The sequence below is a fragment of the Dysgonomonas sp. HGC4 genome (genome assembly GCF_001261715.1).
Lineage (GTDB): Bacteria > Bacteroidota > Bacteroidia > Bacteroidales > Dysgonomonadaceae > Dysgonomonas_A.
Genome location: NZ_CVRU01000148.1, coordinates 3,751 through 61,421, shown reverse-complemented (window position 1 = coordinate 61,421; position 57,671 = coordinate 3,751). Strand labels below are relative to the sequence as shown.

The following is a 57,671-nucleotide window of genomic DNA, read 5'->3' as shown; positions in this document are numbered from 1 at the left end:
CATCGCTCCGAAGCTTTGTATCGAATTGAGATTTTTTACAATAGTCTTATGCTTAGACATCTTTACCGCTCCCTTTGCCAGATTGGATGTTACAATCATAGGAAGCATTTCGGGAGTTAACCCCACTGCTACGGATATGGCAAACAGAAAAGCCTCGAACCAATCTCCTTTAGTGAGACCATTAATGAAAAACACAAAAGGAACCATTACAAGCATAAAACGGATAAGAAGAAGACTCACATTGTTGATTCCCTTATCGAAGCTTGTTTGAACATCTTTGCTTACAATATTTTTGGCGATTGTTCCTAAGTATGTATTCTCTGCTGTGGTGATAACTATGGCTCGAGCCGATCCGCTTATAACATTCGAACCCATATAGCAGATATTATTCAGTTCGATAACACTACCCGTTTTATGTGATTCGGAAACTAGAACTGCCATTTTTTCTACGGCATCCGATTCGCCGGTGAGAGACGATTGGCTGACAAACAAGTCTTTTGCTTCGGTAATCCTAATATCTGCAGGAATCATATCTCCGGCAGAAAGAAAAATTACATCGCCCGGCACTAATTCGCCAATGTTTATATCTTCTATAATCAGATTGGTGTCTTTTCTAAAAACAGAAACCGTATTGTTTACCATTTTTTTGAGAGCTTCGGTTGCTCTTTTCGATTTCCATTCCTGCGTAAATCTGAGAAGCCCACTTAGTGTAACCATAGTTGTGATAATGATTACAGTAATCCATTCTCTTTCGTTTGGGTTAGCTAGTAGTACATCTATAATGAATGAAATGAGTGCTAAGAATATCAATATCCCGATAAAGGGATTGATAAATGCTTTGATTAGTAATCCAAACCATCTATTGTTCTGCTTTGCTTTTATTTCATTCTTTCCGTATTTTCTCACCCTTTCGGCAACTTCCGCAGGATACAATCCCTCTCTCCTTGTGTCGAGAAAAGAATATACAGATCGGGTATCTTGCTTGGCTGCAAGGAATAGCCTTTCGCCATTGAACTGCATATCAGTGGCTTCTTTTGTTTTGGTTCTGAATAGTTTCATAATAATGCATTCTAGTATCTCATTTCGACTTGAGCCACAAAAGTAGGTATGCCTTTTTCATTAAACCTCACAAAAGTTATTAGAAAAGTATTAGAATTGGAGGGGTAATTCTAATACTTTTCTAATGTTTATTATAATAATATAGAGGGTTGAATATCATAATTTTGCCAACCGTAAAAGTAAAACAATGAGGTATGAAAAAGAGAAATTTATTATTGAACCTATTGATGTTGATCGTTCTGACAACCTCATGTAATAAACCCTCTAATGAACAAGTTACTGCGGCTTATACGCAGAAAGGAGATACGGTGTTTATTAGTGATAGTAGCATTCTTAGAAGCAAGGTTAAAATAGCGGAAGTAGAAGAAATACCTTTTGCAAAAGAGGTTATCACGGCAGGAACTATCCAGCCTATACCTACTCAGTTTGCATATATAGCTCCTCCGTTTTCGGGTAGAGTTACTAAATCATATATAAAATTAGGGCAGAAGGTAGCAGTTAATACTCCTTTATTTGAGATTATCTCACCCGATTTTACAACAGCTCAAAAAGAATTCTTCAAATCATTATCGGAGCGCGACTTGGCTCGCAAGGATATGAAAAGGAAAGAAGACCTTATAAAGAACGGAGTCAGCTCTCAAAAAGAACAAGAGGAAGCGGCTAATGCTCTTCATATAGCCGAAAAGGAATACGAGAATGCTTATGCTGCAATCAAACTATTTCAGGCTAACCCCGAAGATATGGTTTTAGGACAACCCTTGATTATCCGTTCACCAATAGCGGGCAATGTAATTGAGAATAATTTGGTTACAGGTCAGTTTCTTAATAACGATACCGAACATGTGGCTATTGTTGCCGACTTGTCTAAAGTATGGGTTACTGCCCAGGTTAAGGAAAAAGATATTCGATTTATTCACGTCGATGACGAAATGGATATACATATGTCAGCTTTACCCGAAAACTCGATTATGGGAAAAGTATTCCATATTGATGAAGCCATTGACGAGGAGACCCGTTCTATAAAAGTGTTGTCGGTTTGTGACAATCAGCAAGGACTTCTTAAACTGGGAATGTATGCTACCGTTCATTTTCTGGATAAGCCTGCCACCGTTATATCTATCCCCGAAAAGGCGCTGTTGCAAAGCGAGAATACCAGTTATGTATTTGTGCAATCGGCTCCCAGCACCTTTATAAAGACACCTGTACAAGTAGAGGTAACCAGAGATGGCAAAGCTATAATAGTGGACGGACTTAAAAAGGGTGACATAATTATCAGCGAGGGTGGATATTATCTAAAATAAAAGTATTGCGTGTAGAAGCAGAATTATAAATCTGTTTGAAGAACACAAATTTTTGATTCTGCTCCAGAATACTGAGTAGGTCTGAGACCTTAATTATTATAACTATCATTTTATGACATATAACAAAGCACCAAATAGCTCTTCGAGCTTTATGCTCCTAACGATACAAAAACGGTGGGTAATAGTTACGCTGTTTATCTTTCTATCCATATTCGGATATTATTCTTGGAAGCAATTATCAATTGAGGCATATCCCGATATTGCCGATGTTACATCGCAAGTGGTGACCCAAGTACCCGGATTGGCTGCCGAAGAGGTTGAGCAACAGATAACAATACCTATCGAAAGGGCATTGAACGGACTTCCGGGAATGCATGTAATGCGAAGTAAAAGTACATTCGGTTTATCGATGATTACCATCGTTTTCGAAGATGGAATAGAAGATTATTGGAGCCGTCAGCGTGTACAAGAGCGATTGGGCGAAGTAGATCTTCCCTATGATGCAGTGGCAGAGCTCGATCCATTGACTTCACCTATTGGAGAAGTATATAGATACATTATTGAAAGTGATCATCATCCACTTCGAGAACTTACCGATTTGCAGAATTGGGTAATAATTCCCCGTATAAAAGAAGTGGCAGGAGTTGCTGATGTAAGTAATTTTGGAGGCATCACTACCCAGTTTCAGATAGAAGTGGATCCACAAAAAATGGAACAGTATCATTTGTCTCTCAATGAGGTAATTGATGCTATTGAGAATAATAACTCGAATGTTGGAGGAAGTGTTCTTAATAGAGGAGACTTAGGTTATGTAGTTAGAGGAATCGGGCAGATCTCATCCTTAGAGGATCTCGGGAAAATTGTGGTTAGTACCGAGAAGGGTGTGCCCGTCTTTCTCAATGACATTGGTAAATTGAAATATGGTAATCTCGAGCGAAAAGGAGTTTTAGGATATACCGATCGTACCCGTGAATATTCGGAAAGTATAGAAGGTATTGTACTGTTACTCAAACACGAGAATCCATCGATAGTATTGGAGGGTATACAAGCAGCCGTAGATGAATTGAATAATGAAACTCTACCCGAAGGTGTACGAATACATACATTTTTGGATCGTACCGAATTGGTAGACACAACCCTGCATACCGTTTCACGTACGTTGATAGAGGGTATGGCTCTGGTTATTATTGTGCTTATTATATTCTTGGGTAATTGGCGGGGAGCATTTCTGGTGGCGATAACTATTCCCATCGCTTTGTTGATTGCGTTTATTTTGATGCACATAACCAATATCCCTGCTAATTTGCTTTCGTTGGGAGCAATAGATTTTGGAATCATAGTAGATGGGGCTATTGTAATGATGGAAACAATCCTCAAAAAGCGAGAGGATCATCCTGAGAAAGAACTCAAAGAAACTAGTATAGCCAAGCGTGTGACAGCTGTTGCTAAACCTATTTTGTTTGCAACTATTATTATCATTACCGCCTATTTGCCCTTGTTTGCTTTCGAGAGAGTAGAGCGTAAGCTGTTTACGCCGATGGCTTTTACCGTAAGTTACGCTTTATTGGGAGCCTTGCTTGTAGCTCTGTTTCTCATTCCAGGATTAGGATATGCATTGTATCGTAAACCTCAGAAAGTATATCATAATAAGTGGCTCGAAAAGTTGACCGAAAAGTATTCAAATACGGTCAATCGTATAATGAAGCATCCACGCAAGGTGATCTTGCCTGTTGTGTTTGTATTTGTTGCAGCCATTGCTTTGACAACATATGTAGGTAAAGATTTTTTACCAACGTTGGATGAAGGATCACTATGGTTACAAGTGAATCTACCTCCCGGAATCTCCATCGAAAAGTCGAAAGAAATGTCAGATACATTGCGTCAACGGACAATGAAATACCCTGAAGTTACTTACATAGCTGTTCAAGCAGGGAGAAACGACGATGGAACAGATCCTTTCACACCTTCTCACTTCGAAGTATCAGTAGGTATAAAGCCTTATAGCGAATGGCCTAGCGGAAAGACGAAAAACGATTTGATAGAAGAATTATCAAAGGAGTACGAATCTCTACCCGGATTTAAAGTAGGCTTCAGTCAGCCCATGATCGATGGTGTTATGGATAAAATATCGGGTGCTCATAGCGAACTTGTAGTAAAAGTATATGGTGATGACTTCAAAGAAACCCGACGCATAGCCGAAAGCATATTGGAGGTGCTTGATAATGTAAAGGGTGCTACCGATCTAGATATCGATCAAGAACCTCCTTTACCTCAATTGCAAATACATATGGATAGAGATGCTATTGCCCGTTATGGGTTGAATGTATCGGACGTAGGTAATCTGATAGAGGTAGCAATTGGAGGTAAGGCAATCTCTCAGGTTTATCAAGAGAGTAGGGTGTATGATATTACTTGCAAATACAAAGAAGATGCACGTGATACTCCCGAAAAGATTGCAGGTTTGATGCTTACTTCGTCAACTGGAGCAAAAATACCATTGTCGCAGGTAGCAGATATAAAACTGAGTGTAGGCGAAAGTACAATTACTCGCGAAATGAATAAACGTCATTTGACTGTGAAGCTTAATATTCGGGGGCGCGATTTATCATCTTTCCTCAAAGAAGCAGAGTCGAGCATAGAGAAAAATGTAACATACGATCACGCTAAATACCATATAAAATGGGGTGGACAGTTCGAAAACCAAAAGAGAGCATATTCTCGTCTGGGAATTATTGTACCCTTGGCGTTGGGTATCATGTTTGTGTTACTGTATTGTGCCTTTGGCAAATTCCGTCAGGCAGGTTTAGTATTGGCTATCGTACCCTTAGCTCTCTTTGGAGGAATGTTGGCTCTAAATATTAGGGGAATGACGCTTAATGTATCGTCAGCCGTTGGGTTTATAGCCTTGTTTGGTGTGGCCATACAGAATGGAGTAATTATGGTGTCGCATATCAATGGCTTACGAAAGGATGGTTTTGATTTATTATCGGCTGTGATTGATGGAGCCAGACACCGCTTCCGTCCGATATTGATGACGGCAACAGTTGCCATCTTGGGATTACTACCCGCTTCATTGGCTACAGGTATAGGCTCGGATGTGCAACGCCCCTTGGCTACGGTTATCGTTTATGGATTGATGTTCTCTACTATCGTTACCTTATTTGCCTTGCCTGCATTTTATTATATGGTGGAATCTCGATCAGAGAAGAAAGAACAAAACAAACAAATTGAAGAATGACAATGAAAAAGATAATATCAATTACAGCATTTCTTCTGGCGATTGTTGGGGTTTTTGCTCAAACAAATACGATTTCGAATTTGCAGAATATCAGTTTCTCAGAATATTTGAAACAAGTAGGAGAAAATAATTTAAGTTACATTGCCGAAAAATATAATATAGATATAGCAGAGGCAGAAGCTTTAAGCCAGAGAGTATTTCCTGATCCCGAATTGTCGGTAGAGGCAGTTAATAACGGAAAACGGAAAGATCAGTTAGGGCATGCGTTTGCATTTGAACTAGGATACACACTCGAACTTGGAAATAAGCGTGGAGCAAGAATCCACTTAGCTAAAAGTGAGGCAGAGCTAGAGCGACTTATGGTAGATAACTTCTTTCAGGAACTGCGTGCAGAAGCTGCCGATGCTTTTCTTGATGCTATGATGCAAAAAGAATTGTTGAGCGTGAAGAAGAGTTCGTACGAATACATGAAACAATTTAGTATATCAGATAGTATTCGTTTCTCTCTGGGGGAGATTAACGAAAACGAAGCCCGACAATCGAAGCTCGAATCTGTCACCCTCCTTAATGAGGTGTATAATCAGGAAGCTATTTATAAATCGGCTTTAGTAACACTTCGCCAATTTATGGGAAAGTCGATTGATATGCTGGATATTCCTGCAGGCGATTGGAATGTTTTTGGACGAGATTATATGCTTACCGATTTGGTGTCTCAAGCATTACTCAATCGTGTTGATTTGGTTGCCAGTCTCAAGAATTCGGAAGTAGCTACTAATCAGCTCCGACTAGCGAGAGCTGAACGCAAAATAGATTTGGGTTTGTCGGTAGGATATGAGATAAATGCAGAGGCGAGAAATGAAATTGCGCCTACACCGGCATTTAATGCTGTAAAAGCAGGAGTCTCTATTCCTTTGAAATTCTCGAATACGAATAAAGGAGCATTAAAATCGGCGGAATATTCGATCCGTAAAACAAAGGTTGAGTATAAGAATGTAGAACTTCAGATACAAAAAGAAGTAGCTCAGGCTTTTTTCGGTTACGAAGCTACTCAGAAACAAGTGCAGCAATACCAAAATGGTTTATTGAGCGATTCTCAAAAGCTTTTGGATGGTATTGTGTATAAATACAAACGGGGCGAAACCAGTATTCTGGATGTATTGATTGCCCAACGGACTTATAACGAAATACAAGAGCAGTATCTCGAAATCATTAAAGGATATGCATCATCATTGGTCGAATTACAAAAAACGTGCGGAATATGGGATATTGAATTCTAATACAGATTAATACAATCAAGAAAAGAGAGTTTTCGTGCCTGTTAAGTCAGGTATTGAAACTCTCTTTTTGATTCTCACCTTTAAGCGTTGGTTGTAACGTTTAGCTTTACTTCTATATTATTGCGGGTTGCATTTGAGTAAGGACATACTTGATGTGCTTCGTGAACCAATTCCTCAGCATCTTTTTGATCTATTCCGGGGATATTAACATCCATTTCCACAGCCAATTGAAAACCGCCATCGTCTTTCTTGCCAATACTTACTTTTGCAGTTATAGTGGGAACTACTTTTCTCTTTTTCAACAATGCCACATGATTCAATGCACTTCCGAAACAAGCAGAATAACCTGCTGCAAACAATTGTTCGGGATTTGTAAATGCGCCACCAGGACCACCCATTTCTTTAGGAGGTTTCACTTCAAAGTTTAGAACTCCATCTGAAGATTTCACATTTCCATTTCTTCCACCTACAGACGTAGCAACAGCTGTATATAATGCTTCCATACTAATAATGTGTTATTGATTTTTAATAAGTTATGTACCATATAGAACAGCCACCGAATGAGATTGTTCAAGCTTCCCTCTTTTCCCAGTAGCTCTCTAAAAAAAAGAAGAGCCTCTGTTTTAAAGAAGCTCCTCCTACGTTGTTCTATATTATTTTTGTAGTAGTTAGTATAGTAGATGGATTTATAGAGACTTGATTTCTTTAACTACGTTCTTAGAAGGTAAGTAAACTTGGAAACCAATTCCTAAAGAAAGACCATTGGTGTATGTAGTTGAACCGAATCCTACAATACCATTGTATTTTAATAATGCTTCAACAGCAACTGATTGAGTAATGAAATAAGAAATACCAGGACCAAATCCGAATCCTAAACCATTAGTATGCGAATTGTTAACAGTATTATTTGCACCTTCGAAACCTGCACTACCCTCAACAAAGAATTTAGCCTGTCCTAATGAAGGCAACTCTTTAAGGTTAACAAAATAACGAGCCAAAGGTCCAACACCATAAGTGTAACTATTACCGTCTTGTCCGTTAATGTGATTAAAACCAAACTGTCCGTAAGCACCCACAGCCAATCCATCCTCAATAAACCAAGCAGCTCTAGGAGTTATCTGAAAGCTTGTTTGGTTACTGAAATTGATGTTCAAATTTGCCAGGTCACCACCTATCAAAACATTACCTTTGCCTATTTGGGCGTTTGCTATGCCTGTACCTAACACAAGTATAACGAGTAGAATTAACTTTTTCATAATTAAACAATCTTTAAAATTAATATTATAAACCTTAATAATTATATATAACATTACTCATTCTTATTTGTTGTCGGATTGAGCGTAATCTGTTATTATTAACTTAATTATAGGTGTTTAGGGTGAGAAAAGAGAGAAAATTGTAACGAAAAGTTATAAAAAAGAAGACTGCTACTTTCGTATTATATTAGTAACGTGTGTTAATCTGGGATTGATAAGCTTGCTTCTGCTGATTGGCTGTGACAAAGAAATACTCTTGAAAAATGCTAAAACTAAATCGATCTGCATAGCATAAAATTTAAAGAACTATCTTTGCTATACACCATTATATTACTTATTAGAAATAATTTATGAAGAAAATACTGGTAGTAGAGGACGAACAACGCATAGCCGAATTACTTCAAAAAGGTCTGGAGGAGTTTGGATATGTTGTGTCTTTGGCATTTGATGGAGAAATGGGCAGGCGTTTAGTTAATTCTAATACCTATGATCTGATTATAACAGATGTTGTTCTTCCCAATATCAATGGCTTTGAATTATGTAAAGTAATAAGAGAGAAAGATCCTCATATACCCATTCTTATGCTTACAGCGTTAGGAACAACCGATGATAAGTTAGACGGATTTGATGCAGGTGTGGACGATTATATGGTAAAGCCATTTGATTTAAGAGAGTTAAATGCCCGCATTAATGTTCTACTAAAACGAAAAGTACAAACTGAAAACGTCGATCCTGTAACTGAGCTGCAATATAAAGACCTTTTATTAGATGTAAACACAAAAAGCCTTTTCAGGGGTAATCGGGAAATCAAGCTGACACCCAAAGAATTCACCCTGTTAAGATATATGATGGAAAACCCCGAAAGAATATTGTCGCGTGTAGAAATTGCCGAAAAGGTATGGGATACTCACTTCGATACGGGTACTAATTTTATAGATGTGTATATCAACTATCTGAGGAAGAAGATTGATAAAGATTTTGAGGTTAAACTTATTCATACTCGTCAAGGGATGGGTTTTATTCTGACCGAATGAAAATAAGATCTAAAATAGCATTACGATATGCGGCGGTAACAGCTATACTTATGCTGGTATTTGCTGTGGTAATTTATATTCTTTCTGCCAAAAGTAGAGAGAAAGAGTTTTATGACGGCTTGGTGAGCGAGGGTATTTCTAAGGCAAACTTGTTTTTTACTGCCCGAGTAGATCCTCAGACAATGCAATCTATTTACAAGAGTAATATCAAATATATAAATGAAGTTGAGGTTGCCATATATGACAAAAACTTCAATCTGCTGTATCACGATGCAAAGGATATTGATATAGTAAAAGAGACACCCGAATTATTGGGGCAAGTGCTTAAAGAGGAAAAGAATATTAAGTTTTATGTAAACGATTATCAAGCTGTTGTTTTTCTTTTTGTGAATGATAATGCTGAGTATATAGTAACTGCTGCCGCTTACGATGGTTATGGGTATGCTAAACAATTGAATCTGGCTTTGAGTCTTTTGGTTATTTGTATCGTTTCTATTGGTATGTCTTTTATAATAGGTTATATATTGGCTAAAAGGGCATTAAAACCTGTGGCTGAAATTTCGGATAGAATGAAAGATATTACAGCCAATAATTTAGATCTTAGATTGTTGGGCTATAACGAGAGCGATGAGTTTGGAGAGTTGGCAGGTTCGTTTAATAAAGCATTAGATATAATTGAAACTTCATTCGACTCACAGAAAATGTTTGTAAGTAATGTTTCTCACGAATTGAGAACACCTCTATCTGTAATAATAGGCGAGATAGATTGGGTATTATTAAAAGACCGCACTCTCGAAGAATATAAACAAACGCTTATAAATTCTCATAAAGATACAAGCAGACTTATAAAGTTGTTGAATGGCTTGCTTAATCTGGCAAAAGCAAGTTACGATGAGAATAAGATATCGAAGAGTAATATCCGTATAGATGAGGTATTGCTGGATGCAAGAGATATAGTACTAAAGGGGAATAGCGATTATTACGTGAATCTGCTTTTTGATGAAGGTATTCAAGACGATTCTGAAATTACTATTGTTGGCAACGAATATTTGTTGAAGATGGCATTTGCTAATCTGATGGATAATAATTGCAAATTTTCCGAAAATAAAACCTCTAGAGTGTATATTAGGGTTGAGGAGAAGAAAATTATTATTTGTTTTTCTGATACGGGTATCGGCATTCCCGAAACTGAACTTCCTCATGTATTTGCCCCTTTTTATAGGGGAGAGAATAAGAAAATAGCACAAGGTAATGGTATCGGGCTCGCATTGGTAAGTAAAGTAATAAGCCTGCACAAAGGAAGTATTACAATACAATCGAAACCAAACGAAGGCACTACTTTCGAAGTAATATTTACTTCCCTCTAAGCATAATAAGATAACGGAAAATGCAAAAAGCCCTCGAAATCACTTCGAAGGCTCTTTATCCTTAACAGAAACTTTACAAAACTACACAAATCAGAGTTGGCTAGACTCTGCACTATTAATTTCAGTGTTTTTCATAGATAAAAGGATAACTAGATTAAAAGAATCAATGTCAATAATGAAACTCTGTACAATAATTACATAAGCAAAGTTATAGTAGAACATCCTAAAAAAATGCAACAGATAAAGCATTATACAGTTGCTTTTTGTCTTATATCGTGTTTCTAAATTGTAGTGTTTTGATTTGTATGTTGAGCCGTAAAATTCGTAATATTTGTTTCGAATTTTGAAAGTGTGGAGGATTCATTTCTAAATATCGGTTTATTATAAGAAAAAGGCCCAAATTGTTATGATTTGGGCTTTTTCTAAAATTGATATGTGTAAATAATAAGTAGGTTTTATTTTTTCAAAAACACCCCATTTTAAGAGCTAGTTCTCTTTGAGTGTTGAAATACTCAGTACGTTGTATCTCGCAGCTTACCGAGATTAGTGTAGAATATCTCTTTAGAGATTCTATCCATTCTTTTTGGATGTTGCATATCGTAGGATTTTGTGAACCTATGATATTTATAGAGAATACTCTCATAAAACTGTTTTCACAATGATCAGATTCAAAATGTAGATACGACGATTCCAAATCGATATTTGATACATATAAATTTACCTTTGTTCCGGTTTTCTGCATACCTGTAGCTGCAATGGTTTCAAGATCGGATATCAGTTCAAATAATTCGTTTTGTATGAGCTGAACATCCATATTCGATAATAAATTGAGCTTATAAAAGTAGTTCACATCGCCTATAAAGGACTTGAATACGTTTTGATCCATTATAAACGTAGTATATGCAATGTACCGTTGCTCGGCAACAAATCTTTTCTCAATATCCGAAATTTTTTGAGGAACGACCATTTCTTCGTACGAACCGATAGTGGGTATTACTTCCAGTTGGTAGAGCCATCTGTATAAGCGAAATTTTGCAATATGGGGGAAAGATAGATAAAACATATAAGGTAGGCTGTTGAGAGCCAGTCGTGCAGTCGAATTTTTGCATTTATGCAATTTCTGAAACAGAAGAATACAGCTTTCGAGTTTGTCACAATAATGATCTAACGGATCGTTAAGCTGTTGCATTTTCAGATCTAAATCGAAAAACGCCCGTTTTGTATTTTTGATATTTACAATATTATCGAGTGAAATACATAGCTTAGATGATATTTTCGAAACTTCATCGAAAGTGAATGGAACATCGCCTCTAAGCCTTCGGTAAACAGCCTCTTTTCCCATAGACAGTATATCCATTAGGAGGTTTGCGATATTCATATCATCTGACACACTGTTTTTGATAGCTAAAACGAGTTCATCGTTTAGTTGATTTTTCATAAAGACATTCTATTGCGAAGAGTATGGTTTACTCAGTTGATTATTATAAGGTTTCATAAAAGTACTTATTTCTTTGTAGTGAGTTTCTTGCGCAATATACTCGTTCTACTAAAAAGAATTAAATGATGTTGTAGAGGGTATACGGATCGTAAAAAAATATTTTTTTTGTTAATAAAATGGGCGTTTTCAGAGGATAGAGTGCCAATTTGGATGATTATTTCAATATTAGAAATAGAAATTGGGTATGGTATCGTATTTGTTCGAAAAAAGAAACAGCCTCTTTATATCATTAAAGAGGCTGTTTTAAAAGTAAAGGTATTTTTCACACAGGAAGTTCGCTGCACTTTTTGTCAATTATAGAATATTTCTCCCGACAAGGATGTAATTTATTCAATTTTATAATCCTTTGGTTTGTACTTCCCCTAAAGGATAGGGTAGGAGAGTAGTTCTCTTTCTCAAATCTGCCATCTACCAGTACGTCAATGTAGGTGAGACAAGCATGTAATTCTTTTTTAGCGAGAATGTCTTCGTAAGTATAACCGGTATAGCACCAGATGTTTAGCTTCGTTTGTTCCTTTAATGTTTTTAAGAGGGTAACAAGCGATTGAGGATAGAAAAACGGATCGCCTCCCGAAATAGTTATGCCATCAAGTAACGGGTTAGACTTTATATTTTCTATTATTTCGAGTAACCATCCCTTCGAAAGAGGTGTTCCTGCACTTGGATTCCAGCTACTTTCGTTGTGGCAGCCTTTGCAACGATGTTTGCAGCCCGAAAGATAGATGGAATAACGAAGCCCTTCGCCATCGGATATCGTTTCTTCGTATATCTTCAATATATGTAATGGGTCTTTAAACATGTTTTATTCTGTCTTTTTCTTCAGCTTGTTTTGCTGAGTTCCACGAATCTAAATCTCCCGTAAGATATCCCGTTATGCGACGCATACGTGTAATGTTTTCGCTTTTACATAAGGGACATTCTGCATAAATCATTCCCTTATAGCCACATTTTCGACAAGTATCTACGGGGTGATTGATCGAGCCATATCCAATATTCTCTTTATGCATCAGGTGTACAATTTTGAGTATTACCGATATGTTTTTCTTTGCTTCTCCATCCAGTTCCACATAAGTTATATGTCCACCTTTGGTAATTGCATGAAAGGGGGCTTCCAATTTAATCTTATCGGCTACTTTTATATGCTCCTTTACATCTATATGGAATGAATTAACGTAGTAGTCACGATCTGTAACGCCATCAATTACACCGTATTTCTTTCTGTCTATCTTGGTGAATCTGCCCGATAAACCTTCGGCGGGAGTTGCCAATACAGAATAATTCAGCTTGTATTTTGCTTTATATTCTTCGGCTACCTTATTCATTTCTTGGATAACATCATAAAGAGTATCATAAGCCTTTTTATTGATGGCATGCCCTTCGCCATATATGGCAACCATTGCATTGTGCCCTCCGATAAAGCCAATGCCTAAAGTGCCGCTTTGGATGGTATTACCTACCTCTTCGTTCGAATCTAAAGCGTCGCCACCTTTCCATATATTATTAGCCATCATAAAAGGAAACTGTCTTGCCAGAGCTGTCCGTTGATACTGATAGCGATCGTATAACTGTTCGGCGATCATTTCAGACATCAATCTTACAGAGGATAAAAGTATTCTCTTAGCCTCTTCCTGAACACCTTGTTTGTCTTTTTCGGGAAACAAGTTCTCAGCTTTCTGATGTGCTTCAATAGCCAAACGGGGTAGATTGAGCGAAGTAAAAGATAGATTTCCACGTCCTAAAGACGATTTCTCACCATGTAAGTTTTCAAATACACGGGTGCGGCATCCCATTGTTGCAGTTTCATACATATATCGTTTAGGGTCGTCGGCTTTCCATTTCTCATGTAGGTTGAAAGGTGCATCCAAAAACATAAAGTTAGGGAAAAGTGCTACCGAAGTAGTGCGACAAGCTTCAATCAGAAGATCAAAGTTGGGAGACTCAAATTTCATTTTTCCCGCGAGAGCATCTTCAAAATTGGAGATTGCTGCTTCATAATCGGACTCGCTATAAGATACGCCTTTCTTTACCTTAAATATTTGTATGGGAAATACAGGGATTTCGCCCGTTCCCAATCCTTCGGTTGTAGCAGCCAGTAATTCTTGAATAACCATTCTGCCTTCGGGCGAAGTATCTGTTCCGTAGTTAATAGAGCTGAATACTACCTGATTACCTCCTCTGGAATGCATGGTGTTGAGGTTGTGAATAAAGGCCTCCATTGCCTGATGGGTATCCTTTCGGGTTGTTTCAACAGAACGGTGAATGAGAGCATTTAGGTTTTTTATATTAAGTACTTCCGATTGAATATTGAGTGCTTTAAGCAGTTCTTCTTTCTCATTATCGGGTATATTGATACTTGATACTAAGCTCTTAACGATCTTCTTTATATCCTGCTCATTGATGCTTTGATCTTCAAGTTGATATAATAAGGTAATATTAGAAGCCAGATGTTTTTGAAAGGACTTGAGTACACCCTTTGCCATGAAAAAATCGAAAGCGGGAATAGATTGTCCTCCATGTTGTTCATTCTGATTGGTTTGAAAAACAATGGTAGCCAATGTAGCGTAGCTTTGTATGGATTGAGGTGTACGGATACTTCCATTTTTTGTTCTGAATCCTTTCTCAAAAAGATCGTCCAGATCGTATTGAATACAAGTAGTAGTTTTAGTCGGGTAATAATCGAGGTCGTGAATGTGAATATCTCCGTTTTTGTGGGCAAGAGTGTATTCGGGATTTACCAGATATTTTTCGGCATAATCCTTTGTAACTTCCGATGCAAAAGTCATCATCTGTCCAGCAGGAGTATGAGCCGACATGTTTGCATTGCTCAGGTTTACATCGTTCTTCTCAATAGAAACAATTCCGTCCATAATATGTTTCATATGCGTTTTCTTATGGCGTTCCACATTGCGCCATTCACGATATATGATATACTTTTTGGCAGCCTTAGGATTTCTTCTCATCAATTCTTTTTCTACCAGATCTTGTATCTCTTCAACCGTAATGGTTGGCTTTTTAATTTCATTGGCAACAGCAAACGAAATCTCATACATTTCGCGTTCCGAGTCGGAGATGCTACTCGCTCTGAATGATTTGGTGACAGCATTTTTTATTTTCTCAATTGAAAATACTTCTTGTTTACCATCTCTTTTTGTGATAAGAATTTCTGAAAAGTCCATAGGAATTGCTTCTATTAAGTAGGATAATAAAATAAATGAAGAATATAATATAGCTGAGGTTTATACCCTTAAACAGCTTTCTTCTTATTTAAAAATTTGGGATTTACACCAATATTATAAAAGGTGCTGCTAGCTTCTTGCAGACATTTAGGACAAAGGCAGCTCTCGTAAGTTTCTTTTACATAATCGCGTACACCTATAACTTTAGCTGTTTTTGAGCAACTGCACAATTCAACTCTGTCTTCTCTGCATCTGAAAGCTGTTGTACAGCGTGGACATATCTTTTCCATAATTGTAATTTTTAGTTTGTTATTGAATCTATTTACTGAAGCTTTCTTATTGATAAAGCTTTTCTTTTTTACTTTTGGATTGTATGGTCAGTATAAAAACAGATTTATAGATAGATAAAGGAAGCCGATGCCATAGTCATTCCCTTGAGAGGAATGAAGGTTGAGGCTGATACCAATACATATTTAAAACTGAATTTTACTTCGTGTTGAATTGTCCTTAATCCTCGAAAGACAAAACTTTTACTTTTATCGGCAGGTCTTCTGACTTACTCTGTCTTTAGAAACATCCTTCCCGTTTCAAAATCGAAACAGTGGTTTGAGATTTGTTTCAAGACTGTTGTAGAGTTTACAGCAGCGGGTCTGTTCAGGATTTACACCTGATTCCCTTTTCATCACCCATCCAAGAAATAGGATTAGTGACACCAATAACTAATGACAAAGTTGTGAATAAAAAATGAGAAAGTTGCTTAAAATGGAAAATTATTTATCAACAATTTTTAAGAAAGTTTTCCAAAACGAAAATTTTAAAAGAGATTTCTGTTTCTTGTATTTGATGTGAAACGTTCTGTGTAGCTTATTAAATCAGGTAATTCTGTCTTGAAGTATAAGAATGGATAATTCTTATTTTCAATTTTGAATGGATGAAAGTTGTCCATTAAATTCTAAAAGTGTAAAACGCACATTGTTTTAGAGAAGTATCCTCTTTGACTCGAATATTAAATCTTGGGTATTCTTTTTTACTTTTTCCAGCTAAAATATATGATACTTCGATTCGCTTAAAATTACAGGAAAGTAGTAAGTTGTGGTATAAATAAATATAGAAAAAAGTGATAAAAAGATTATCTTTAATAGATTCTATCATTAAACAATTGCCGTAACCTTATATTTACTATTTTTGCCGCTTCAATTAAAAAAATATAAATGGAAACAAAGAATGTGAAAATTGAGGTTGCTGATCCAACCACGCTAGGATTGTTTGGTTTGGCAATTGTTACACTTGTCGCATCGTCTCAAAAAATGGAATTGACTTCAGGTCTTTCCTTCGTTATGGTTTGGGCTATCTTTTTAGGTGGCGTTGCACAAATCATAGCTTCTTTATTTGATTTTAAACATAACAACTTATTTGGTGCTACCGCTTTTAGTGCCTACGGATTATTCTGGGTAGGTATGGCTATGAGTTGGTTGATCAAGCTTGGTTGTTTTGGCGAAACATTGGCTCAAGCTGTTGATGTAAAACAATTGGGTTTTGTCTTTGTCGGTTACATGATATTGACAATTGTATTTACCATATCGGGGCTTAAAATGTCGAAAGCGATGTTTGTTCTTTTGATATTAATCGTAGTCTTGTTTTTAGGCTTAGCTTTAGATTCGTTTGGTTGTGGTCATGCGTGGCATGCAGTAGCAGCTTACGCAGAGTTGGCTATATCGCTGCTTACATTTTATATCTTGGCAGCAAAGTATCTGAATAGCTTTTTCGGAAAAAATATAGTGCCCGTAGGCAGTCCTATATTGAAATAAGAATAGTATAAGATAAAACAAAAATAAGGCATCTCTTTCGGGGATGCCTTATTTTTATATCTGATAAATCCTAAATTGTATTATTCAATTTGCATTGCGATTATCACTTTGGGTAACTCTAATTATTACCCCGAAAAGTAATAAAAGGTCTGTAAACCTTATTGTTTTCCGCTTGTTGCGATTTCTTTGTTGATCTTTTTAACAAGACCTTGAAGAACTGCACCCGGTCCTAGTTCTACAAATTCAGTCGCACCGTCAGCAATCATATGCTCTGCCGATTGAGTCCATTTAACAGGAGCAGTCAATTGAGCGATAAGATTTTTCTTGATTGCTTCTGGTTCAGTTTCAGCAACTGTTGTTACGTTTTGATAAACTGGGCAAATAGGTTTAGAGAATTGAGTCTCGTTGATTGCTTTCTCTAATTCTTCTTTAGCCGGATTCATCAATGGAGAGTGAAATGCTCCACCCACACTTAGTTTAAGAGCACGTTTAGCACCAGCTTCTTTCAATAGTTCGCAAGCTTTATCTATACCTGCATTTGTACCCGAAATAACAATCTGTCCTGGACAGTTATAGTTCGCAGGAACTACAATCTCATCAGTAATAGAAGCACATACTTCTTCTACCTTTTCGTCAGGTAAACCAAGTACGGCAGCCATTGTCGATGGATTTAGCTCACAAGCTTTTTGCATAGCCAAAGCACGTTTATAGACAAGTTTCAAGCCATCCTCAAACGATAAAGAGTTAGCCGCTACAAGAGCCGAAAATTCACCTAAAGAGTGACCTGCTACCATATCGGGTTTAAATTCTTCACCTAAAGTTTTAGCAAGAATTACTGAATGTAAAAATATAGCTGGCTGGGTTACTTTAGTTTGACGTAAGTCTTCGTCTGTACCGCTGAACATTAAATCGGTAATGCGAAATCCAAGAATCTCATTCGCTTTTTCGAATAAATCTTTAGCTACGGGAGATGTTTCGTACAAGTCTTTACCCATTCCTACGAATTGTGCACCTTGACCTGGAAATACAAATGCTTTCATTTTGTTTTTATTAAGTACTTTCAACTGTTTATTGTCATATTATATTGTAACATACTTTGGCTATGACATCTACCAAAGTAATGAAGAAGTCCGAAGACTTAATAGTTCTGATAAGGTTGGCAAATTTAATAAAAAAAGATAAGAATATACATCCTTATCTTTTTTGTATCGAAAGTTATCTTCCTAAAAGGTTGATTCTTAGTTGAGATCCATGAATTGTATTATCACCTCTCTATTATCATCGGGATATATTTGGTGGAACTGGTCAATAGTTTCCTGCATTTCTCTGATTGTTATTTCAGGGCAGTCTTCACCCGGTGTGTAGTTCTCTCCAATGGGTATTGCAAAAGACCCTCCCATACTGTTATTGCCCATTCCTACACCCAGCGAAAAGCCTTTTTTAATTTTATCTCTGTCGGTTGGTGTCCACTTCATGAAAATATCACCTACATAATAGACTTTGTCAGTCTCATTAAAGGATAATGTAAGACAACTGTTTGTAAGTATCTTACGGAAAGTTCCACCGTCTTTGTATTGAATAAAGTCGGTAAGAGTATTTCCAATCTGCATTTTCAGACAGAAGAAACCGTCTTTGCCGACCTTCACTTTAGCTGTACCTCTCGGGCTTCTTAGAAATTGTAATTCAATCTTTTCATGGTCTATATCCGAATTATTATCTAAAATAAAGCGACCAAATACGATTGCTTCATTAGGCTTTGTCTTTATGGGTTTGCTGCTTGTGCAGACCAATAAAGTAAATATTGCCAATATAAAGAGAGTAATATTCTTCATGAGTTTACTATTGTATGATAATTAAATAACCGGCAATTGTTTGTTCAGCAATCTTTATATAATCTATTGTTACTGTCGTAGCTTACAACGCTAAAACGGTTTGCAGCCTTAATTATATTGCAAATGTAATAAAAAGGTCTCGTGTCAGGAAAAACTCTTTTATATTTGCACCTTAATTATCAAATCTATGGATTCAAAACCGAAAGAACGTTTCTTTGTGCATTTCAAGGGAAACCGCTACAAATTTATAAGCCTAGCCAAAGACAGTGAAACTTTAGAAGATATGGTGGTCTATCAGGCTTTATATGGCGAATATGGAATCTGGGTGAGACCTGCATCCATGTTTTTCGGGAAAGTTATTGTCGATGGGCTAGAGGTTGACAGATTTAAAGAAGAACTTTAAAGCCACATAGCTTACAACCATAAAATGATGGTGAAAAAAATAGGCTTTCAATATCAATTTGAAAGCCTATTTATATGAATATAATTAATTAAGATCTCTTATTTAATATATTGTACTTTGCTGGCGTCTCTTGGTTTAGCTTCGGGACTTTCGTTTTTATAGCCGATTGCAATACCAAAAGCTACTTCGTGTGTATCAGGCATATTGATTTCTTTCAAGAATTCTTTAGCATCCGGATCGTTTAGAATACTAGCCATATTACCTATTGTGCATGTTCCGATATTCATCGATTCGGCACTAAGTAGTATGTTTTGTGCTAATAAGCCACAATCTACAAAGCTTGTTGGATTATTCTTCTCTCTACCTACAATTATAAGAGTAGGTGAGCCATGAAATACACTAAAACCGGGTTCTTGTGAACGTGAAGCACTACCTTTTAAGTCTTTTCCTTTCGCTTTTTCAACAAAACTGCTGTTGATACGATTCAGAAGATCTGCATTTTGAATTACACGAACTTCCCACGTTTGTTTGTTTAAAGCACTTGGTGCATTTATTCCACAATCGATAATAGTATCTAGTTGTGCCTGATCTATTTGCTCAGGTTTATACGATCGAATGCTTCTACGATTTTTAATTGCTTCTACCACTTCGTTTTTATGTTCTGATGCGGTTGTTATCATAGTTTCTTTTACTGTCTCTTGACAAGAAATAAAAAATAAAGATCCAACGAATAAGAGTAATAGTTTTTTCATATTCTAATTTTATTATTGCTGTTATTCAATTATTATTAGCTTAGTCTCTATTTCTTTGGTGTTTTCCGGAAACATTTGTTTAAAATAGTTTATTGTAGACTCTGAACTTTTTACACTTGCAGGTATACGTTTACCATCCTTACTATTTTCAACTAAAGTACCTAGAAGACCTTGATTTGATCTTTGCTCTCCATGGTTAGGACTCCAATTGATATAAATATCCCCTACATAATAAATGGTGTTAGGATCTTCTATATCTATACTTATATAGCTTTTAGGCAGGTTGGCATATTTATTGCTATATGCGAGCATTGCTATATGATTCTTTCCTAAAGGAACTTTAGCCATAAAATATCCTTTGTCATCAATTCTTGCTAGAGTTTTACCCCAATTCCGCTCATTAAAATGTACCCATATATCTTGCGGCTTTATTGAGTTATCTTTATAGATACTTAGTCTTCCGAAAATAATAGTCTCCGTAGGTTTTGTTTCAGTGGTTGATATTTTTCCTGAACTGCAACTACTTAGTAGAATAAGAGATAGCAGACAATAAATAATATATCTCATATCTTATTCTTACTGTGCGTTTTCGAATTGTTTCAAGAAACGTACATCGTTTTCAGAGAACATACGTAAATCTTTAACTCTATATTTTAAGTTAGTAATACGCTCAATACCCATACCTAGGGCATATCCTGTATATACTTTACTGTCAATACCACAATTTTCTAAAACGTTAGGATCTACCATTCCGCAGCCTAATATCTCTACCCATCCTGTGTGTTTACAGAAAGGACAACCTTTACCTCCACAGATATTACAAGAAATATCCATTTCGGCACTAGGTTCAGTGAATGGGAAATACGAAGGACGCAAGCGTATTTTTGTATCTGCACCAAACATTTCTTTTGCGAAGAAAAGCAATACTTGTTTCAAATCGGCAAACGATACGTTTTTATCAATATAAAGAGCTTCTACTTGATGGAAGAAACAATGTGCACGGTATGAAATAGCCTCGTTACGATATACACGTCCGGGACAAATAATGCGGATAGGAGGCTCTTGTTTTTCCATTACACGTGTTTGTACCGATGAAGTATGTGTACGCAATACTACTTCAGGACTACGGGCAATGAAAAACGTATCCTGCATATCGCGTGCGGGATGATCGTCTGCAAAGTTTAGAGACGAGAATACATGCCAGTCGTCTTCAATCTCGGGTCCTTCGGCAATAGAGAAGCCTAAGCGTTTAAATATATCGCAGATTTCTTTTTTTACCAACGAAAGTGGATGACGGCTTCCCAGTTGTACAGGGTAAGCTGTACGGGTAAGGTCTATAGTTTCCTCTGTAGAGTTTGAGTTCTCCAGATTTTCTTTTAATTCATTGATTTTGTCCTGAGCTTTGTTCTTTAGCTCATTAAGTCTCATGCCGAGTACTTTTTTCTCTTCTGCTGCTACATTTCTGAAATCGTCCATAAGAACAGAAATCGCACCTTTTTTACTTAAAAATTTGATACGCAGATCTTCCAACTCTTGAAGGTTGGTAGCCTTTACTTCTTCTATATCAGATAGTAGTTTGTTTATTTTATCAATCATCAGATTAAAACTTAGTCTTCTTTTTATTGCTATAATTAGAACTTAATTACAAAAATACACTTTTCTTTTTTAAATAGAGAAACAGTAATTCAATAATAAGGTGATGATGTGTATTATTTGCAGTGACAATAGCCTTTGAAGTAGAATACATTTACTGATTAATTCTTATTCTTTGCAATTCTTTTATAGATTACCTCTGCTAAAACTTTGTTCCCTTCTTTATTGGGATGCACAGAGTCGGGGAATAGTTGTGGGCTGTTGCTCAGTGGAGTATAAGTATCGATAACTTTAAGATTATACTCTTGAGCTACTTCGTTAATATAAGGTATAATATAGGATACAATGATACTATCACTAATACCTCGATGCCCTTTTGGGTCAGTATGGGGTTTTAGTGGATAACAAAGATATATCTGAGGGTGAGAAGATAGCTTTTGAAATGATTCTACTAACGATTCCATATCCTTTTTGTAATCATCCTTGTATAGCCAATTATTGGGTTTTGTATCATTTGTTCCAAGCATAATGACGACAATGTCGGGGTCGAATTTCAGAGCCTCATTGTAGATCTTCTCATTTATATAGGGGTAGTCTGCCTTGTTTATTACTGCTCTTCGATTGGATCCGAAGTTGCGAACGCGGTAAGCGTCTCCCATCATTTGTCCTAATATAGCGGGGTAGCTGTCTTTTGTAATATCTTCAACCCCTAATCCATAAGTGAGGCTATCACCAACACAGGCTATTTTTATCTGAGGTTTTTCGGAACAGCCTATTGTGAAGATTGTTGATAAAACAAGTAGATACAAAAGCTTTCTCATTTCTAAATAAGTGATTGGTTTCTCCTCTTAGAACAAACTTAAGGAAATAAAGTGCGCTTTACTCAATCTTTTCTTGTTATAGCATAATATACTTCTTTAGCTAAAACACGTGTGCCTACTTCGTTAGGATGTATCTGATCGGGGAAATTTTCTTTCATATTGCTTGTCGGCGTGTGCAGATTTATGATTTTAGTATTACATTCCTCAGCAACTTCGGTAATGAAAGGGATTATATAGTTCACAATAATGCTATCATTAATACCCCATTGAGTAGTGTATGCCTTAGCCGGATAGCATAGATATATTTGAGGTTGTGATGGCAATTGCTGAAAGGCTTTAACCATTGTTGTTAGATCATTTTTGTATTCATCTTTGTAGATCCAGTTTTGAGGTTTAGAATCATTAGTCCCCAGTTTAATGACAAAAATATCAGGATTGTATGCTAGTGCATCTCTGAATTTTTGTTCCTGCATATAAGGATGATCTCCTTTGTTGAGTGCTGTTCGTGCACTAATGCCAAAGTTTTGGACTTCGTATTCGTTACCTAGCATTTGTCCCAATACCGAAGGATAGCTGTTTTGGGCTCTATCTTTCACGCCCGACCCGAATGTAATGCTGTTGCCTATACAAGCTACTTTTATTTGTGCAGAAGCACTTGTTCCGAGAATAATAAATAAGAAAAGAAATGATACAAGATGTTTTTTCATGATGTTTAAGGTTCTGTGAAATATGATACTAGATAACGCTAAATTTCTAAACTGATATTTTATTACCATAACAACTTGTCGTTATTATGCCTACAAAGCAATAAAAAGGTCTGCGACTTTAAATGAAAACGTTAAGCATAACGTCTTCGTCAATAATGACCGTAAAAATAATAAATAGGTCGGTGACCTTGATAATTTTTTGTTACTTTGTTATTCAAATAGATAGAAAAATAATTAGCCCAATGATAGAGCTAAAAGATATAACAAAGGTATTTAAACAAAAAGACCGCACCACAACAGCACTTTCGGGTGTTTCGCTTTATGTACCTAAGGGTAAGATTGTAGGAGTGATAGGTGAATCGGGAGCGGGCAAAAGCACGCTTATCCGTTGTGCGAATCTGTTGGAGCGTCCGAGTTCGGGTGAAGTGTATGTGGATGGACAAAATCTGACTCGAATGTCGGAATCGCAGTTGGCAAAAGCAAGACGGAATATCGGAATGATATTTCAGCATTTCAACCTACTGTCGTCGCGAACAGTATTCGACAATATTGCTTTTCCGTTAGAATTAGATAAAACTCCAAAATCGGAGATAATTACACGTGTAAAGGAACTGCTTAACTTAGTAGGATTGGAAGAAAAGGCGAACGATTATCCCTCTAAACTATCGGGAGGTCAGAAACAGCGTGTAGCCATTGCTCGAACTTTGGCAAGTAATCCTAAGGTCTTGTTGTGCGATGAGGCAACAAGTGCTCTTGACCCTGCAACTACTCGCTCTATATTATCGTTACTGAAAGAGATAAATAAGCGTTTGGATATTACTATTCTTCTTATCACTCACGAAATGGATGTGGTAAAAGAAATCTGTGATGAAGTTGCTGTTATCAGCGATGGACAATTGATAGAGCAGGGAACGGTTGCCGATATTTTTTCGCATCCAAAAGCAGCTCTAACCAAACGATTTATTGCATCTTCTCTGCATATGGAGATACCAGACGATTATCAGGAAAATCTGGTTGCTTTGCCTCAAGCAGGAAAACATCCTTTATTGCAGCTCGAAATAACAGGGCAATCGGTAGATGCACCTGTATTATCGGAAGTAGCACGCCTGTTCGAAATAGACAGTAATATAATTAATGCCCGTATGGATTATGTAGGAGGCATGAAATTTGGAGTAATGCTTGTAGAATTTATCAGTTCCGCCGAAAATGAGAATCGGGCAATAGAATTTTTGAAAAGTAAGAATATTAAAGTGGAGGTATTAGGCTATGTCTGATTCGATGATAGAGATATTAATAAAAGGAACTTGGGAAACAATTGTCATGACTTTTGTTTCTGGTTTCTTGGGTTTTGTATTGGGATTACCTATTGGAGTCTCGCTTTTTATAACAAGTAAAGGACAAATAAGAGACAATAAGTCCGTAAATAAGACTTTGGCATTCTTTGTAAATATATTCAGAGCCATACCATTTATTATACTTATTGTTTGGATGATTCCCTTTACCCGTCTGATTGTAGGAACTTCTATCGGAGTAGAAGCCGCATTAGTTCCTCTAAGTATTGGTGCAGCCCCATTTATAGCCCGTATGGTTGAAAATAGTCTGCTCGAAGTACCTTCGGGGTTGGTGGAAGCATCGCGTGCAATGGGAGCTACTCCTTTTCAAATCATACGGAAAGTATTATTACCTGAGGCGATGCCTTCGCTCATCAATTGTGCATCTATTACTCTAATTACTCTTGTAGGATATTCAGCAATGGGTGGTGCAGTAGGTGCAGGAGGCTTAGGTCAGGTTGGTTATCAATATGGTTATGTAGGTTATGATACTACGGTTATGAATGTAGTATTGGTGCTTTTGGTTGTATTGGTATTTATTATTCAGACTTTAGGAAATTTTATTTCAAAAAAGGTAGACCACCGATAAGGGGGCGATTTTGAAATAACTAAAAATATTTAGATGAGATTAAAAATGTTTTCGATACTTGCTATGTGCTTAGCAGGTATTATTCTGTTTAGTTCTTGTGGACGAAGACGAAAGAACGATCCCAACTATATTCGAGTGGCAGTTGTTTTGGGACCCGAATATATTGTAGCAAAAACGGCTCAGAAAGTGGCCAAAGAAAAATACAATCTGGATGTTGATTTGGTTACTCTAACCGATTATGTTGTGCCTAATACACTGCTCGATCAGGGGGATATTGACGCGAATGTATTTCAACATGTACCGTATCTCGAAAACCAAATGAAGGAGCGAGGTTATAAACTTGCAGTTGTAGGCAATGCTTTTGTGTATCCTCTGGTGGGATATTCGAAGAAAATAAAATCGTTGGATGAACTAAAGGATGGAAGTACGATTGTAATACCTAACGATCTGACAAATGGCGGTCGTGCACTCCTCTTGATGCAAAAGCAAGGTCTAATAAAGCTTCGCGACAATGTTGGCTTCATACCCAAAGTGACAGATATAATAGAGAATCCCCGAAATTTTAAAATAGTGGAATTAGAAGCTCCTCAACTACCTCGGGTTCTGGATGATGATAAAGTAATAATAGCCATCATAAATAATACATTTGCCGCGGGTGTGGGACTCACTTTGAAAGATGGAATTTTTGTAGAAGAGAAAGACTCGCCTTATGTGAATGTGATAGTATCAAGAGAAGATAATAAGGACGATGACAGAGTGAAGCGATTTGTAAAGGCTTTTCAATCGGATGAGGTTGCAGAAACAGCCGATCGCGAATTTAAAGGCGGAGCAACTAAAGGATGGTAAACACATCCATAAAACACTAGAGGAATAAAAAAGAAAATATAACGAAAGAGGAGGCAATAGCTTCCCCTTTCGTCATGAAAAAACGATCAAAAAGAAACAAGTTATAAACAAAATCTTATCTTTGAATTGTAACCTGTATACCTAGGGCTTTTATTCAGTAGTTCTGCCTCATGAAAAAAGTAATATTCTGTATATTATTTATACTTTCTTATGTATTTGCTTACCCTATATATTTTAAACATATAGGAGTTAAAGATGGTTTGTCTCAATTATCCGTACTGAGTATACATCAGGATAAGTTGGGACGAATTTGGTTCGGCACGATGGAAGGGCTCAGTATCTATAATGGTTCGGAAGTAGTAAGTTATAAGGGAACCAATTCATTATCCCGATTAACGATTGAAGGTGAAAAAATAACCAATATTACGGAGAATAAAGAAGGTGATATCTTTTTTATGACAAATGATAATGGTTTGATGAAATATGACCTCAAGCAACACAAGTTTTCCACATTTAGTGGATTGGAAGTATCTGCACTTTCATCTATTGATGGAACCATATACATTGCATCAAAAGACACCATATATACTTGGAACGAACAGATGAATCGTTTTAGTTTCAAATTGGCTCCTATCTTAAGCAATAAAATAACTAAAATTTTCAAAGACCATAAACAACAATTATGGATAGGAACTTTGTCAGGCTTGTACAAGCTCTTACCCGATAATACACCTGTATGTGTAATTCCTGATAAGGAAATCTGGGAAATATTCGAAAGTTCTCAAAATGAGCTGTGGATAGGTACGCGTATGGAGGGCATGTATAGAATAAATGCTAAGGAAGTAGTTACCGAGTTTTTGCATAATCCCAAAGTCGAAAATAGTATTAGCAGCAATCAGGTGAGAACATTTGTGGAAGATCCGGATGGTAATATATGGATTGGTACTTTTGTGGGTTTAAATAAATATAATCCCAAAACGGGAGAGTTTAGTGTTTATACAAATAACTATACATCGGGTAGTCTCGCTCATTCTTCTATCTTTTCTTTATTAATAGACCGACAAGGGTCTTTTTGGATTGGGTCGTACTATGGAGGAGTTAACTTCTTCAATCCTAAAAAAGATGTCTTTACATATTACGGAGTAGATCCGCTTCGCGACAATTCGCTCAACTACCCATTTGTAGGTAATATGGTTGAGGGCAACGATCATAATGTTTGGATATGTACCGAAGGTGGTGGTTTGAACATGCTTGATAGGAAGAAAAGTCGTTTTAAGTATTTTACTGCCGATCATGGAGACGATGGACCCAATCATAATAATCTGAAAAGCATCTGCTATGATTCTATCGCCAATAAATTATATATGGGTACTCATACGGGTGGTGTGAGTAGTTATGATATTGCGACCGGAAAATTCAAGAACTTTTTGAATGAACCTAGTCAAGATGGTCTATATCATTCCATTCTATTGCAGACCGTTTTCTATAAAGGAGAACTTTATTTTCAAGATACTCATGGATTGTTTAAAATGGATGTTAAAACGGGGAAAATAGTACCACTATACTCCCCAGAATTATTTGAAAAGTACTCGGGTATAAGTTTTATTATTGACTCTAAAGGTTATTTATGGATATCAACATTTAGGAACTATATAGCCCGTTTGAATCTGAATGACAGTAAAGATCAGATCAAAAAGTATTATTTCGAAGAAAAATTTTCCACATCGAGATCATTAACGCTATTCGAGTCGAAAAGTGGCGATATATACATTACTACCCTAGGGCTTGGTTTATTGAGATTCAACCCGAAGACAGAATCTTTTACATCCTATACTTCCGAAAATGGACAACTGCTGAGTAATTATTGTTACAATGTAGCAGAGTCTCAATTGGGACATTTAATTGTAATTGGAGATAAAGGTCTTTCTATTTTAGATCCAGATAAAGGATTGCTGAAATCAATTGGTATCAGCCGATTATTACCCATATCTTCATTCAACAGAGGCAATTCAATACTGGTTTGTAAAAACGGAGAAGTGTTTGTTAGTACAACAGAAGGTCTTATTTCTTTTTTTGAGAGAGATTTATATTCTCCTGATCCCCCTTATAATCTCTATTTTTCGAAATTAGGAGTCAACAATAAGGAGGTTTTACCCGATGACGGTTCTCCCATTTTGAGAGATATCTTAGCTTATACTCCTAAAATTTCGCTGAAACATAATCAAAATAATCTGACGATTACGTTTGCCGATAATGATTATGCAAGCTCGTATAACCCTCGCTTGTATGAGTATAAATTAGATGGGCTTGACGATCATTGGATTCCCACAAATAAAGCATCCCTTGTTTATACGCATTTAACACCGGGCAAGTATATTCTACGGGTAAGGACTCAAAATGCTTATAGCACTCTAAATAGTCTTTCGGATGAAATTCAATTAGAGATTATTGTGAATGCTCCCTTTTATGCAACGCCTTTTGCGTGGATAGTATATCTGTTCATTTTCGGACTCTTGTTGTATGGCTTCATCTATTTTAGACAAAGACAGATAAGGCTCGAAGCGTCGTTACAGTATGAGAGAAAAGAAAAGCAATATATAACAACGCTTAATAAGGCGAAGCTTTCATTCTTTACCAAAATAAGTCATGAATTCCGCACACCATTAACGCTTATTATTACACAGATTGAATTGCTTCTTCAGAGTGATACATTATCGAAATCGGTGTCGGATCGAATTCAGAAAATATATAAGAATTCGTACCGAATGAGAAATCTGGTAAACGAGATTCTCGATTTTCAAAAGATGGAGGATGTGAGAACTCAGCTTCATATTTATCATGCCGATCTTATACCTATTCTCAAGGATATTTACTCATCATTTAAAGAGAAAGCACAATCTAAAGAGATTAAATATAATTTCGAATCTTCGTCAGAAACTCTGTTTTGTTGGTTTGATCCCGAGCAATTGCAAAAGGTATTTTATAATCTTTTGTCAAATGCTTTTAGCTATACACCTGCAAAGGGGTGCATAGAGTTAATTGTACTTGAAGGTGCTGATGAGATAACTGTAAAGGTTATTGATAATGGTGTAGGTATCGACAAGGCTGATATAAAAAATATATTCGAACAATTTTATCAGGCAAGTAATAATGTAAAAGCAGAAGACCCTTACCTTACAACGGGAATGGGCTTGGCTATCTGTAAAGAAATTGTAGAGTTTCATCATGGCGAAATGCTGGTTGAAAGTAAGCCCGATTATGGAAGTATATTTATTGTAATACTGAAAAAAGGAGTTGAGCATTTTCAGAAGGACACTAACGTTAAGATAATACGCGATGGTTATGAGGCTGTAAAAGAGGATACATTGCCTACCTTAGATTTCCTAGGGAACGATTCTGAGGGTGATTCATTAGTAAATGATGTTCCTGTGGCTAGGCTCTACACAATTCTGATAGTTGAAGATAACGAAGAATTATCAGAATTATTAGAATCAATATTTTCTCCTTTCTATAATGTGATGATTGCTTATAATGGTAAAGAGGGCTTGCAGAAGGCTCAAGACAACATGCCCGACATTATATTGAGTGATATAATGATGCCCGAAATGGATGGGACTGAGTTGTGTATGCGGATAAAGAATAATATCAACACAAGCCATATTCCCGTAGTTTTATTGACTGCAAAAACTTCGGATGAACAGAATCTAGAGGGTTTGCAAAAAGGAGCGGACGATTATATTATGAAGCCATTTAATGCGAAAATACTTTTAACACGTTGCAATAATTTAATTCAGAATCGACTACGTTTTCAAGAAACATTCAGAAAGCAGGAGTCTGTTGATATTCAACTCTTAGCCAATAATAAGTTGGATCAGAATTTCTTGAAAAAAGTAGAGAAGGTAATTGATGATAATCTGACTAATACCGAGTTTGATATTAATGCCTTGGCTCGCGAAATGGCCATGGGGCGTAGTTCTCTATTTGCGAAGTTTAAGACTCTTACAGGAGTTGGTCCTAATGAATTTATACTGAACTATAAGCTTAAACGCGCTGCTTTTATGTTGAGAAATAATACCAATTTGCAGATTGGTGATGTTGCCGATGAATTTGGTTTCAGTTCAGCCCGCTATTTTAGCCGATGCTTTAAGCTTCAATTCAATATGTCGCCCAATGAGTACCGCAAAAAAGAGGATGATGTTATTGACTGAAGATAGGCTTCTCAAATTAATTTGATCCTATTTTAGGAAAAAAGTGATACATTTGAGTTGTAATTATTAACAGAAGTAAGAACTAACATTATTAACTATGAAAAACAAATTCCTCTATTTATTTATTGCCTCTCTGTGTTTTATTGGCTTTGCATCCTGTAGTGACGATGACGAAGATACTGATATTAAGTTTCTCTATGGCTCCGAAAAAGTAAGTTTGGTAAGTGTAACGAGTGTTGGCTCAATTTTAGTTGAAACTCGTAATGTTAATGGAGCATTTACAGTAAAGTCTAACAATGAAGAAATTGCAACTGCCGTAATTGATGAATATAAAGATTTAAATACAGGACAAATAAGACTCAGGATTAATATTCAGGGTATTAAGGAAGGAAGTACCTCGGTTACGGTGATTGATAGTGAAAACCGATCGGCAACATTAAAAGTAGATGTTATCATTAAAACAGTCTCTCTTCTGATTACAAGTCAAGGAGCATCTGTTGAGGCTGAGAACGGAACTCCTGAAGATCAGCCTGCGATTGATAAGATTACTGAGGAAATTAAGAGTAAATTGGCTCCCATAGGTGGAGGTTTCAAACTTATTTATACTTCGCAGTATGAGGGAACTTTAATTTATTATCCAAATATTCAGAAACTATCAGAAAAAGAAGAAGGGATATTCAAATTTGAGGGTAATGAAGCTACTGAAAGAATGACTCTCAAATTTTTCTATAATAATACAGAGTATGTTTATGATCCTTATGGAGGAAGTCTTTTAACTAATTCGACAAGAACTAGTGAGGTTCGAGTTATTTTTATTCGTGATTTTATAAATGATTATATTGGAATGACCAAGCCGAAAATAAAGAAAGCTAGCGGGGCTTTATTTATGTCTCCAAGTATGGCTTTTTAAACTGTATGAAGTGACAGATAGGTCTAAGACTTCTATGCAGATATAATTAGATTAAAAAGGTGAGACTCTTGAGTCTCACCTTTTTTGTTTGAAAAGAAATAATCTGTCAACGCTTTACTTTATCTAATTTCACTTCCGAAATAGATGCTTTGCCCGAAGTTATCACAATACGGACATCGCTAGCGATTGTTTTTGGAAACGAGTAAGCTGATAACTTTTCAGTCTCTTTGATTTCCCCCTTATACACTGTTAGAAATTGACCACCACCGCTTGATAATTGAATCTCGAAAGCAGCGGGGTGTTCTATGGCTTTCCAGTAAATACCTATTTTATCAGGCTGTGCGTTTTCGTCCATTACAAAAGTCAGATAGTCGCCACTAACACCATTCCATTCAGTATTGTTGTTATTGTCCAATACCATTGAAACCGATTCGTTTACTCCTGCAATTTTCTTTTGAACCATTTGTTCGCCGTAGGGTGCTACTGTAAGTATATCTTTCAGGCGAATATCTTCGGACGAGGCTCCGATCATAATGCGGAAATCTCCCGGTTCTATCACCCAATTATTATCTAGGTTGAGAAGTTCAAAATCTCTTGGATATAGAGTGAAAGATACCTCTTTGGTTTCTCCTGCTTTAAGATGTACGCGCTCAAATCCACGAAGATTTTTTTCATAGGTGGTTACCGAACTGATTATATCACGAGTATATAATTGTACAACCTCATCACCATCTCTGTTACCTGTGTTTGTTATTTTACAACGTACAGTAACCTCTTGCTTGGGCGTGATTATAGCGGGCGATATAGAAAGGTCTGAGTATTTGAAAGTAGTATAGCTCAGTCCATATCCAAAAGGATACAAAGCTCCGTTAACTCGGCTCATATTACCTTGCATTCCTACGCTTTTACCACCATCTACTTGCGAAGCTGGTTTTGCAGGGAAATTGAATGGTATCTGCCCTACTGTTTTAGGGAATGTAACGGTAAGTTTCCCTCCCGGATTATAATCGCCGAAAAGCACATCGGCAATAGCTGTTCCACCTTGAGAGCCGGGATACCAAGCCTCTAAAATAGCAGGCACATATTTGTCTGCCCAGTTTATAGAATTGGGTCTTCCGTTTATCATAATCAAAACAACAGGTTTACCCGTAGCTTGAATGGCTTGCAATAGATTGAGTTGTCGTCCCGGTAAATCGAGGCTCGAGCGTGATTTATTCTCGCCGCAAGTTCTATTGTTACCTCCTAATACTACTATTGCAACATCACTTTTCAGAGCATTAGCAACCGCTTTGTCTATCTCAGCTTGTTCGTCAGTAGTTAGTGGACTTGGCAATATTTCCGATTCAGGCCAGTTAGCATCTACCAGATCACAACCTAGAGTATAAAGAACCTCTGTGTTTTTACCCACCTTAGCTGTTATACCATCCAATACAGACGACACTTCAACGGCTAAAGGTCCGTAATGAGTCAACGCATACGAAGCATCGTTGGCATTGGGTCCGCAAATACTGATTGTTTTTATTTTGTCTTTCAACAAGGGTAGGGTATTATTCTCATTCTTTAGTAAGACCAAAGATTCGCGTGATGCTTGTAAAGCAATCTGTTGGTTTTCTAAGCTGTTCACTTCTTTATCAGCAGCTTTTAAATCCATCTGATAAGGAGCATCGAATAATCCTACTAAGAATTTTACCCGAAGTATATCACGTACACGATCATCAATAGTTTCCATGCTTATACCTCCTTCGTGAATCAATTCTCTGAGAGGTAATACATAAGAGTCTGGTGAGCGGAAAGTACAACGTACATTTAATCCTGCTTCTACCGATTGACGTACCGACTCTTTCATGTCGGCAGATGTACCATGTTTAGAATGCAGATATTCAACCGCATCACTATCCGAAACTACATATCCTTTAAATCCCATCTCTTTGCGCAGAACGGTTGTCAGCCAATAATAGCTGCTTTGTATGGGGAATCCGTCGTAATCGTTATAGGCACTCATTGCTCCTAACAGTCCTGCTTCTTTTATAACACGTCTCCAAGGATATACATGTATGTTTTCAACTTCTCGAGGCGACATTTGAGGGTCTACACGAGCCATTCCTTCGCGTCCGCCTTTGTTGTTACTATATGCAATATAATGTTTGGCGGTAGATGCTACCTGATAATCTTTTTGCATACCTTTAGTCATGGCAACACCCAGTTCAGCAACCAAATAAGGGCTTTCGCCATACACCTCCTCGTAACGCCCCCATCGCTGATCGCGTCCTACATCCAGAATGGGTGCATAGATATTTGTGTAACCCAATAAGCGACCTTCGCGTCCTGTGATATATCCTATTTTATTTACCAAATCTCGGTTCCAAGTATGCCCCAATCCCAATTGAGTGGGAAAATTGGTAGCCATGTAACTTTCAACACCTCTGATACCTTCGTTCGTAAAATCGGTAGGAATACCCAAGCGCGTTTCTTCAATAAAGAATCGTTGTACTTCATTCAACGCCCATGCATGACGTGATGCTGGCCACACAAACGGATTGTCGGATGGAGGTAATCCCCATTGCTGAAACCCGTTGAGGTGTTCGTCAATAGCTCCCATACCATCTTTCCAAAGCTTGTTTTTCCATTCGGGAGTTGGCAGGTCATCGGCTAAAACCCGTTTGTAACCGTATAGGGTAACCATCTGACAGGTTTTTTCGTCCACATTCATTTGGCTGAGCAAATCTTCTATTCGGGCGTCTATTGTGGCAGATGGATCTTCATATACATCCATCTTTCCATTTTTGTTGAAGTCTATCCATCCTTTATGGTAGATGGATTTTTTTGGTAACTGATAGATTATTAAATCTTTTGCAGGAGGTATACGCGAGTCTTGCTGAGCCGTTGTAAATAAACTAAGGCTTAATAAACTACACGTTAATAAATATCTCATAAGCTATGGTTTTGTAGGGTTTGAGGTCAGAGACCTTTTTATAGTTTTATTGTAGGGGCAAACTTATAGGTCTGCCCCTACAATGGCTTTATTTTTTCTTAATCACAAAGGAGTATTTTCCTTTCTTTACAGCATTTTTGGCGTTAAGAGATACTCTGTAAATTTTTTCACCCCATACATTCGCTAGGCGAGGGTCGTCTAAAGTGATAGTTTCGATTGCCGGTGCAAAGCTGTTTTTATCATATTCCAAAACAGCCTTTTGTCCGTTTATGCTTATCGTAACTTCGCCTAAAGTATCTATGTTGATATCTCCCCATGTAAGGAAATTGATTTGATTGTTTACAGTAGCTTCATTTAAATCGAAAGTATCGTCAATAGCAACAGTTCCATTTTTAAGTTTATAAGAACGAATCCATTGTTTAACTTGTGCAGTCTCGGGATATGCCTTAGATATATCTACCGAGAAAGTGCTGCTCTTTGGATTGAAGGTAATGTTTGTTGCTTTGTATTGAGAGCCAAACGCCTGAGGTATTCCGTTGATGATAGGCAGATTGTGATAGTTACTTTGCATTGTCCAGATAGAATATCTTTCGCTGCTGAATGTTTGTCTGGTATATGTACCCACACCTGCATCTATTATTACAGGCATATTATTGATATAGAGCGAGAATGTACCTATGTCGTTATGATTGTGGCTTTCATTATTGTATCCACCTTTGGTAGCTAGAAATAAACCAGCTTTATCTTTTATATAACAAAATTCGGTTTCGGGATACCATGTGTAATCGGGTGTAATATGTACAGGCTTTTGGCTGCTAAGTTCGTGTCTGTATAGCAAGGTTTGCAATGCACGGAAAATATCTATATCAGCCTTGAATTTCGATGGTTTTTGCTTTTCAAGATAAGCTGCAAATTGCATCATCTCGGTACTATTCACTGCCTTGCCATATCTGTATATCAATTGTTGGTCACCTCCACCTTTGGCAGAAGCATCCGCAAAATTCACTACCCATCCGTCGCCAACGTATGATCTCGAAATGTATTCGCCCATATTTTTGATAATGGGTTCGTTGAATATCGAAACTTGACCATTTGTAATATTGCTTAGCAATTGCAAATAATCATACATTTTACCTGCTGCATGTCCCCAATACGATGGACCTTCCTCACATCCTCCATCGGAGTGTGTATAGTTGATAAATTTATCTACCGATTGCATGGTTCTGTATACTGCCTTTGCCAGTTGATCCTTGTCGTTTTCGAGAAGCATAAAAGTTTGCAGTACATTGAAGTTACACCATGGATTCCAGTTGTTTACCATTCCCCCCGGTTTAAGGTTGAACGCCATCCACCAGAAACGGTCTTCGTTCATATATGGGTCTAATGTGCGATCTTTTAGTGCGCGATACAAACGCTTCGATATGGCAGGATCTACTTTATCGAACTCGTTATTGAAAAAATAATAAGTCCATGCTAATACTGCACTTAAATTACCCGAACCCAAGTCTATCACTTGTTCGGTGTAATCAGGTAAAATTCTTTTGGAGTGCTGAGCTGTAAGATGAGCCGATAGTGCCCACGAAGTCATTTCGCACGATTGATAAACACCATTAATCAACTGATCGATGAAGCGTCCTTTTCCTTCGGCTAATTCAGCCATTAGTAAAGCTACTACGGCTTGATTGTTACTGTTGTAAGGGCTTTGCATGATCTCGCGGTTGCCCGATCTTTCAAATTCCAGATAGTCGGTCGCTTTTACCACCCGCCATTCGTAGTTGAGGTATTTCTCTCCATCTTTTATTAGATCGGCTTTTGACTCTCCTAATAAGTTGTCCCAATCTTTACGATCGTTGTACTTAGGGTATGGTACCCATTTCTGATTCATGATCAGCATGCTTTTCAGACTTTCCATGTCTGCTTTTTTTACGAGCAGATTTTTTTCAGTATAAGCAAATGTATTTGCTGTGAGAAACAGCAAAAGAATAATGAGGATGTGTTTTTTGTTTTTCATAGTATCAGATTTTAAGCTCGCAGAGCTATTGGTTGCTTTGGTAAGTGCAATATTTAAAGCTGGTTATACTTATAAATATACGATAAAATACTTTCCAATATTTGTATATGAGTCTTTATCTATCCCCAATAGTAAACTACTTTTTGTTTTAGTATTATTTCGGTAATATGTAACTCTTTGTTGTCGTTTATTTTGATTGTAACTTATTTAAAATGAGCTTTTTTTGTTGAGTAATGAAAAATCTGATAGCTTAAATAGCATTATAAGGGATTAGGTTACTCAAAATTTGTTCTCTGTACCAAGGATCGTTGGCTTGTTTCAAGAGGCGAACCATTTCTTCGGTCAATTGGTTTACAACCTCTTTGTGCTCTTTAATAGGTAGATTCTTCAATTGATATGGATCTTTTATATTATCGAACAGAAGAGTCTCTTTTAGAGCCTTGGTCTTTTTATCGATTGTAAATGTCAAAGTATACTGATCGGTGATAATTCCTCGGGATGTGGGGAAGTAAGAAATAACTTTCCCTTCTTCATTTTTGTCGCCATCTGCATTTTTTATATATAATGCACCTTTGGGTCTGTAATTGTTCTGCCCTTTTTCGTAAAATATATTAGCGTGGTTCAGACCTTCTACGGTTGATGGTATTTGTTTATCGAGTCCGCATAACCCTAATAGAGTTGGCATAATATCGGGTGAGGATAGCAGCAAATTATCAACACGATGTTTTATTTTTTCAGGATAGCGAACAATAAAGGGTACGTTTACCGCTTCGTTGTAAGGCGAGTTTTTAGGATCTTCAAGCCCTTGACTGCACATTGTTTCCCCGTGATCGGAGGTAAATACAACGATCGTATTCTTGTCTAATCCTTGCTCTTTGAGGGCTTGTAGTATGCGACCGAATTCACGATCTACACCTGTTACCGATGCAAAATAGTAGGGTGCTGATCGGGTTTTTTCCATTGATAAGTCGGCGTTCGGACGAATGAGCAGTTGATCCGTAGGCTTGTCTTTATACAGATTATAATCCTCTTCCATACAATCTTCTAACGATCCGTAAGGGCTATGTGGAGGATTCATACTTATTACCATAAAGAAAGGCTTCTTAGGGTCGCGAACCCCATCTTTATTTTGCAAATAGGCAATAGCCATATCTGCTTCATGTATGGGCGACCACTTGTTTATATCGTGCCTTTTTCCTTGAGTATCCCAGTAATGAGGGTGCTTGTGCACATCAAAAGTGCCGTACGAATACCAATAATTAAACCCGTGTCGTCTCTCGGGTGGAGTATAAGCATCCCACACAGGCTGTTTGTCTTCCACATACTGTCCGGGATTGGCAGGGTCATTTGGGGTAGGGTAGTCTACATGAAGTTTACCGATGTATGCACAGTCGTATCCTGCCATGCTGAAAACATCGCTTATGTTGTTGGTCTCTGTTTTGAGACTGCTGATTGGTCGGTTTGAATTGCAATTGAGTGTTACTCCACTATTCTCCGGGTACATACCCGTAAGAAACATGCCTCTATGAGGACTGCTTATCGGGCAATTGCTTATTGCCGAAGATAGTACGAGCGACTCGTTTGCAAATTTATTTAGATTTGGGGTCTGTACGGGATCTCCCCTAAAATTTACTTTATCATTGTATCCTTCCTGATTCCAGAATTCCATTGCGTGATTGCGCATCTGATCGGGAAATATATAGATAACATTGGGTAAAGTAGGTTCTGTTATGATTTTCTCGGACTTACAACTTACTAAAGAGAGTAAACCTAATCCTCCTAAAACGATATTTATATTTTTTCTCTTCATTCCTGTAATGTTTATTAAGTTGAGGTTGTAATTTATCTTCGTCTTTTGTGATAATAACTATATCTGCTTATTCTGTTTCTTAAATAGTAAAAAAGATATGAGACCTTAAAATAAATTATATGGGCGTATTTCAGCCCATATAATTTATAAAAAGTACTGATGTGTTTTTCGAGTAAATAGATTGTATATCGAAGTTATTCTTTCTTTTACGAAAGGTTTAATCCCATCCGGGGTTGTTTGGTTTCAGGTTAGGATTTCTCTCTATCTCAACGCCGGGTATAGGCCATAACATATCTTTTTCTGTAAACGAACGCGTCAATAAGCGTTTTCCTGTTACCCCATATACATCTCCGGGTAATGTTTTTAGAGCTATGCCCCATCTACGAAGATCGCTCCAGCGATGTCCTTCGGCTGCAAGTTCTACGGCACGTTCTTGTTTGATTCTCTCAAAAACCTGATCCTTAGATGATGCGGCTAGCCATGCAGGTCCACTGTTTATAGCAGGCATATTGGTAGATGCACGTTGACGTACTTTGTTGATGTATTGAACGGCTGTTGCCTGATCGCCCAATTCGTTTTTACATTCTGCATACATTAGGTATACATCAGCAAGACGTATCAATGGGAAATTTATAGGTGTATGAGCACGGTTGTTGATTCCTCCGTTCATGTTGCCTTCGGCTACAAATTTGCGGAAGATATAACTTTCAGTCCAAGCACCGTTTATTCTGATAAATCCGTTTACTTCGTTAGGAGCAACATTTCTGGCAATTACCATTTCGCATGTTTTAGTTTGGTTACTTACCCATCCCAGATATTTAGTGAAGGGAAGTATAACAGTTGCATCCATACGTGGATCTCTCTCTTTATACATATCCAATACTATATCTCTGTTTTTTGCATAAGCTTCTACAGTTTTACCGTCTTTGGTAAGGGTCGAAACAAATGTTTCGTCTTTGACTGTTGTACTTTCGTTGAAGCCGGGTATGAAATCGTTCCAATTGAAAGGTTTACCGTCTTTACGTTCGTACATATTCAGAAGTGTTGCCGATGGCATTACATTGTTCCAGCAACTGCCAAATGTACTGCGTGTTCCCATATAGAAAGTCATTGGCATACCATAGTCTTTACCTACTCCACCAGCGTTTTGTATAGCGAAGACCATTTCGTTACTCTTATGACCTTCTGGTTTGAAAAGGTTCACATAATCGTTGTATAAAGAATAGTTATAGCCTTTGCCCGAAGGATCGAGAATTATTTCTTCGAAATCTTTAGCGGCATTTGCGTATTCTTTTTTGTATAAATATACTTTACCTCTCAAGCCGTATACCGAACCTTTTGTAGCACGTCCATAATCACTGGCTTCCCATTTTACGGGTAAGTTGCTTTCTGCGGCGTAATTCAAGTCGTTAAGTATAAATTGAAATACTTCTTCAACTGTATTTCTAGGCTTTTTAAGATCGTTATAATCAGTAGGTAGATTTACAGTTTCGTCATACAATGGTATTGCACCATAAAAATTGTATAATTCGAAGTAGTAAACGGCACGTAAGAATCTAGCTTCTGCCAGAAAACGAGTTTTCAGTTCGTCACTAAGGCTGGTTACCCCTGGCACTTTTTGTATTACCAGATTGGCTCTCATTACACCATCGTATAACGATTTCCATTTGTCTTGTACCATTGCAGTACGGTCGTTGTATGTGCCCAATATAACGGGTCCAAAACCATAGTTGTCGTATCCTACGCCAATGTCGGACATGTTATCCTGTGCGAATTTAAGACCGAAGGCATTGTCATTCTTAAGTGCTGCATATACGCCCATCATCCCTTGATTAACTTGCGTTTCGTTTTGCCAGAAGATAGCATCTCCTACCTGATCGAAGGGATGTCTGTCTAAATCGTAGCATCCATTTAGGGAAAGTGCTGCAATAACAGCAGTCAATAATATTTTATATTTTTTCATAGTTAATCAATTTAGAATGATAGATTTATACCTATTACAGCTTGTCTCATTGTTGGATAGTCAACACCACTTACTTCAGGATCTAGTCCATCGTATTTAGTGAATGTGAAGAAGTTTTCTAAACTGCCGTATATGCGTAGTTTATCTAATGAGAAGCGGTTAACAAGAGCCTTAGGCAGCGTGTATCCTAGTTGAATATTCTTGATTTTAACGAAAGACTTATTCTGTACCCAGAAATCGCTGACACGGGTGTTTCTGTCATCACTGAATTCCAATAAACGAGGGTATTTTGCACTACCTTGCATATCCTTATGCCATCTGCCATCAGCGAGTTGTTTGTTCAATTGGTATCCTGAGCGAACTTGTGGGCGGAAATAGTTGTCCAACCAATATTGCTCTACACCTGTTACTCCTTGTATCAAGACAGCACAATCGAATCCTCTGTAAGATGCACCGAAATTAAGACCGAACGTGAATTTTGGAGTTTTACCGTTACCAATAGGCACACGGTCGTCGTCGTTTAATACACCATCGCCGTTTGTATCCTTATAAAGTAAGTCACCTAATTCGGGGCGTTTTATTGTTGAGAAAGGATTTCTTTGTTTTCCGGTTGCAGGGTCAATAGGAGCATTGTCAACAAGAGCTTGAACATAATCCAAATCTGCTTGAGTTTGTACTAAACGATCTACCTTATAACCAAATTGGGTATTAATGGCATATCCTTCTTTTATCATATTAGCACCATCTAAAGAGCTTTCGTCACCTTTAAAACGGGTTACTTTATTATTCAAGAAAGTTGCATTTCCATTCACAAAATACGATACGTTTTGTATTTTATCTTGCCATCCGGCAGTCAATTCAAGACCTTTGTTTACTACTGTTCCTGCATTTTGACGAGGTATAGAAGCGTTACCGTTTACAAGTGGAGCGGGAAGGTCGATAAGTATATCGTCGGTTTTTTTGTGGAAAACCTCAATTGTACCTGTCAACTTGTTATTTATAAAGCCCATATCTACCGCTAAGTTGGTAATTTTACTTCTTTCCCATGTAAGTAGAGCATTAGGTATTGCGGAACGTGCAATTCCCATTGCTATTTCGTTATTCAAAATATAATTACTGCTCGAATACAATGATTGTGCATCGTAGTTTCCGTTTATGTCTGCATCTGTACTTCTCAAAGCGTTGTTACCGAGCACACCATATGATGCACGGAATTTCATATTGCTAAGTCCTGATGCTACAAGATCAGTCATAAAAGGCTCTTGATCTACTCTCCATGCGGCAGATGCCGATGGGAAATATCCCCAACGATTGTCTTTAAGGAAACGAGATGAACCGTCGGCACGTAGGTTGAATTCGAATAGGTATTTGTTATCCCAATTAAGATTTATTCTGCTAAAGAACGATCTCATAGCCCATTCTACAGTGTTTCCCGAAGAGCTGGCTGCGCCGGTAGCTCCATCAATAGCACCTAATCCCGGATCGAGTAAATCTTGTTTTGTGGTTTTAAACCATTTGTATCTGAATAGTTCCTGACTGGCTCCAACCATTGCGCTGTAATCAAGCTTCGAAACTTTGTTTTCGTAACGTGCAACCGCATCCATGGTGTAATTATTCCATTTATAATCACTATTCATGATAGAGGTTTTACCTATACCTGTTGATGTTAATGTATTTGTAAGGAAGTTCCATTGCTCTATAAATACAGGTTTAGAATCGTCTGTCTTATTGGTGAATATATAGTTGAAAGAACCTGTTAGAGTAAAGCCTTTGAATGGAGCTAATGTTCCATAGAAACGAGTCTTTATGTTTCGGCTTTCTATATCGCCCGTGGTGTTATTTAAGCGATAAAATGGATTGTTAGCTGCTGTTTGAGCATCGTCTTCACTGTTGTTTATAGAACCATATCGTCCATCGGGTGCACGGAATACCATACCCGGAGTAGTGGCTGCTGAGTATGTGAATACATCTTTCACCTTATTGGTTCCTTGTTCCGTAAAAGCCATGTGACCACTGAGGTTGGTTCCTAGTTTTAACCATGGTTTTACATTAGCCTCTAAGTTAATACGGGTGTTGTACTTTTTGTAACCCGAGTTTTCCATAACTCCCGGAGTGTTCAAAAATCCGAAAGATGTGAAGAATGTAAACTTGTCCGAACCACCGCTTAATGCAAGGTTATGATTGCTTCCCAATGATGTTGAGAACAATTCATCCATTAAGTTGGTGTTAGGATACATCAATTGATCGCCACGCTCGTTATCTCTCCATAGTTGAATGGTTTTATCCGTAAATCGGGTAGGGAGGTTCGAGTTGGAATACCCCTCATTAATAAGTTCCATGTAATTGGCGTAGTTCGATACCAGATCGAATGTTTTGCCTACCGACTCCCACGACATATAGCCGTTGTATTCGATCTTTACATCTCCTTTTTTACCCATGCGAGTAGTAATAAGGATAACTCCATTAGCAGCTCTCGATCCGTAGATTGCTGCCGAAGCTGCATCTTTCAGTACCGATAAGTCTTCGATGTCCTGAGGGTCTACACTACTTAAACTACCTTCTACACCATCTATAATAACAAGTGGAGCGGCATTGTTTAAAGTTCCCTGGCCCCTAATCATAATAGATGCTGTATTGTCGCCCGGTCTGTTCGATCCCGAAGTAACCTGCACACCGGCAGCCATACCCGCCAATCCTTGTGAAATGTTGCTGATAGGACGGCTTTCTACCAATTCGTTCATTCTGATGTTGGCTACCGAGCCACTCAGATTCACTTTCTTCTGAACACCATATCCTACAACTACCACCTCATCAAGAGTTTGTGTATCCTCTTTCAGTGTGATGTTTAATGTAGTTTGGTCTCCCACTCTGACTTCCTGATTCAGATAGCCTACATACTGTACTGCTATAACGGCATTGGATGGAACATTGATTGTGAATTTTCCATCTAAATCGGTCACAGTTCCTACAGTAGTACCTTTAACTATAACTGTAGCTCCAATAATGGGATCGCCGCTTTGGTCTACAATAGTTCCTGCTACTTGTCTCTGGTCGGTTTGGTTGATAGCTGTGTTTTCCACCACTATGTTTTTCTCTGCAAAAGCAATTCCTGTTGTAAGGAAAAGCATTGTACCCCCTATTAATATTCGTCTGAATAATGGGGAATAGTAAACTCGCTTGTTTATCATAAGCTTTAAAGTTGAAAAAAGGTTAATCACTTAGAGTCGATACTCTATGGTCTTCGAAAGGTTAACGTATTTAATGTTTCAAACCAAAATTAGTATTCTTTAAGGAGGGGTAGGTGTCTATTTCGTCTGAATTAAGGGTGCAAATAGTCCAATGCGATCTATTTAACATGTGCTTTATAATGCTTGTGTGAATGCGACTTGTGTATTATGTCGCTCACTTATAATGACTAGAGGTTATTGTAAAGTATTTGCGAATGCATATAACGAAGAATATATGTTTTTTTGCATATTTTGTTAACATGCAAAAAAGATTCGTCCGAAAAAAATCGATTTCGGAACAGAGATATTTTTATTTTTTGTGGAATTATGGGTGACTAAAAAACAACAATATGATATTGTTACAAGAATAGTTCGCACCATTCAGTAAACTGTTTAACCGATCTGTCTCCAAACTTAGCCAATTTGCTTTTGATTATTTCTATTGGTTTTTCATCTCCCAGATGTGTTTTTGAGAAAAAGCAATCCGAGAAGCATATCAATTGTTCTTCGATACTTATTGGCATCATCTCACGATGAGGCAGTGGGAGGTGTTGTGCGATTATCTCATCAAGAGTCAATCCTGCACCGGTGTGTCTCTCGCAAACTAAAGCGTGTTTTGGGTATCCTTCTTTTTGTAATAATTCGCTTCCTAAATATCCATGAGCCATATATGGGTATTTACCAATGCAATCTATGGAGGGAGCGTTTGTCATAAAGATGCCAATGTCGTGTAGCATACCAGCTTCACGTACAAATTGCATATCGATATTCAGTTCGGGATGCTTCTTTGCAATATCCAGAGCTTTTCTGGTTACATCCGAGCTGTGATTTACCAATATATTGTATAGAGATGAACTCTCTTCGTAGTATTTTTTGATTATATCGATAGGATTCATTTATCAAAGGCTTTATTTAGACGACAATAACGCTTATCTTTACATCATAAACAACGAATTCTATGAAAAAAGGTTTTTTATTAATACTGTTTTCTGTTCTTTTTTGTGCTTTAACTTCCGGAGCAGATAAAATAAAGGTAGGAGCCGATCAATTGGATAAACTTCTTCCTCTGGTGAAGAACAAGAATGTAGCACTCGTTGTTAATCATACGAGCTGTCTGACAGATGGTACATATCTGCTCGATGCTCTTTTGTCTCAAAATGTAAATGTAGTTAAAATTTTTGCACCCGAGCATGGTTTCAGAGGAAATGCCGATGCCGGAGAGCAGGTTGCCGATGGCAAAGATGTAAAGTCGGGCATACCCTTGATGTCATTATATGGTAAGAACAAAAAGCCGTCAGCCGAAATGCTAAATGGTATTGATGTCGTGATTTTTGATATTCAGGATGTAGGAGCACGGTTTTATACCTATATAAGTACAATGCACTATGTAATGGAGGGTTGTGCTGAAAACAAGAAGGAATGTATAATACTAGATCGTCCTAATCCACATGATTATATTGATGGTCCGGTTTTAGAATTACCCTATAAATCATTTGTCGGGATGCATCCTATACCTGTATTGCATGGTTTAACGGTTGGTGAGTTGGCTCAAATGATAAATGGTCAGGGTTGGTTAAAAGGTAAACTAACGTGTGATCTGAAAGTTATTACAGTAAAAGGCTGGAAACATGGCGATCCTTATTCATTACCTATCAAGCCATCACCCAATTTGCCAAACGATCAGGCAATAAAGCTATATGCTTCTCTTTGTTTCTTCGAAGCTACGGGAGTGAGTGTTGGTAGAGGAACTTATTTTCCGTTTCAGGTAGTTGGTTATCCAAATCCTAAATTCGGGTCGTTTACTTTTACACCTGTTTCTTTACCCGGCTTTGAAAAGAATCCATTGCAAAAAGACAAGCTTTGTTATGGGCACGATCTTCGAAATATTCAGTTCGATAAGGGATTAACGCTTTCCTATTTGCTCGACTTTTATAAGAAATCGGGATTAGGAGCAAAGTTTTTTACATCTCCTCGTTTTATGAATCTGCTATCGGGTACAAGTAATCTGCAAAAGCAGATTATAGCAGGTCAATCGGAAGACGCTATTCGTAAAACATGGCAAAAGGGATTGGATGACTATAAACAAATGAGAAAGAAATATCTTCTGTACGAAGATCAGTACTAAATAAACGGAACTGTATAAATTGCTGTATTTCTTGGCTATGGCTAAGAGTTGTGGTTTAATTATTGAAAACAATAAATAGGTCTGAGACCTGAATTGAAACGAATACCGTAATCGGATAAACATATGTCAGATAGTAAGCAGTGCCCATTTTGTAGCAGACCTATAAGAGAGGATGAAAATATTTGTGAAGAGTGTAAAGATCACATGGATCATCAGTACACTACTGATTTTTTAGATGGAAATTTACCTACGCAGTCAGACAGCGAACCCAAAGCTGAGTCTGAAGAGGTGGTAGAGCCATCAATAGAGATAGAGAATGAAGCAGAAGAAATAATTGTTCCTGTATCAGAAAGAACAACTAAGAAACGTTCTAAAATATCTAAAGGTGTTCTCTTTTTAATTTTCGGATCTATCCTTCTTATTATTATAGGAGTTATAGGTGCTTTAAATATTGCTCATACCCGCGATTCGGATGAGCGTCAGGAAATGTTCTGGATGAAGTGTGTTGAAGAGAATACACCATTATCATATTCTAAATATTTGGTGAGATATCCCGAGGGTAACTTTGCCGAAGAGGCCGAGAAACGAATAAGAGCATCGCGTGAAGCCGAAGTGCAAGCATGGGAAAAACTACGAAAATCGTCAGATATAAATGTGTTTTATGCATATCTGAGCGAGAATCCTAAAACACCACATTTGGATCAGATCCGTATAATTATGGATTCGCTAAGCTGGAATACTACGTTGAAAGATAATACAGCGGATGCTTATAAGGCTTATCTTGAAAATATTGATCTAGGTAATATTACAGGTTCTCATAAAAATGAAGCAAAAGAGAAATACGACTATCTGTCTCAGGTTGTAGTATTGAGCGGAGCATCACTCGAAAGTCTAAAGCTCGATTTAGGCGATTTCTTTAAAAAACTATCGGAGAATAAGCCGAAAGATTTACTTAAGAAGTTTGCACCTAAAGCATTCTATTATACAGCCGAAATGAGTAGTACCGAGATTGTAGCTACAATAACAAAAGAATACTCGGATAAAAAGATAAAGAAGGTAACTTATACTCTTCAACCTGAATCTATATTGGCTAAGCAAGATAATGCTGGCGTTGTTTTCGTTGAATTGTCTGTGGGAAAAGAAATTGTTTACGACATAAAAAAGAAGAAAAACGACAATTTAAAACAAAACCTGCTACTTGAGTTCAATAGTGATAAGTTAGTACAATCAATAAAAGTAAAAGGTTCTAAATAATATCACTTTGTGTTTAGTTTACTGTTTATAGAACTATAGTATAAACAGGCTTCTGCCTGCTTCCATCCTAAAAATGGCTTCAAATTTTGCTTGTCTCGTTAATGGTTGGTTAAACAATTAAAAGGAAAAATCAAAGATTTTCATAGTTAATTTATGTTTACGGAAATATAAAAAGTGTAAATTTGGTTCGTTTGAGAAAATAACCTCCAAGTATATAGTATGCATCCAGATAATTATTCCGTTCTTTCGTACTAGAAGCAAAAAGTTTATTTTGTTCTTTCTCTTCATTACTTTTCTTAATGTAAACTATTAAGTCTTCTATTGTTGAAATTAGACCTTATTCTACTTCTTGTTTTTAAAATCACTTAATTAAATTATATTGTTATGAACATTTATGTTGGAAATCTTAGCTACGAAGTTAAGGAATCAGATCTACAAGCATTAATGGCCGATTTCGGTCCAGTTGTTTCTGCTAAATTAATTATCGATAGAGCTTCAAATAGATCAAAAGGATTTGGATTTGTTGAAATGGAAAACGAAGCAGATGCAAAAAACGCTATCCAAACACTTAATGGAAAAGAGCATTTAGGTCGCCCTATGGTGGTTAAAGAAGCTATTCCAAAAGTATAATTTGCTTCGCCTTAACGGCTATTTAAAAAATTTAAAGAAGCTTTGGATTAACCAATACAGACAAATTCTGGGCATCTAGATTTGTCTGTTTTTATATTATATATGAAATCATTTTATATAGGAAACTTAGAAATTAAACTTCCAGTTATTCAGGGAGGTATGGGAGTTGGTGTGTCTCTATCGGGGTTAGCATCAGCAGTAGCTAACGAAGGCGGCATTGGGGTTATCTCATGTGCTGGTTTGGGACTTATGTACCGACAACCTGCTTCAAACTATTTGAGCGATTGTATTTGGGGATTAAAAGAAGAAATCAGAAAAGCAAAAGAAAAAACAAAAGGAGTAGTAGGTATCAATATAATGGTAGCTCTTACTAATTTTGCAGACATGGTACGCACATCTATTGCCGAAAAAGCGGATGTGATTTTTGCGGGAGCAGGTCTTCCTCTTGATCTACCGTCTTATCTTAAATCTGATAGCATCACTAAACTGGTGCCTATCGTATCCTCTTCGCGTGCAGCAAAAATAATTTGCGATAAATGGTTTACTAACTATAACTATTTACCGGATGCTATTGTAGTTGAAGGACCTAAAGCCGGAGGGCACTTAGGGTTTAAAACTACACAACTTGAGGACGAGAAATATTCGTTAGAACAAATCGTTCCCGAAGTTGTAGAAGTTGCAATGTCTTACAAAGAGCATAAAAATATACCTGTAATTGCTGCCGGAGGAATTCATTCGGGACAAGATATGTATCGTTTTATTGAAATGGGAGCATCAGGAGTACAAATGGGTACTATTTTTGTGACCACAGACGAGTGCGATGCATCACTTACCTTTAAGAATGTATTTATAGATTCTAAAGTGGAAGATATTAAAATAATTAATAGCCCCGTAGGTATGCCCGGAAGAGCAATCGATGGAATATTTATCAAGAAAGTGGAAAGCGGATCGGAAGTACCCAAAAGCTGTCCATACCATTGTATAAAAACCTGCGATTACTCTAAAAGTCCCTATTGTATTATTTTAGCGCTTTACAATGCTGCTAAAGGAAATATGAATAAAGGATATGCTTTTGCCGGAGTAAATGCCCATTTGGCAAACAAGATAATCAGTGTAAAAGAAACGATTGCTTTGCTTAAAGCTGAGTTTTTACTTGCTAAACAAGCTGTTTTGTAAGTGATTTAGAATTGCACTTGAGATAAAAAAGGAGAGGGAGCGAATAATAATATTCACTCCCTCTTTCTCGTATAAAACACTAACACTAGAAAACATAAACTATAAAGAAAAAGGTGAGTTTACTTTTGAATGAAAAACTCGTAATGATGTGGAACACTCTTTTTTTTGCTGTGAGAGGCGAACGAATCTCTTTAGCTGTTGTTCCGATTTTCTGAGATACTTACCTCCTTTCATAAGAAAATTAAGTACATACAGTTCGCTCTTTTTTTGTCTCAGTTATTTACCCTCTTTTACTTTGACTTCTTTAATCCCTTTTTCTATCTATTAAACATTGGATCAGTAAGATTAGTTTTAAAAAACGCTTTTTTTTCTAATTGATTTTTTTGATTTATTAATTGATTTTTTTGTATAACTATATGCTCTAAAATAGAAAAAGCGGGGAAAGTCTTTTCCTCGCTTATCTTTAACAATTATAAAATGGTTCAATGAGTTCTATTCTTTTTCAACAAACTTTTTCTTAGGGGTAACTTTAACTAATTTGAAAAGCTTGTCCGATGGACGAATTTTATCAGTAAGCTTTATTGAGAACTTTTCGCCCTTCACAGTTTCTTCTACCGAATTAAGATCTACACGTATTTCATCCACTATTTGAGTAACTGCACCTGTTGTAGGGCCGGTGATCAGAATTTCGTCTCCAACCTTCAATGATTGAGTTTCCATCAAGAATTCGGCAACACCAATATTCGAAAAATACTTAAGTCCTTTACCTATATATATCTTTCTTTTGGTTGCTTCCGATCCATAGTTCATCGACCATTCACCTAAACGTTGTCCCAAATAATAGCCGTCCCAGAATCCTCTGTTGAATACTGTTGCCAAACGTGTATCCCAATCAGCAATCTTCTCTTCTGAGAATGTGCCTTCGCAATGTGCCTTAACTGCTTCTTTGTAGCATTCAACAACTGTGCGTACATATTCTGCACCGCGCGCGCGTCCTTCTATTTTAAAGACACGTACACCTGCATCCATCATCTTGTTCATGAAGTGGATTGTCTTTAGGTCTTTGGGCGACATTATGTATTCGTTGTCTATCTCAAATTCCATATCACTTTCCTTGTCTTTCACAATGTAGCCTCTGCGACACATCTGATTACAAGCACCTCTGTTGGCTGAAAGATCTTTTTCGTGTAGGCTCAAATAACATTTACCCGAAACAGCCATACATAAAGCTCCATGGCTGAACATTTCTATTCGGATAAGTTCGCCGCTTGGTCCTTTTATATCTTGTTCTATTATATCATTATAAATATCAGCAACCTGATCGAGTGTAAGCTCTCGTGCCAATACTACTACATCTGCAAATTGTCCGTAGAATTTTAATGCTTCCGAATTTGTTATATTAAGCTGCGTCGAAAGGTGAACTTCTACGCCTATGCTGCGTGCATACATCATAACCGATACATCGGATGCTATAATTGCCGACAGATTAGCTGCTTTGGCTGCATCTACAATTTTATGCATGAGGCTAATGTCATTATCATAGATAATGGTGTTGACGGTCAGATAACTTTTCATGTTATTCTCCTGACATATCTTAACGATGTTTTTTAAATCGTCCAGCGTGAAATTGTTAGACGATTTGGCGCGCATATTTAAACCTTCGATACCGAAATAAATAGAATCGGCTCCACCTTGTATTGCCGCAGCCAGTGAGTCGTATGACCCAACGGGTGCCATGATTTCGAAATCAGCAATATTTTTCATTCAGAAATGCTATTATTAAGTAGTGTAAATAAAATAGGTCGTTGACCTTAAATCGGATGCAAAGATATAAATAAAAAAAGAGTCGCCCGATTACTCGTTCGACTCTTTACAATATTATATGGAGTGATCGTCCTATCTATTCCCAAGTTTGGGTTTATGTTTTACTTTAAATTTAATCTTTTTGGATATAATGTCGGAAAGAACAATCAGCGAAACGGCTATTACAATGAGCAGGATTCCCAATGCCAAATTTTTGGTGAATACTTCCTTGAATGCGAAGATTCCTACACAAACAGCAGTTACGGGTTCCATAGCTCCAAGTACTGCGGTAGCGGTAGAGCCAATGTACTGAACGGAATATACCATAGCAATGTTTGATACTACGGTTGCTAATAGTGCTAGCATGAGCAGATCGACTAGGCTTATTGTATCGGGAAACGCTTCTACTCCCCCCGATAAGGATGCTTTTACGAGAAAGAATAATGAACTGAAAATCATTGCATAAAGAGTAAGCTTATATCCAGACATGTTTCTTACGCTCGATTTATTGACTATCACAATATATATGGCATAAAAGAGTGCCGAAAGGAGTAATAGCCCGACTCCAAATAGATTCAACGAAGTACCATTTTCTCCTTTATATAATAGCGACACTCCCAGAAATGCAATGATGATAGCCAGTTGCGACACCTTTGGTATTTTTTCTTTAAAGAGAATAGCCATTAGCAAGGCTACAAATACGGGATAGAGAAAAAGTATGGTGGCAGCAGTGCCTACTGCTATAAATTGATATCCCCAGAATAAGAACTGTGCAGACATAGCAAAGAGTATCCCCAGAGAAACAAGGGGGAGTAATTCTTTCTTGGTGATTGCAAAAGATTCTTTTTTGACCAAGATCAGCAAGGCAATCAGTAAAGATGTGCAGGTGAAGCGGTAGAATAATACCGAATCGTAAAGCATTCCTTTCTTTAGTATCGGAATGGCAAATAGGGGAATCAGACCATATGTTGCTGATGATAAACAACCCCAAAAATAACCTTTAACTCTCATTTCTTTTTATAGCCGCTTGATAAATTACTATCAAATAAATACACTATTTGATATGCGGTGCAAATTTAGAATTTCTTTCAGATTTCGATCATAAAAATCAGTAATATTTATGAGTGTATTCAAAATTAAAAAGTAGCGGCGAATTTTAGCACAAAAAAAGAGTTGATTCAGAAATACGAATCAACTCTTTTACTCTAATTGTGAGTAGTTTATTTTATTACCCTTTCTTGAGGAAACAAGTTTTGAGAACAATACTTGAACCATCGATTTTGCAATCTACCTCTTCAGGATTTTCTGTCAATCTGATGCTTTTTACTTTTGTGCCTCTTTTAATAACCATCGATGAGCCTCTTACTTTAAGGTCTTTTATAACCGTTACAGCATCGCCGTCTATAAGTTCTGCTCCATTGCTATCTCGTGGTGTGTCGTCTGCTTCTACATCATTGCCATCGGTAGACCATTCGTTACTGCAATCAGGACAGATGTATACTGTTCCGTCGAAATACGTATTTTCCATGTCACACTGTGGACAATTAGGTGCTTCTGCCATTCTTTTAAAGTTTTATTAATGAGTTAATGAACTGCAAATATACGGCAAAATGAGATATGAGGCAAATCTTAGTTATTTCAACAAATTGAAGTTATCGATATAATCTATCGTTAATAGATTATTTTTCTATTTCATAATATTTGTCTTGATTTAATTGTTAAAGCTGTTTCTTTTTGTGGGTTTTAACATTTTAAAAGTGCTTTGTAATTAAAAAAGCGAAAAACAATAGATGTTGTCTATTAAGGTAGGCGACTTATCCTTTGTGCGAATAGAATATATGCATATATTTGTAGTATAAAATCGCGTATGCGGCAATGATGACAACAATATTTAAAAAGTAGACTAACTGGCAACATGTAAAATTAAACAGCCTACTGGTATCCCATTGTGCTAAAAGTATTAGATGTATAATTGTTTTTTATTCAAGTAAGTTTGAATATATTAACATGCTACGCTCTTCTCTTTTATGCCTGAACTATCTTTTGTTAAAATAATTGTACACTATTCGACCTTCTTATTGTCGTTTAGCTAATGTATTCTTATACCCCTATTGACATTGAGATCAATAGAAACTAGTCTTGAGGTTTAATCCCGTCAATTGTTTTTATCGCAATTGCTAGTCAATATATTACAATAACTGTATAGGAAAACTATTTTTTTGATGATAAATTTATTCTTATGTACTGGTATAGTTGTGTTTAATCACATTAGAGTAAACATTACTTACCTAAAAGCTTTATTTGATTTTCGGGCATCTATCGTAGTTGCTGCTACTTCCGACGATGTTATGGCTTCCCGTCTTGCATTGACTCAACTGGCATCAAAAGACAACAGATGCTTGGTCGCCTCATCGGGTACTTTGGTTTATTAAACAAAGCCTAATATAATTTCCTGTGATTTTGAATATTAGAAACAACCTTTAAAAATAAATATAAAGAAAATTGTTTATGAAGAAAGTATTATTACTACTATCGCTGTCGATTTCTTTGTGTATGCAAGCGCAGGTAACCGTGGGGGTAGGAGAGGCTGCAAACCAGAGTGCCTTATTGGAGTTAAGAGAAAATACGGATGGAACATCCAACAGAGGCTTACTGCTGCCTCGTGTTAAATTGTCATCCTTAAGCCTTTCGTCTCCATTACCCGGACACGTAAATGGTATGACAGTTTTTAATATTGATGGAACGAATGTTCCTCAGGGATTCTATTACAATGATGGTACACGTTGGATACAGATGGTACCTCAAAACAGCATTTTCTTTTATGCTCCGTCTATTGTATTGCCCACTTCAGTGGACGATCCATCTTATAACAAGGATACCCAGGTATTTACTGTTTTTATTTATAATGTCTATAAGAGCCAGTTTGGTATGGGCGATCCTCTTAGCTCAGCCAAAAGTCCTTCGGCAGGAGCTTTACCGATTCTAAAAAGTAATGAACTTGATTATTTTGTGACTTACTACGATAATGCCGTTTTCTCCGAATTGAAAATAACCAATGACGGTATACTTAGCTATAAGATGAAATCGGGGTTTGTTATTACAGCAAAAACATTCGTAAATATTGTTTTTAAAGTACGATAATAGCTGCTTTGTATTTTAAAACAACAACTAACTAAGGATTATGAACAAATGTATTGTAGTTGCTACAATTAATATAGTTGAGAGAACGGCCCCGGTTGTTCCTGCCGAACCGGCGGTTGAGATATGCAGATTACCCGTTAACACGCTGGCTGATGTTGTTATCAACGGCGAAAGCCTTAAGTTCTATGCAACAGCGGTGTCGCCTGCAGTACTACCTTTAACTACTGTTTTGGTAAATGGAGCGGGTTATTACGTTACGCAAACTAAGGATAATTGCGAAAGTGCGCGTGTATATTTTACCGTGAAACTTAGGAATTGTATAAATGTTTATGTGAATCCCAATCTAAGGATGAGAGTTCCATTTTGAATAATATATAATAGTTTTATACTGGGTAACGCGTCTTTTAATGGAATTTTTCATGTTAACACTCTACGCTCATCTATAGATCAATAAAAAAGATATTTGTCATTTAAAGCAAATTTCAAATTCTAGATAAATACAAATAATATGTATATCTTTGTTGTGTTAAAATAGCTTTTATAGGAAGAACGACGACAACATCTAAAAAAAGTGGACTAACCGGCAACAATTAAAATAAGATTGACTATTGGTATTCTCTTATGTTAAAAGCATAAAGAGCTTAATTGATTCTATCCAAATGAATTTGGGTATATTATGATATTATGCTTCTTTGTTTCATGCCCGATTTTTTACACTGATATTAACAATCGTATTTTGTGCGAGGTTATGTCTGTTATCCGCTAATGCACTCTTAATCTTTTATTTGATTGCACAATCAATAGAAGTTAGTCTTCAACGTTTTTCTCTTATTGGCTTTTTACACTAATCTTTAACAAGGATATATAAGAGAACACTATGAGGAAATTATTTTTATCGCTAAGCTTATTCTTATGTGCAGGTGTAGCTGTGTTTGGCCAAGTTGGAGTAAACACCGTTGACCCAAAAGTATCGCTCGATGTTCAGGCCTTTAACACTGACGCTACTACCGCCGAAGGTTTTATGGCTCCTCGTCTAACATTAACTCAACTGGCTTCTAAAGATGGAAAATATCTGGCTGCTCAAACGGGTACTATCGTTTACGTAACAGATGTAACGGGAACAACTACTGCTAAAACAGTAAAAGTTACTCAGGCTGGTTACTATTATTTTGATGGTACTATCTGGCGATCGGTAGGGTCGGGTGCAGGCTTACAGTTTTTTTATATGCCTCCCTTTAATTTGCCTATAACCGCTGTAGCCAATAATGTAACTTTCGATTTGTATGCCGAGTATAAGAAGCAATTTACTAAAACAGGCAATTCTACTTATATAAGCAGTAATGCAGCTCTGGCTACTATACCCAATTTATATACTGCCGATAAACTCGATTTTGTAGTAACCTATTATGATAACACAGTTGTTAAAGTGAATAGTATATCGGCTGCCGGAGTACTTAATTACAATGTTCTGAAAACCGAAATTGATGCCGGATCATTTATTACTATCATATTGGTCGTAAAGGATTGAGGTTATGAATGAAGTGATGAGAAAAATATTTTCGTTGAGTGTCTTATTTATGCTCTGTTTAGGTGCAACAGCACAGAAGGAGATTTATAACTGGCATTTTGGTAGCAATTGTGGTATTACTTGGAATGAAACTCGCGATCTCTTAGCTACGGGCTTGTTTGGTGCGAGTGATGTGGTGCTGACGGGGTTACCTACTAATTTAGTAGGTTCTAAAATATCAGCGAGCGAAGGATGTTTCAGTATATCAGATACCGAAGGCAATTTGTTGTTCTATTCGGATGGAAGAACTGTCTGGAACAAACAAGACGTGCAGATGCCCCTAGGTAGTGGTTTGTTGGGTGACGCCTCTTCAGCCCAAGCGGGTATTGTATTACCATATCCCGGTAGTACAACTAAATATATAGTAGCCACAGTAGGCCAACAGGGTGCAGATAATGCTGCATACTCTGTTGTGGATATGACAGTAAATCCCTTAGGTGAAGTGATGGCTGCATATAAGAATATCAGATTTCAAGGATCAATGGGCATAACGAGTGAGACTATAACATCTATCCGCCATTCCAATAGGCGCGATTATTGGGTGATTGCTCCGGGCGTAGGTAGTCCGGCTTATATGAATGCTTGGTTAATGACTGATGCCGGTGCGGCTGCTCAACCGGTAATATCAGAAGTGCCAGGAGCTGTTACTTCTCTATCCGCAGGAGGTTATCTGAAAATTACCCCTGATGGTAAAACTTTTGTTTGGGGTAGTAATACCAGTGCAAAACTTGTATTCGGAGACTTTAATAATACAACAGGAGAATGTACTAATATTAGAATGATCTCGATGGCTAATCCCTACGGAGTTGAATTCTCTGAGTCTATGAAATATTTATACATTGGTACGGTTACGGGTTTAGCTGTTTTCGATTTTAGAGCTTTACTTGCGGCTGCCGATCCTTCTAAAGTTCTACCCAAAACTTATGTGATTGGAGGATCGAGTGTGCGTGCTGTACAATTAGGACCCGATGGCAGGATGTATATTCCTGCTCGCAGCACTAAATCTCTTACTGTAATTGATAATCCCGAAGAGGGAGACAATTTAAGAATATATCAGCTTCCTGCCGATTTTTTAACAGGAACTGCTCAGTTTGGTTTACCTTCTTTTGCTGCCTCGTGGTTTAAAGTAGCAATCGATGGAAATAAAACACCTTGTATTGATGGTGAAACCGATTATTCAACTGAGATTAATTATTCGATAGCCGATTCGAGGTACGATAATTTAAGATATTTTGAGTGGAGCTGGGGAGACGGTTCTGCTACCGAAAAAGATTATAATGTTTCGGTAGGAGCAAATCAGCATCGTACACATATATACAGATCGGGTGGAGCAAAAACACTTACTGTAACTCCTTATGTTGAGAACTCACCGGGTGTATTCACTCCTTTGATTAATGCAAGCAGTATAGTGATAAATCCTCGACCTTGTTTCTTACCAGTGAATCCGCATTTACATTCGAATTTTAAGAAATAAATAGTTCAGAATAAATTTTAAAGAAAGAGGATATTTATATCCTCTTTCTTTGTTTTGTGATTTCTGAAATGTTAAGTAAGAATTACTTGGTAATACTCTTTGTTAGTGTTAATCTAATATTAGAGTAGATAATTGCCTGTTTTTACAATAAGATTTGTTTCTGGAATATTTATACAGTTTATGACTAGCGATATGATATAGATGAATAATTATTCTGTTTTATCTGATTAAATTGTATATTAATTCAATTTTAAGCTCTGATTATTAGTTGATTAAGGGAGTTTTTCTTCTTAATTTATTAAAAATAAAATGTTACTTTTTTAATATAGCATGGGGTATTTTGTGTAATCGCAAATAACTTCATATATTTGTCTCTTGGAATGGCTTTTATAGCTAATAATGACAACAGTAATAACAATAACATCAAATAAGAGGGTAGAAGCTCACGAGTAATAGTTAATACACTAACTGCTACATCTGCTTTATTATGTTAACAACATAATGATTCAACTAATTTTGTCCGCACCTAACAGTCTGCAAAAAAAATAAAATTGAATTAACAGTATACTCTTGTGTTTTTTTTAACGTGTCTATTTTACATATTTAGACATTGTAATGAAAATGATTTTTATGGTTACTTCTCTTGAATTAAGAATTTTAGAATATGGATTCTCTTAACTGTTAATCTGTTTTTATCTCCTTAGTAGAGTACTGTTTTAATATACTGAAATTAAAATCACTAGAAATAAACATTTTACACTTCAAATTTATTACTAACTATTTATGAAGAAAATATTATTGTTATTGTTGGTATTGATACCTTTATGCACTTATGCGCAGGTGACGATTGGTACCGGAGAAGTTGCAGATAAGAGCGCTTTGTTAGAATTAAGAGAAAATGCAGATGGTACATCGAGTAAAGGGTTACTATTTCCTCGTGTTAAACTAACGTCTCTTACTCTTTCCGCTCCATTAGCTACACACGTGAATGGGATGACCGTTTATAATATCGACGGAACAAATATTCCTCAGGGTTTATATTATAATGATGGTACGCGTTGGATACGTATGGTACCTCAAAACAGCGTATTCTTTTATGCTCCATCTATTGTGTTACCTACTTCGGTCGATGATCCTGCTTACAACAAAGCTACTCAGGTTTTTACCGTTAATATGTATGATATCTACAAAAGTCAGTTTGGGATGAGCGATGCAGCTAGTTCTACAAAAAGTCCTTTGGCAGGATCTTTACCAGTTCTTAAGAGCGCTGAGCTTGATTATTTTGTGACCTATTATGACAATAAGGTCTTCACTAATCTGGCAATATCCAATACAGGTATACTTACTTATAAAATTGTTGCAGGATCAGCCATTACTGCAAATACATTTATAAACATAATTTTCAAAGTACGATAAATAGCTATTCTGTGTTTTTCAATAACACCATAAAATAAAATTATGAACAAATTTTTGCTGGTTTTTATTTTTTGTGTTCTGACATCCTTTTCTGTATTTGCAGCCGATTACTATTGGGTAGGCGGTGGCGGTAACT

The 57,671-nt window shown here is 37.0% G+C and carries 45 protein-coding genes and 1 riboswitch (1 of these 46 running past the window's edge); of the genes, 22 read left to right on the top strand and 23 right to left on the bottom strand.

Annotation, left to right across the window (positions count from 1 at the left end; translation table 11 throughout):
* A protein-coding gene (gene mgtA / locus HGC4_RS14155) for a magnesium-translocating P-type ATPase (protein ID WP_050710788.1) crosses the window boundary here: on the bottom strand, positions 1 to 1,059 show its 5' end (the start). The gene continues 1,599 nt to the left of window position 1, outside the view; 1,059 of the gene's 2,658 nt are visible here — the first part of the coding sequence; its start codon is at positions 1,057 to 1,059; its stop codon lies off the left edge, out of view.
* 194 nt (positions 1,060 to 1,253) lie between these two features.
* Between mgtA and HGC4_RS14150 the strand changes: the two genes are divergently transcribed.
* From HGC4_RS14150 to HGC4_RS14140, 3 genes are all read left to right on the top strand, one after another.
* Entirely contained in the window at positions 1,254 to 2,360 is a 1,107-nt protein-coding gene (locus HGC4_RS14150) for an efflux RND transporter periplasmic adaptor subunit (protein ID WP_050710787.1), read from the top strand.
* Between the two features lie 112 nt (positions 2,361 to 2,472).
* Positions 2,473 to 5,598 (top strand): efflux RND transporter permease subunit, encoded by a 3,126-nt coding sequence (locus HGC4_RS14145; RefSeq protein WP_242047092.1) that lies wholly within the window; start codon positions 2,473 to 2,475, stop codon positions 5,596 to 5,598.
* Between the two features lie 2 nt (positions 5,599 to 5,600).
* The gene (locus HGC4_RS14140) at positions 5,601 to 6,875 is read left to right on the top strand and encodes a TolC family protein (RefSeq protein ID WP_050710819.1); all 1,275 of its coding nucleotides are present in this window, start codon (positions 5,601 to 5,603) and stop codon (positions 6,873 to 6,875) included.
* Between the two features lie 80 nt (positions 6,876 to 6,955).
* Here the strand turns inward: HGC4_RS14140 and HGC4_RS14135 are convergent, their stop codons facing one another.
* Both HGC4_RS14135 and HGC4_RS14130 read right to left on the bottom strand, forming a co-directional pair.
* Positions 6,956 to 7,378, bottom strand: coding sequence for an organic hydroperoxide resistance protein (locus HGC4_RS14135; RefSeq protein ID WP_050710786.1), 423 nt, complete (start codon positions 7,376 to 7,378; stop codon positions 6,956 to 6,958).
* Between the two features lie 183 nt (positions 7,379 to 7,561).
* The gene (locus HGC4_RS14130) at positions 7,562 to 8,131 is read right to left on the bottom strand and encodes a porin family protein (RefSeq protein ID WP_050710785.1); all 570 of its coding nucleotides are present in this window, start codon (positions 8,129 to 8,131) and stop codon (positions 7,562 to 7,564) included.
* A 350-nt stretch (positions 8,132 to 8,481) separates the two neighbouring features.
* Between HGC4_RS14130 and HGC4_RS14125 the strand changes: the two genes are divergently transcribed.
* Both HGC4_RS14125 and HGC4_RS14120 read left to right on the top strand, forming a co-directional pair.
* Positions 8,482 to 9,165: a response regulator transcription factor gene (locus tag HGC4_RS14125; protein WP_050710784.1), complete on the top strand. Its 684-nt coding sequence runs from the start codon at positions 8,482 to 8,484 to the stop codon at positions 9,163 to 9,165.
* A complete protein-coding gene (locus HGC4_RS14120) occupies positions 9,162 to 10,532 on the top strand; it encodes a HAMP domain-containing sensor histidine kinase (protein ID WP_050710783.1) in 1,371 nt (456 codons plus the stop codon). Before HGC4_RS14125 ends, HGC4_RS14120 begins: the two co-directional genes overlap by 4 nt.
* Before the next feature lie 463 nt (positions 10,533 to 10,995).
* On the opposite strand, the gene HGC4_RS14115 is transcribed toward HGC4_RS14120, so the two are convergent.
* The 4 genes from HGC4_RS14115 to HGC4_RS14100 all read right to left on the bottom strand — a co-directional run bounded on the left by HGC4_RS14115 (position 10,996) and on the right by HGC4_RS14100 (position 15,496).
* Complete coding sequence (locus HGC4_RS14115) at positions 10,996 to 11,970, bottom strand: hypothetical protein (protein WP_050710782.1); 975 nt, start codon at positions 11,968 to 11,970, stop codon at positions 10,996 to 10,998.
* Positions 11,971 to 12,292: 322 nt separating this feature from the next.
* Positions 12,293 to 12,829 (bottom strand): anaerobic ribonucleoside-triphosphate reductase activating protein, encoded by a 537-nt coding sequence (gene nrdG / locus HGC4_RS14110; protein WP_082204188.1) that lies wholly within the window; start codon positions 12,827 to 12,829, stop codon positions 12,293 to 12,295.
* Positions 12,822 to 15,206: an anaerobic ribonucleoside triphosphate reductase gene (locus HGC4_RS14105; RefSeq protein ID WP_050710781.1), complete on the bottom strand. Its 2,385-nt coding sequence runs from the start codon at positions 15,204 to 15,206 to the stop codon at positions 12,822 to 12,824. Before HGC4_RS14105 ends, nrdG begins: the two co-directional genes overlap by 8 nt.
* Before the next feature lie 68 nt (positions 15,207 to 15,274).
* A complete protein-coding gene (locus tag HGC4_RS14100; RefSeq protein WP_050710780.1) occupies positions 15,275 to 15,496 on the bottom strand; it encodes a cysteine-rich CWC family protein in 222 nt (73 codons plus the stop codon).
* A gap of 233 nt (positions 15,497 to 15,729) precedes the next feature.
* A riboswitch (cobalamin riboswitch) is annotated at positions 15,730 to 15,938 on the bottom strand.
* 479 nt (positions 15,939 to 16,417) lie between these two features.
* On the opposite strand from HGC4_RS14100, the gene HGC4_RS14095 reads away from it, so the two are divergent.
* Positions 16,418 to 17,014 carry an acetate uptake transporter gene (locus HGC4_RS14095; protein WP_050710779.1) on the top strand — a complete coding sequence of 199 codons (597 nt, stop codon included), beginning with the start codon at positions 16,418 to 16,420 and terminating at the stop codon, positions 17,012 to 17,014.
* A 158-nt stretch (positions 17,015 to 17,172) separates the two neighbouring features.
* On the opposite strand, the gene fabD is transcribed toward HGC4_RS14095, so the two are convergent.
* Both fabD and HGC4_RS14085 read right to left on the bottom strand, forming a co-directional pair.
* The gene (gene fabD, locus HGC4_RS14090) at positions 17,173 to 18,054 is read right to left on the bottom strand and encodes an ACP S-malonyltransferase (protein ID WP_050710778.1); all 882 of its coding nucleotides are present in this window, start codon (positions 18,052 to 18,054) and stop codon (positions 17,173 to 17,175) included.
* Between the two features lie 198 nt (positions 18,055 to 18,252).
* Positions 18,253 to 18,846, bottom strand: coding sequence for a hypothetical protein (locus HGC4_RS14085; protein WP_050710777.1), 594 nt, complete (start codon positions 18,844 to 18,846; stop codon positions 18,253 to 18,255).
* Positions 18,847 to 19,033: 187 nt separating this feature from the next.
* On the opposite strand from HGC4_RS14085, the gene HGC4_RS14080 reads away from it, so the two are divergent.
* On the top strand, positions 19,034 to 19,249 hold the full coding sequence (locus HGC4_RS14080) for a DUF1653 domain-containing protein (protein ID WP_050710776.1): 216 nt from the start codon (positions 19,034 to 19,036) through the stop codon (positions 19,247 to 19,249).
* Positions 19,250 to 19,347: 98 nt separating this feature from the next.
* Here the strand turns inward: HGC4_RS14080 and HGC4_RS14075 are convergent, their stop codons facing one another.
* The 5 genes from HGC4_RS14075 to HGC4_RS14055 all read right to left on the bottom strand — a co-directional run bounded on the left by HGC4_RS14075 (position 19,348) and on the right by HGC4_RS14055 (position 23,122).
* Entirely contained in the window at positions 19,348 to 20,001 is a 654-nt protein-coding gene (locus HGC4_RS14075; protein ID WP_050710775.1) for a nitroreductase family protein, read from the bottom strand.
* Between the two features lie 21 nt (positions 20,002 to 20,022).
* Positions 20,023 to 20,568: a hypothetical protein gene (locus tag HGC4_RS14070; RefSeq protein WP_050710774.1), complete on the bottom strand. Its 546-nt coding sequence runs from the start codon at positions 20,566 to 20,568 to the stop codon at positions 20,023 to 20,025.
* Between the two features lie 9 nt (positions 20,569 to 20,577).
* Entirely contained in the window at positions 20,578 to 21,597 is a 1,020-nt protein-coding gene (gene pheS / locus HGC4_RS14065) for a phenylalanine--tRNA ligase subunit alpha (RefSeq protein ID WP_050710773.1), read from the bottom strand.
* A gap of 158 nt (positions 21,598 to 21,755) precedes the next feature.
* Complete coding sequence (locus HGC4_RS14060; protein ID WP_050710772.1) at positions 21,756 to 22,415, bottom strand: GDSL-type esterase/lipase family protein; 660 nt, start codon at positions 22,413 to 22,415, stop codon at positions 21,756 to 21,758.
* Between the two features lie 62 nt (positions 22,416 to 22,477).
* Positions 22,478 to 23,122: a GDSL-type esterase/lipase family protein gene (locus tag HGC4_RS14055; protein WP_050710771.1), complete on the bottom strand. Its 645-nt coding sequence runs from the start codon at positions 23,120 to 23,122 to the stop codon at positions 22,478 to 22,480.
* A 242-nt stretch (positions 23,123 to 23,364) separates the two neighbouring features.
* Between HGC4_RS14055 and metN the strand changes: the two genes are divergently transcribed.
* From metN to HGC4_RS14030, 5 genes are all read left to right on the top strand, one after another.
* A complete protein-coding gene (gene metN, locus HGC4_RS14050) occupies positions 23,365 to 24,396 on the top strand; it encodes a methionine ABC transporter ATP-binding protein MetN (protein ID WP_050710770.1) in 1,032 nt (343 codons plus the stop codon).
* Positions 24,397 to 24,400: 4 nt separating this feature from the next.
* Positions 24,401 to 25,042: a methionine ABC transporter permease MetI gene (gene metI, locus HGC4_RS14045; RefSeq protein ID WP_242047091.1), complete on the top strand. Its 642-nt coding sequence runs from the start codon at positions 24,401 to 24,403 to the stop codon at positions 25,040 to 25,042.
* Between the two features lie 33 nt (positions 25,043 to 25,075).
* Positions 25,076 to 25,888: a methionine ABC transporter substrate-binding lipoprotein MetQ gene (gene metQ / locus HGC4_RS14040; protein WP_050710768.1), complete on the top strand. Its 813-nt coding sequence runs from the start codon at positions 25,076 to 25,078 to the stop codon at positions 25,886 to 25,888.
* A gap of 170 nt (positions 25,889 to 26,058) precedes the next feature.
* On the top strand, positions 26,059 to 30,096 hold the full coding sequence (locus HGC4_RS14035; protein WP_050710767.1) for a hybrid sensor histidine kinase/response regulator transcription factor: 4,038 nt from the start codon (positions 26,059 to 26,061) through the stop codon (positions 30,094 to 30,096).
* A gap of 97 nt (positions 30,097 to 30,193) precedes the next feature.
* Complete coding sequence (locus HGC4_RS14030; RefSeq protein WP_050710766.1) at positions 30,194 to 31,006, top strand: hypothetical protein; 813 nt, start codon at positions 30,194 to 30,196, stop codon at positions 31,004 to 31,006.
* Positions 31,007 to 31,112: 106 nt separating this feature from the next.
* Here HGC4_RS14030 and HGC4_RS14025 read toward each other — a convergent pair whose 3' ends face one another.
* The 6 genes from HGC4_RS14025 to HGC4_RS14000 form a co-directional block, all read right to left on the bottom strand.
* The gene (locus tag HGC4_RS14025) at positions 31,113 to 33,938 is read right to left on the bottom strand and encodes a glycoside hydrolase family 3 C-terminal domain-containing protein (protein ID WP_050710765.1); all 2,826 of its coding nucleotides are present in this window, start codon (positions 33,936 to 33,938) and stop codon (positions 31,113 to 31,115) included.
* A gap of 88 nt (positions 33,939 to 34,026) precedes the next feature.
* Positions 34,027 to 35,949 carry a heparinase II/III domain-containing protein gene (locus HGC4_RS14020; protein WP_050710764.1) on the bottom strand — a complete coding sequence of 641 codons (1,923 nt, stop codon included), beginning with the start codon at positions 35,947 to 35,949 and terminating at the stop codon, positions 34,027 to 34,029.
* Positions 35,950 to 36,199: 250 nt separating this feature from the next.
* Positions 36,200 to 37,759 (bottom strand): sulfatase family protein, encoded by a 1,560-nt coding sequence (locus tag HGC4_RS14015; RefSeq protein ID WP_050710763.1) that lies wholly within the window; start codon positions 37,757 to 37,759, stop codon positions 36,200 to 36,202.
* A 217-nt stretch (positions 37,760 to 37,976) separates the two neighbouring features.
* Positions 37,977 to 39,722 (bottom strand): RagB/SusD family nutrient uptake outer membrane protein, encoded by a 1,746-nt coding sequence (locus tag HGC4_RS14010; RefSeq protein WP_050710762.1) that lies wholly within the window; start codon positions 39,720 to 39,722, stop codon positions 37,977 to 37,979.
* 11 nt (positions 39,723 to 39,733) lie between these two features.
* Positions 39,734 to 42,910, bottom strand: a complete 3,177-nt coding sequence (locus HGC4_RS14005) for a SusC/RagA family TonB-linked outer membrane protein (RefSeq protein ID WP_050710761.1) — start codon at positions 42,908 to 42,910, stop codon at positions 39,734 to 39,736.
* Positions 42,911 to 43,308: 398 nt separating this feature from the next.
* Positions 43,309 to 43,845: an HDIG domain-containing metalloprotein gene (locus HGC4_RS14000; protein ID WP_050710760.1), complete on the bottom strand. Its 537-nt coding sequence runs from the start codon at positions 43,843 to 43,845 to the stop codon at positions 43,309 to 43,311.
* Between the two features lie 62 nt (positions 43,846 to 43,907).
* Here HGC4_RS14000 and HGC4_RS13995 point away from each other — a divergent pair, with 62 nt between their 5' ends.
* The 4 genes from HGC4_RS13995 (at position 43,908) to HGC4_RS13980 (ending at position 48,134) form a co-directional block, all read left to right on the top strand.
* Positions 43,908 to 45,074: an exo-beta-N-acetylmuramidase NamZ family protein gene (locus HGC4_RS13995; RefSeq protein ID WP_050710759.1), complete on the top strand. Its 1,167-nt coding sequence runs from the start codon at positions 43,908 to 43,910 to the stop codon at positions 45,072 to 45,074.
* 123 nt (positions 45,075 to 45,197) lie between these two features.
* On the top strand, positions 45,198 to 46,328 hold the full coding sequence (locus HGC4_RS13990; RefSeq protein ID WP_050710758.1) for a hypothetical protein: 1,131 nt from the start codon (positions 45,198 to 45,200) through the stop codon (positions 46,326 to 46,328).
* A 384-nt stretch (positions 46,329 to 46,712) separates the two neighbouring features.
* Entirely contained in the window at positions 46,713 to 46,958 is a 246-nt protein-coding gene (locus tag HGC4_RS13985) for an RNA recognition motif domain-containing protein (RefSeq protein WP_050710757.1), read from the top strand.
* Between the two features lie 102 nt (positions 46,959 to 47,060).
* Entirely contained in the window at positions 47,061 to 48,134 is a 1,074-nt protein-coding gene (locus tag HGC4_RS13980) for an NAD(P)H-dependent flavin oxidoreductase (RefSeq protein WP_050710756.1), read from the top strand.
* 492 nt (positions 48,135 to 48,626) lie between these two features.
* On the opposite strand, the gene HGC4_RS13975 is transcribed toward HGC4_RS13980, so the two are convergent.
* The 3 genes from HGC4_RS13975 to HGC4_RS13965 all read right to left on the bottom strand — a co-directional run bounded on the left by HGC4_RS13975 (position 48,627) and on the right by HGC4_RS13965 (position 51,498).
* Entirely contained in the window at positions 48,627 to 49,898 is a 1,272-nt protein-coding gene (locus tag HGC4_RS13975; RefSeq protein WP_050710755.1) for a peptidase U32 family protein, read from the bottom strand.
* A gap of 132 nt (positions 49,899 to 50,030) precedes the next feature.
* Positions 50,031 to 50,948 carry a DMT family transporter gene (locus HGC4_RS13970; protein WP_050710754.1) on the bottom strand — a complete coding sequence of 306 codons (918 nt, stop codon included), beginning with the start codon at positions 50,946 to 50,948 and terminating at the stop codon, positions 50,031 to 50,033.
* A 217-nt stretch (positions 50,949 to 51,165) separates the two neighbouring features.
* Complete coding sequence (locus tag HGC4_RS13965; RefSeq protein WP_050710753.1) at positions 51,166 to 51,498, bottom strand: zinc ribbon domain-containing protein YjdM; 333 nt, start codon at positions 51,496 to 51,498, stop codon at positions 51,166 to 51,168.
* 661 nt (positions 51,499 to 52,159) lie between these two features.
* Here HGC4_RS13965 and HGC4_RS13960 point away from each other — a divergent pair.
* The 6 genes from HGC4_RS13960 (at position 52,160) to HGC4_RS13935 (ending at position 57,535) form a co-directional block, all read left to right on the top strand.
* Positions 52,160 to 52,369: a hypothetical protein gene (locus HGC4_RS13960; RefSeq protein ID WP_050710752.1), complete on the top strand. Its 210-nt coding sequence runs from the start codon at positions 52,160 to 52,162 to the stop codon at positions 52,367 to 52,369.
* Between the two features lie 76 nt (positions 52,370 to 52,445).
* Positions 52,446 to 53,078 (top strand): hypothetical protein, encoded by a 633-nt coding sequence (locus tag HGC4_RS13955; protein WP_050710751.1) that lies wholly within the window; start codon positions 52,446 to 52,448, stop codon positions 53,076 to 53,078.
* A gap of 40 nt (positions 53,079 to 53,118) precedes the next feature.
* Positions 53,119 to 53,445 (top strand): hypothetical protein, encoded by a 327-nt coding sequence (locus HGC4_RS13950; protein ID WP_050710750.1) that lies wholly within the window; start codon positions 53,119 to 53,121, stop codon positions 53,443 to 53,445.
* A gap of 510 nt (positions 53,446 to 53,955) precedes the next feature.
* Entirely contained in the window at positions 53,956 to 54,606 is a 651-nt protein-coding gene (locus HGC4_RS13945; RefSeq protein WP_050710749.1) for a hypothetical protein, read from the top strand.
* A gap of 4 nt (positions 54,607 to 54,610) precedes the next feature.
* Positions 54,611 to 56,119, top strand: coding sequence for a hypothetical protein (locus HGC4_RS13940; protein WP_185099978.1), 1,509 nt, complete (start codon positions 54,611 to 54,613; stop codon positions 56,117 to 56,119).
* Between the two features lie 783 nt (positions 56,120 to 56,902).
* The gene (locus HGC4_RS13935; RefSeq protein WP_050710747.1) at positions 56,903 to 57,535 is read left to right on the top strand and encodes a hypothetical protein; all 633 of its coding nucleotides are present in this window, start codon (positions 56,903 to 56,905) and stop codon (positions 57,533 to 57,535) included.
* Positions 57,536 to 57,671: the final 136 nt, after the last annotated feature.

Bases quoted from the DNA above. Each gene is read 5' to 3' on its own strand.
- HGC4_RS14150 (WP_050710787.1), top strand. From the start codon at position 1,254: ATGAAAAAGAGAAATTTATTATTGAACCTATTGATGTTGATCGTTCTG.
- HGC4_RS14145 (WP_242047092.1), top strand. From the start codon at position 2,473: ATGACATATAACAAAGCACCAAATAGCTCTTCGAGCTTTATGCTCCTA.
- HGC4_RS14140 (WP_050710819.1), top strand. From the start codon at position 5,601: ATGAAAAAGATAATATCAATTACAGCATTTCTTCTGGCGATTGTTGGG.
- HGC4_RS14135 (WP_050710786.1), bottom strand. From the start codon at position 7,378: ATGGAAGCATTATATACAGCTGTTGCTACGTCTGTAGGTGGAAGAAAT.
- HGC4_RS14130 (WP_050710785.1), bottom strand. From the start codon at position 8,131: ATGAAAAAGTTAATTCTACTCGTTATACTTGTGTTAGGTACAGGCATA.
- HGC4_RS14125 (WP_050710784.1), top strand. From the start codon at position 8,482: ATGAAGAAAATACTGGTAGTAGAGGACGAACAACGCATAGCCGAATTA.
- HGC4_RS14120 (WP_050710783.1), top strand. From the start codon at position 9,162: ATGAAAATAAGATCTAAAATAGCATTACGATATGCGGCGGTAACAGCT.
- HGC4_RS14115 (WP_050710782.1), bottom strand. From the start codon at position 11,970: ATGAAAAATCAACTAAACGATGAACTCGTTTTAGCTATCAAAAACAGT.
- nrdG (WP_082204188.1), bottom strand. From the start codon at position 12,829: ATGTTTAAAGACCCATTACATATATTGAAGATATACGAAGAAACGATA.
- HGC4_RS14105 (WP_050710781.1), bottom strand. From the start codon at position 15,206: ATGGACTTTTCAGAAATTCTTATCACAAAAAGAGATGGTAAACAAGAA.
- HGC4_RS14100 (WP_050710780.1), bottom strand. From the start codon at position 15,496: ATGGAAAAGATATGTCCACGCTGTACAACAGCTTTCAGATGCAGAGAA.
- HGC4_RS14095 (WP_050710779.1), top strand. From the start codon at position 16,418: ATGGAAACAAAGAATGTGAAAATTGAGGTTGCTGATCCAACCACGCTA.
- fabD (WP_050710778.1), bottom strand. From the start codon at position 18,054: ATGAAAGCATTTGTATTTCCAGGTCAAGGTGCACAATTCGTAGGAATG.
- HGC4_RS14085 (WP_050710777.1), bottom strand. From the start codon at position 18,846: ATGAAGAATATTACTCTCTTTATATTGGCAATATTTACTTTATTGGTC.
- HGC4_RS14080 (WP_050710776.1), top strand. From the start codon at position 19,034: ATGGATTCAAAACCGAAAGAACGTTTCTTTGTGCATTTCAAGGGAAAC.
- HGC4_RS14075 (WP_050710775.1), bottom strand. From the start codon at position 20,001: ATGAAAAAACTATTACTCTTATTCGTTGGATCTTTATTTTTTATTTCT.
- HGC4_RS14070 (WP_050710774.1), bottom strand. From the start codon at position 20,568: ATGAGATATATTATTTATTGTCTGCTATCTCTTATTCTACTAAGTAGT.
- pheS (WP_050710773.1), bottom strand. From the start codon at position 21,597: ATGATTGATAAAATAAACAAACTACTATCTGATATAGAAGAAGTAAAG.
- HGC4_RS14060 (WP_050710772.1), bottom strand. From the start codon at position 22,415: ATGAGAAAGCTTTTGTATCTACTTGTTTTATCAACAATCTTCACAATA.
- HGC4_RS14055 (WP_050710771.1), bottom strand. From the start codon at position 23,122: ATGAAAAAACATCTTGTATCATTTCTTTTCTTATTTATTATTCTCGGA.
- metN (WP_050710770.1), top strand. From the start codon at position 23,365: ATGATAGAGCTAAAAGATATAACAAAGGTATTTAAACAAAAAGACCGC.
- metI (WP_242047091.1), top strand. From the start codon at position 24,401: ATGATAGAGATATTAATAAAAGGAACTTGGGAAACAATTGTCATGACT.
- metQ (WP_050710768.1), top strand. From the start codon at position 25,076: ATGAGATTAAAAATGTTTTCGATACTTGCTATGTGCTTAGCAGGTATT.
- HGC4_RS14035 (WP_050710767.1), top strand. From the start codon at position 26,059: ATGAAAAAAGTAATATTCTGTATATTATTTATACTTTCTTATGTATTT.
- HGC4_RS14030 (WP_050710766.1), top strand. From the start codon at position 30,194: ATGAAAAACAAATTCCTCTATTTATTTATTGCCTCTCTGTGTTTTATT.
- HGC4_RS14025 (WP_050710765.1), bottom strand. From the start codon at position 33,938: ATGAGATATTTATTAACGTGTAGTTTATTAAGCCTTAGTTTATTTACA.
- HGC4_RS14020 (WP_050710764.1), bottom strand. From the start codon at position 35,949: ATGAAAAACAAAAAACACATCCTCATTATTCTTTTGCTGTTTCTCACA.
- HGC4_RS14015 (WP_050710763.1), bottom strand. From the start codon at position 37,759: ATGAAGAGAAAAAATATAAATATCGTTTTAGGAGGATTAGGTTTACTC.
- HGC4_RS14010 (WP_050710762.1), bottom strand. From the start codon at position 39,722: ATGAAAAAATATAAAATATTATTGACTGCTGTTATTGCAGCACTTTCC.
- HGC4_RS14005 (WP_050710761.1), bottom strand. From the start codon at position 42,910: ATGATAAACAAGCGAGTTTACTATTCCCCATTATTCAGACGAATATTA.
- HGC4_RS14000 (WP_050710760.1), bottom strand. From the start codon at position 43,845: ATGAATCCTATCGATATAATCAAAAAATACTACGAAGAGAGTTCATCT.
- HGC4_RS13995 (WP_050710759.1), top strand. From the start codon at position 43,908: ATGAAAAAAGGTTTTTTATTAATACTGTTTTCTGTTCTTTTTTGTGCT.
- HGC4_RS13990 (WP_050710758.1), top strand. From the start codon at position 45,198: ATGTCAGATAGTAAGCAGTGCCCATTTTGTAGCAGACCTATAAGAGAG.
- HGC4_RS13985 (WP_050710757.1), top strand. From the start codon at position 46,713: ATGAACATTTATGTTGGAAATCTTAGCTACGAAGTTAAGGAATCAGAT.
- HGC4_RS13980 (WP_050710756.1), top strand. From the start codon at position 47,061: ATGAAATCATTTTATATAGGAAACTTAGAAATTAAACTTCCAGTTATT.
- HGC4_RS13975 (WP_050710755.1), bottom strand. From the start codon at position 49,898: ATGAAAAATATTGCTGATTTCGAAATCATGGCACCCGTTGGGTCATAC.
- HGC4_RS13970 (WP_050710754.1), bottom strand. From the start codon at position 50,948: ATGAGAGTTAAAGGTTATTTTTGGGGTTGTTTATCATCAGCAACATAT.
- HGC4_RS13965 (WP_050710753.1), bottom strand. From the start codon at position 51,498: ATGGCAGAAGCACCTAATTGTCCACAGTGTGACATGGAAAATACGTAT.
- HGC4_RS13960 (WP_050710752.1), top strand. From the start codon at position 52,160: ATGATAAATTTATTCTTATGTACTGGTATAGTTGTGTTTAATCACATT.
- HGC4_RS13955 (WP_050710751.1), top strand. From the start codon at position 52,446: ATGAAGAAAGTATTATTACTACTATCGCTGTCGATTTCTTTGTGTATG.
- HGC4_RS13950 (WP_050710750.1), top strand. From the start codon at position 53,119: ATGAACAAATGTATTGTAGTTGCTACAATTAATATAGTTGAGAGAACG.
- HGC4_RS13945 (WP_050710749.1), top strand. From the start codon at position 53,956: ATGAGGAAATTATTTTTATCGCTAAGCTTATTCTTATGTGCAGGTGTA.
- HGC4_RS13940 (WP_185099978.1), top strand. From the start codon at position 54,611: ATGAATGAAGTGATGAGAAAAATATTTTCGTTGAGTGTCTTATTTATG.
- HGC4_RS13935 (WP_050710747.1), top strand. From the start codon at position 56,903: ATGAAGAAAATATTATTGTTATTGTTGGTATTGATACCTTTATGCACT.